Genomic DNA, 57,325 nt, shown 5'->3' with positions numbered 1-57,325 from the left:
CAGAACGACGCCTGGGCCAGCGGCAGCAAAGACAAAAACGGCAGCAAGAACAGCAGCAGTGGCAGCGGCGGCAACCCCTCCTGCGCCCCCTGCTTCTGCGCCCCCTGCGGCCGTAGCGGCGAGAAGAACCGCAAGAGCTGCGATGATCGGCGCAAGAAGTGCAACTCCTCGTCGGGGAACAAGAACAGCAGCCACTCCTGACGCGCCTCCGGGCCGATGCGTTACCGCCAGCCGACCCGCCCACTGCTAATCCACCCTTTCTGACCCGCCCCCTCTTCTTCCCCCGCGGCGAGGTGGCCCTCGTCGCGCGGCGGGGAACCGATCTGCTGCTCCACCGCTGCGACCACCCTCCACTGCAACTGAGCGGTCGCCTCGCCGCCGCGCTGGAGCGACGGCTGCGGCCCGAGCCTGTCGCCGACTCCTGCCCGCTGGCCGCCGCCGCCCGCCATCTGCCGGCGCTGGAGGGCATCGCACAGGCCACGCCAACCAGCGACGCGCTGCGCCAGTTGGTCTGCGGCGATCTCGGCCTGCTCTTCGTCGAGCTGACCCTGCGCTGCAACGAGCGCTGCCTCCACTGCTACGCCGACGCCACGCCGGAACAACAGGCCCACCTGAGTGCCGAAGAAATCATCGATCTGCTCGACCAGGCCCGCGCCCTGGGGCGGGCGCGGGTGCAGTTCACCGGCGGCGACCCACTGATCCACCCCGAGCTGGTCACCGCCGTGCGCCATGCGCGCGCCCGTGACTTCGCCACCATCGAGATCTACACCAACGGCCTGCTGCTGCACGACGCGCTGCTGCAACGGTTGACCGAGGCAGGCGGAGCAGCGCTCGCCTTCGCCTTCTCGCTCTACAGCCACGATGCCGCCCGCCACGACGCCGTCACCCGCCTCCCCGGCAGCTGGCAGCGGACCATCACGGCGATCCGGCGGGTGGTCGCCCGCGGGATCCCCTGCCGGGTGAGCATCATCACGATGGCGCACAACCGCGACGATGCCGAGCCGACCCGGGCGCTGCTGCGCTCCATGGGGGTGGAGGAGGCGGCGATCGCCGTCCATCCGATCCGCGCCATCGGTCGTGGCCGCGATCAGAGCGTCGATCGTGACGAGGAACCAGCCCTGCCGACGCCGCTCCCCCCCCGGCGTGGCAAGCTGTGTGTTGCGGCCGACGGCGCCATCCTCCCCTGCATCTTTGCACGCGGCCGCAGGCTGGGCAACATCCGCCGCGGTGCCATCGTCGAGCAGCTGCGGGCCATCCCCATCGGCCCGGCGTCCGCCGCAGTCGATGCGTGTCACAACCAACTCAGCTGCCACGACTGCCGCACTTCGGCCTGGCTGCTCGGTGGTAAAACCGACCCCTCTTTGGAGGGGCAATGACATGACGGCTTCGCAAGAAGCCGACATCGCGGCATCGGCGTGCCGCACAAAATCCATGGACGGACTTGTTGCGACAGGAGCATAAACATCAATCATCCAAGACGAAAACCGGATCTCTCCTTCGAGGAGCTGGAGGGGCTGGACGAGGTGGTGGTGATCGACCACGACACCGGCCGCTGCGTCTCACTCAACCACACCGCCGCCGCCGTGCTCGAGCTGTGCGACGGCAGCCACACTGTGGAATCGATCGCCAGCGAGCTGGCCGCCATCTTCGAGGTCGAGCAGGCAGCGGTGGCACGCGATGTGGAACAGCTCCTCGATCAGCTGCGTGCGCACCAGTTGCTGACGACCGCGCAAGCAACCGATTGATTTGTAAAGGAAGAGAAAACGCGCTTTTCGCTTTCCGTCGAGCAAAAAGTCCACGGACGGACTTTTTGCGATCGAATGACTTTTTGCGATCGAATCAATTCCTGCCCGCGCCGTAGAGGCCGCCATCGACGATCCGAGCATCGACAACCAGGCTGCTGCAGCGCGCCGGCAGCCAGCAGCCATCCGCTGCCGGGTGGCCGACTCCGTCGTCACCGTTGAGGCACCGCAACCGCTCTTCGACCTGATCGCGCCGCTCTTCGCCCTCTACCCGCCGGCCGCACCGGAGCAGCCGGCGACCTGCCGCTTCCGGGCAGGCCGCGATCCCGATGGCGACTGGCGGGCCGAACGCAACGGCGAGGAGCTGTGGCGCGACCACGACCCGGGCAACATCGTCGCGGCGATCGAGCTGGCCCTCTACCGCCACACCGTCGCCGCCGCCACCGATCGCCTCTGCTCGATCCACGCCGCGGCCATCGCGTGGCAGGGCGGCGCGCTGCTCTTCGCCGGCTGCTCCGGCGCGGGCAAGTCCTCGCTCGCCACCGCCGCCCTGCTCGACGGCGCCGCCTACATGAGCGACGAGTTCGCCCTGCTCGATGCCGAAGGGGCGATCCACCCCTTCCCCCGGCCGCTGCAGTGGGACGGCGGCGTCCATCCGGCCTTCGCCCACGAGGAGATGGTGGACAGCGGCTGCTTCGAGCGCGCCTCCTACCACTTCACCGATCCGGACGGGGGGCGCCGCCACTCGCTGCTCTGGCTGCCGCGCCGCGTTGCCACCGAGCCGGCCCCAGCCCGACTGCTCCTCTTCCCCCGCTTCCGTCCCGGGGCCGAGGCCACACCCCGCCCACTGCCGCGCAGCATAGCGCTAACCCGCCTGGCCGACCTGCTGCAGCAGCCCCGCCCGCTGGCCCAGGCGATCCACACACTCCACCGGTGGCTGCCGGCGCCCTGCCGCTGCTTTGAACTACCCTTCGGCGACGCCCGCGCCGCCTGGCGACAGATCAGGCGGCTTGCCGCAGCGGACGCAACAGCCTGATCGCAGCCAGCGCCACCGCCGCGCAGAGCCACCACGCCGTGGTGAATCCGGCCGCCGCGATCACCTGACCGCAACCGGCCATCCCAAGCGAAGCCCCAAGGCCGAAGCCGGCCGAGGAGAACCATCCCTGGGCGGCGGCGCTGCGACCTGCCGGCGCCCAGCGCTGGACCCAGACCAGTGCCGTGATGTGGAAAGCGGCGTAGCTGGCCGCATGAAGCAGCTGCAGCAGGGCGATCGCCCACCAGTCGACAGCCAGTGCCGTGCCGATCCAGCGCAAGGCGGCGAGCAGCAGGCAGAGCGAGAGCACGCGGTAGGGGTCGGCGGCGTGCAGCGCATCGCTCCAGCGCCACATCAGCACGATCTCGGCCGCCACCCCGACCATCCAGAAGAACCCGATCTGCCAGCCGGTATAGCCCAGGTGGCCGAGATGGAGCGTGAAGAAGCCGTAGTAGGTGCCGTGGGAGAGCTGCATGAGGAACCCGGCCAGAATCAGCGCACGCAGCCGGGCCGGCTGCGGGGTTCCCGTCGGCCCGGCCAACAGCGCGGCATGGTGCGCCGGCGGCGGAAAGGCGGCGCCGCAGGCGGCGGCCATGAGCAGCACCAGCGCCACCACCGGCGGCAGCAGCGCCACCTGCCCGGCACCGCCAAGCCACGCCCCGCCCGCCAGCGAGGCGACGATGAAGCCAAGCGAGCCAAAGGCGCGCAGCCGGCCGTAGCTGCCCTGCGCCTGTTCGGACAGCGCGATGGAGAGCTGGTCGGCCAGAGGGAGCGTCGCCGCCCACAGCAGGCCGAAGAGGGCGATCAACAGTGCCAGCGCCACCACCCCATCCACCCACGGCCAGGCCAGCGCCAGCAGCGCGGAGAGCCCCAGCGCCACCACCACCATCGCGCGCAGTCCGCCGGGAGGATGGCGATCGGCCAGCCAGCCGGCCAGCGGCGGCGCCACCACCTTGCCGGCGGCAAGCAGCCCGCTGAGCAACCCGATCGTCGCCACATCGAGCCGGCGCCCGGCCAGCCAGAGCGGGAAAAAGGGGAGCATCAGCCCCATGGCCGCGAAGTAGAAGGCGTAGTAGCCGCGGATCGCATGCAGACCTGACAAACGGGAGCGGTGAACCATTGGGGAAAGGCTAGCACCCCTGCCGATCGCTGCTGGCATGGTTGTTGCTGGAGCACTCCGAACGAAGCGGGCGATCGCTTCTGACATATTCGTGCGAAACGTGAGCTTGCGAATACAACTACTTATTTTATAGGTGGAACTAAGATATGCTCTTCGATCCCCGTCAAGCAAAAAGTCCACGGACGGACTTTTTGCGATTCGATCAAACATGAAACAAATGCCATGGATGCTGCCAGCGCTGCTCATCCTCGCCGGATGCGCCGATCGGCCGCTGCACCTGATCAACGCGTTCGGTGACAAGGAGTTGTGCCAGCCGAAGCCCCGTGCGAGCATCATCGGCGCCATCCTTCCCGGTCGAGTACCGGAGGAGTGCACCCGCGCACTGGCCGAGGCCGGCTATCTGCCGCGGGAGGAGGCCGGCACCATCCCGCTGGCCCTGGAGATGCGCGACGGCGAGCTGGTCGTCGCCCGCATTCCCGACAAGGCGCTGGAGCAGCAGCCTGATCTCGATCCCGGCGACCGGCTGATCGCCGTCGACGGCAAACCGGTCCCCACCATCCAGGCGGCCCGGGCACTGCTGTTCGGCCGGACGGGCACCACCGCCCTGCTCCGCTTCGACCACAACGGCACCCCGCTTGAGGTGACGATGGTGCGCCGGGCGATGCTCCCGCCACAGCCGCCCCGCACCTCGTCACGCCATCGGGATCCCTACAGCGCCGCCGGCAGAGATCGACCAACCACCGCCAGCACCTCCCATCACCCAAAACACCCTCCAGCGACGCCGGAAAAGAAACGCGGACACACGCACCGAAGCCATCCCGGACCAATCCAACAGATCCGCGCCTTCTTCCACCGGATCACCCGATTCGGGGCCGCGCCGCAACAGAAACAGGAACGGGACCGCAAGGCTTCTGCGGCCGCCCGGGAGGAGAAGGAAGGGAAGAGCCCTCCGGCGGTGCAGGCCGAGTCCGCCGCCACGGTGGGGGATTCCTACGCATCCATCGGGCCGAAGGGGGGGAAGGCACCCACCCCACCGCGTCCCAGCGGGGGCACCGCCCCCTCGGCGCCATCCCCGACGGTGAGCGGCGCGCAAACCGCCTTGCCCCATCCGCCGCCGCTGATCATCGCCGGCGATCAGGTCTGCCGCAGGCGCAAACGGTTCATCGACGTCGCTCTGGTCCGAACGGTGCGCCCGCCGAGGGTGGAGGTGGAGATCGACCACATCCAACTCATCCACCCGCCCTACACCGAGTTCCGCCACTTCGGCAGAGAGCGGCTGTGGAGCAGGCTAGCCGAGTGGCAACCCTGCGCCGGCGATCCGCCCTACTTCCTGCGCTGATCGAGGGACGTCACGCCTTGTCCCCGGGCAGCTCCTCCGGCTTGCGGAAATCGATCCTGGCGCGGGCGTTGTGCTCCTGGATCTCCCGCTCGCGCTGCGCGACCATGGCCAGATACTCGCCGCGGACGAAATAGTTCCGGCCGGTCGCCGCCACCTTCTTGGCATAGGCGCCGATCACCGGTGAGGTCAGTTTCATCTCGGTCACGTTGCGATTGCGCTCATCATTGATCTGACGCAGATCGGCAAGATCCCGGTGCCACGCCCTCGGCTTGTACTGCAGGATGATCCCCGCCGGCACCATGACCAGGGCGACGGGAATGGTGTAGAACGACAGCCCGACGATGATCATGCCGTTCATCGCGGTGGCGTAACCCTGAAAGTGGAAGGCGTGGCCGGCGGCGGAGATGGCCAACATCAACACCCCGCTCATGATCACCGTGTTGCTCACCGACCGATCGTTGTGCACCTGGAAGATGATGCAGGCGACCACGGTGACGATCGGGATCAGGTAGAGGGTGAAGATGTAGAAGAGGTGGAGCCATTTGAGCCGACTCTCGATCGCCGCCCGCATCTGCTTGATCCCGGCATGGCTCGGAGGGGCATCCTGCAACGAAAACCGCATCGCTCCACCACTCCCGTTGAACCGTCATCATCCCACCGCCGGCAAGCCGCGCGCCTGGTGCCGAATCCTGCCGTTGTTCCGGGTGGTTGCCAAAACATGACGGTTTCGCAAGAAACCATCATCGCGACCATGGAGGGTCGCGCAAATCCGGAGGTTGCGCATGCAACCGATGGATTTGTAAGCGGATCGAAGACCACGCTCTTCGATTCCCGTGAAGCCAACACGTTCACGGACGGAGGTTTTGCGATTCAATCGAAACCACCCCGCGATCCCGGCCGGGCGGCCATGCCGAGCAGCTCCTCCTCCCCGCCGATCCCCCCACCCTCCCCCAAGGGGTCCCGCCGCGGCCACAACCTGCCCCTCCCCGGGAAGAAACAGAGGCGACCGCCGCCGGCCAGCAACAGCCGACGCGGCACCCTCCCTCCCGGCAGCAGCCCGGCCACCTCCTCGGCCCGCCCGACCAGCCAGCGATCGGCGCGCACACCACCCGTGGCGGCGATGGTGAGGCCCGGCGCGACCGCCCCTTCCGCCGCCCCGGCCGGATCGGGGCTCCACGCCCCCCACAGCCAGATACCGTGGACCGGCACGCTGCCCGCACGGGGGATTCCATCCTGGTGGAGTGCCATCTCCACCTCGGTCATCAACCGCATCCACGCCCCCCCGTCCGCGCCCGGAGGAGGACGGTCGGGCAGCCCCTCCTCCTCGATCTGCGGCCACGGCGCCGGCGCCACCTGCCAACAGCGGTCGCAGCCGAGCAGCAGCATCCCCTCCGGCCCGGCGACAAGCCGCATGCCGAGATCGTCGAAGAGCGGTGCAAGCCGCGCGATCAGGGCCGCGCCATCCGCCGCGCGCCAGTCAAGCCGGGGCCAGGGCAACAGCCGCACCCGATCGCGCACGGTCTGGCCGTGCCACGGCGTCGCCACCCACCACTGGGCCATCGCCGGCAGGTCGGGGCATGCGGCGGCCAGCAGCCGCGCCGGAGCCACACCGACAAGCAGCGCGGCCAGCGAGAGCGGATCGTGCGGCCGACCGCGCAACCAGCGGCTGCGGCGCCAGCGCAACCGACGGCGCCAACCGGCCAGCGCCGGATGGAGCATCCAGCCCTGCCGCTGCGGCAGGATGGCATCGCTGACCGCGACCAGATCGATCAGGCTGGCGGCTCCAATGCCTGGGCGACCACCGCGCGAAAGGCCTCCTCGGTCAGCCGCCCGGTCTGGGTGTTGTAGCGCGAGCAGTGGTAGCTGTCGATCAGCCTGCGACCATCGGGAAGACTGTGCGCCGCGCCGTGGGCGAAGCGGCGGGAAGCAAGCGGCAGGCGACAGGCGCGCAGCACCGCCTGATGGGCGACCAGTCCGAGCGCGAGCAGGTTGCACGACGCCGGCAACCCGGCGATCTCCGCCGCCAGAAAGGGGTTGCACTGCCGGATCTCGGCGGCAACAGGCCGGTTCTTCGGCGGCAGACACTTGACCGCGTTGGTGATGCGCACCCCGTCCAGCCGCAGCCCGTCTTCCGCAGAGCGTGACTCCGGCGCCGAGGCGACCCCCAGCCGATGGAGGGTCCGGTAGAGCAGGATGCCGGCATAATCGCCGGTGAAGGGGCGCCCGGTACGGTTGGCGCCGTGCATGCCGGGGGCGAGGCCGACGATCAGCAGCCGCGGGGTCGGATCGCCGAAGGGCGGCACCGGCGCGCAGAAGTAGTCGGGATAATCGCCCTTCACCTGGTCGAGCAAGGCGGCCAGCCGCGGGCAGCGGCGGCAGCCACCATCGAATGCTACAGCCGGCAGCCTGATCAACCGCCGCGCAGCTTGTCGGCCAGCGCGCGCAGCGCCCGGCCGCGATGGGAGACCCGCGCCTTCTCCTCCGCCGTCGCCCGGGCGAAACTGCAACCAAGCTCCGGCGAAAAGAAGAGAGGATCGTAGCCGAAGCCCCCGGGGCCATCCGGCCGGGTCAGGATGGTGCCGACCGTCTCTCCCTCGGCGGTCAGCGGCGGGCGGTCGCCGGCGAAGGCGAGGTGGAGCGCGCAGACGAAACGGGCGCGACGGTCGGCGACGCCGTCAAGCGCGGCCAGCAACCGGGCATTGTTGGCCGCGTCATCCCCCTCGATCCCGGCATAGCGGCTGGAGCGGACGCCGGGAGCTCCGCCGAGCGCATCGACGCAGAGGCCGGAGTCATCGGCCAGCGCCGGCATGGCATTGGCGGCGGCGAAGGCGCGCGCCTTCTTTGCGGCATTCTCCGCGAAGGTGGCGCCATCCTCCTCCACAGGCACGAAGCAGGTCGCCTCCGCCGGCACCACGGCAACGCCAATGCTGGAGAGGATCGCCTCCATCTCGCGTCGTTTCTTCGGATTGTTGCTGGCGATGACCAGCCGCACGGGAATCAAACCGCCAGCGCCTCGCGCTGGGCGGTGACCAGCTGGGCGATGCCGCGCGCAGCCAGCTCCTTGAGCTCCTCGATGCGCGCCCAGGGCAGCGCCCGCCCCTCGGCCGTCGCCTGCAGCTCGACCACGCCGCCCTCGGCGGTCATGACGAAGTTGGCATCCATCTCCGCCCGCGCATCCTCCTCGTAGGCAAGATCGAGCAGGCTTACGCCATCCACCACGCCGCAACTGACCGCCGCCACCTGCCCGACCACCGCATCCTGCGCGATCATTCCATCGGCCAACAGCCGGGAGACCGCCTGACGCAGCGCCAGCCAGCCGCCGGTGATCGCCGCCGTGCGGGTGCCGCCGTCGGCCTGGAGCACGTCGCAATCGATGATGACGGTGCGTGGCCCCAGCCGTTCGAGATCGATCACCGCGCGCAGCGACCGGCCGATCAGCCGCTGGATCTCCATCGTCCGGCCGCTCGCCTTGCCCCGGCTCACCTCACGCCGGTTCCGCGTGTGGGTGGCGCGCGGCAGCATGCCGTACTCCGCCGTCACCCACCCCTGCTCGCTCGGGCGCAGGAAGGATGGCTGCGTCTCCTCGACCGAGGCGGTACAGATCAGCCGCGTACCGCCGAAGGCGATCAGCACCGACCCTTCGGCGTAGGGATTGATCCCCGCCTCGATCGTCACCGGCCGCATGGCGTCGGCCGCGCGACCGTCGGCCCGGCTCACCGCGCCAGCCAACGCTTGAGCTCCCGCGCCGTCTTGAGCCCGGCGAACATGCGACCGTCACCGGCGATCAGCGTGGGGGTGCCGGTCACCCCGATGCGGGTGCCCAGCGCACGCAGCCTTGCGATCGGCGTCTTGCAGCTTCCCGCCGGCAGATCGCGGTCATGCAGCATGATCTCGACCATCGCCTTGTAGCGGTCCCTGGCGCACCAGATCGCCCGTGCATGGGCCTCGGCATGCTTGTGGATCCGGGTCAGCGGAAAGAGGAAGTGGTAGACCTTGATGCCGTGCATCCCCTGCAGCTCGCGCTCCAGCCTGCGGCAGAAGGGGCAGTCCGGATCGGTGAAGACGGCCAGCGGCACCCCGTCGGGATCGCCGGAGACGACGGCCAACTCCAGCGGAAGCTGATGGAAGTCGATCCGGTTGATCTCCTGCAACCGCGCGGCGGTGAGATCGCGCCGGTTGCTGGTGTCGAAGATGTGGCCGCCGACGATCAGATGGGCTCCCGTGGCATCCGCATAATAGATGTTGCGGCCGGAGATCACCTCGTAGAGGCCCGCGATCGGCGCCCGGTGCACCGCATCGATGCGCAGCCCGCGGATATTCTTGCGCAACAGCTCCACGCTCTTCTCCGGCACATCCGCCTTTTCCCCCGCCGGCGCGGCGGCAGCGATCGGCGCCGGTGCTGGCGCCAGCAGCACCAACAGCAGCACGACCGGCATCACACTCCATCCAACCCTCTTCATGTCATGGCCTCCCCTTGTATGGATTCACCACTCCAGCTCCAGCCCCTCGCGGGCCAACTGAAAACGCTGCCGCTCATCGGCGGTGCAGTCGCAACGGTCGAGCGCCTCGGCGCAGACCTGCTCCAGGGCGTCGTCGCTGCGCGTCGGCTCATGGTGGGTGAAGAAGAGCCGACCGACATCGAGGTCCCGAGCCATGGCGATGCTGGAGTCGAAGGTGCCGTGCCCCCATCCCTCCTTGCCGGAACGGTACTCCTCCGGCGTGTAGGAGGAGTCGGCGATCAACACGTCGACCCCGCGCATCACCTCATAGATGAAGCGGTTGCGCTCGTTGAGCACCGACTGGTAGATCTCGTAGCTCTCGTCCTCCTCGTCGTAGATGTTGACCGGAGGCTCGTGGTCTCCGGTAAAGAAGAGCGACTTGCCGTTGCATTCGATGCGGTAGCCCAGGTCGATCACCGGGTGGTTCATCACCACCGGCGTGATGGTGGCGTCGGCGATGGTGAAGGGCTCGCGCTGGTTGATGGTGTGGAAGCCGGGCTTGCTCTTCAGCTCCACCTCACGCACCGGGAAATAGCTGTACTGCAACTGCACCGAGAGCGTCTCGCCGATGTTCTTCTGCGTGACCGGGTCGTAGGCGCCGTAGATCTCCAGCCGGTTGCCGGGGATGAACTGCGGGATGAAGAAGGGGAGCCCCTGGATGTGGTCCCAGTGGGTGTGGCTGATCAACACGTGGGCGGTCACCGGCAATTCGGCCAGCAGGCTGAGCGATAGCGGATGCAGCCCCGTACCGCCATCGAGGATGATCACCTGGCCGTCGTCGGTGCGCACCTCGATGCAGGTGGTGTTGCCGCCGTAACGCACCGTGGAGGGGCCCGGCGTGGCGATCGAGCCGCGCACGCCCCAGAACTTCAACTTCATGGCTCCATCAACCTCCCCGACGCCGCATCTCTGCCGGCCCCCGGAGGGCCGGAGCGGATCAGATCAGGCGGCCAGCGCCTTGGCGTCCTCGTATTCTTCGTGGATATCCCCCACCCAACGGTCGATCATCTCCAGCGTGCGGTTGCCGAAGGTCTTGATCGCCTGCTCCGGCAGATCCTCCGGAACGAACGGATTGCCGCCGTCGCCGATCCGCCGCACCTTGCTCAGGATGTTGGCCACCACCACGCAATCGAGCAGCACCCCGCCGCCGTGGCGCTTGCGATGGTGCTCGCGCATGCAGCAGGTGAGGTGCTCGGGCAGCCCCCATTCATCGCCCAGTATGCCGCCCACCTGGGCATGGTCGATCCCCAGCAGCTTGCGTTCGACCAGATGGAGCGGGCAGCGGTGTTTGCGGGCGAGGGCGATCGCACGAACGAAGGTATCGGTATAGCTGCGCATGAAGACCAGCTTGCCGAAGTCGTGCACCAGACCGGCGACGAAGAACTCGGTCGGATCGTACTGGTGCTTCTCCTTGATCTTGAGCCCCAACCGGCGGGCGATCACCGCCGTGGCCAGGGAGTGGTGCAGGAAGTCGTTGGTGTTGAAGCCGCCGGCGCCGCGGGTGGAGAGGATCCCCACCGCGGCGATGCCGACGGCGAGGTTCTTCACCGTGTTCAAACCGAGGTAGGCCACCGCATGGTTGGCCGAGGTGAGCTTGCGCGGCAGGCAGTAGAAGGAGGAGTTGACCATCTGCAACACCTTCACCGTCACCACCGGATCGCGCTCGATCACCCGCACCAGCTGCTTGGCCGAACAGTTGATGTCCGAGGCGAGCTCGATGATCTTGTGCACGCTCTCGGGGAAGGCGGGCATCGACTTGACCGCTTGGATCAACCGCTCCTGCGACGGCTGCGTCCGCGGCCGCTCCGCCACCGACTCCTCGGACTCCGTGACCATCGGTGGCACCCTACCCACGAGCGGCGGCGCGCGCCAGCGTTGATCGGAATCACAACCGCTCATCCGCGGACCTGTCGGCCCGAGGGCGCCATCCGCCGCCATTCGCGCCGCGCGCACCATTCCACTATCGTTGGCACCGTGGAGGATGGTTTCGCGAGAAACCATCCTCCACGACCAGGACGGTCGCGCAAATCCGAAGCTTGCGGGCGAAAGCGAAGGATCTGTAAGGCAATCGAAGACCGCGCTCTTCGATTGCCGTCAAGCAACAAGTCCACGGACGGACTTGTTGCGATTCGACCATGAAGCACGCTCCGATCATCGAAATGGAGCGGGTGCTCACCCGCTATCCCGGTGGCCGCATCGCGCTGGGCGGGGTCTCCCTCTCGGTCGATCGCGGTGCGTTTCTCTTCCTCATCGGAGAGAGCGGTGCCGGCAAATCGACCCTGCTCTCCCTGCTCTACGGCGCGCTGCGCCCTGCCGCCGGACGGCTCATCGTCGCCGGATGCGACCTGCGCAGGGCCGGGGAGCGGACGATCCGCGCCCTCCGCCGTCAGTGCGGCATCATCTTCCAGGACCACCGGCTCCTCTTCGGTCGGACCGTCTTCGAGAACGTCGCCCTGCCGCTGCGGGTGATCGGCCACCCCGTGGAGCGCATCACCGCCCATGTGGAGCGGGCGCTCGACTTCGTCGGCCTTGCCGATGCCATGTACAGCTATCCGGAGACCCTCTCCGGCGGCGAACAGCAGCGGGTGGCCATCGCCCGGGCGATGGTGCGGCGACCGAAGCTGATCCTGGCCGACGAACCGACGGGCAACCTCGACCATGAGACCGCCCGTCGGGTCACCGGCTACCTGGTGGAGCTGCAGAGGCAAGGCAGCACCGTGATCATGGCCACGCACGACCTTCAGCTGCTGCGCGACTTCCCCGGCCGGGTGGTCACCCTGCATGCCGGTGCGGTGGTGGAGGATCGGCATGGCTGATGGTTTCGCAGGCAGGCGACTGTTTTGTGAGGCGATCGAAAACCGCGATCTTCGATTCCCGTCAAGCAACAAGTCCACGGACGGATTTTTTGCGATTCCATCATCGTGACCGACCGTGAATCGCCCCGCATCCGCCTGCCCGGCGGCTGGAGCCTGCCCCCCTTCGGCCAGGCGCAGTGGCTCGCCCTGCTGGTAGTGGCCATCGCCATGTGGGCGGTGGCCGCGCTCTGGACAGGGGTGCAGACGGTACTCCTCTGGGCAGGATCACTGCGCCCCGTGGTCCATCTCTACCTGCCCCGCGACGAAGCGGCGCGGCTGGCGCCGCTGCTCGCCGCCCTGCGCCGGGTCGATGGGCTGGGGGAGCCCCGCCGGATCGAGGCGCGCGAAACCCGCGCCTGGCTTGCGCGGTGGTTGGGCGGCGCACCGGTGGAGGGGCTGCACCGGATGCTGCCGCTGACCGTCCGGGCCGCGGTGCGCAGCCAGCGGCCGTTCCTGATCGACGACCTGCGCGATGTCGCCGCCCGGTTCCACGCCAGGCTCAACGACGAGGAGCTCACCCTGCTGACGGCGCGCCGCAAGCTGCTGTTGGCCCGCCGCATCCTGATCGGGGTCGCCCTGCTGATGATGTGTGGCATGGCGCTGATCGTCACCAACACCCTGCGGCTGTCGCTGCTCGCTCGTGAAAACGAAATCGCGTTGATGCGGCTGCTCGGCGCCGAGGAGTGGTTCGTCCGCCTCCCCTACCTGCTGGAGGGGGGGCTGATCGGCGGCGGCGCAGGGCTGCTCGCCGCACTGCTGCAATGGCCGCTGCTCGCCGCACTGCGCAGGTTGGGCATGACCCCACCGCCATACGCCACACTGGTCGGACCGATTCTGCTCGGCGGTATCGCCGTCGGCCTGGCCGGCGCGACGATCGCCATCCGCACACGCACGCGGAGGCCCTCCCGATAGCCTTCGCAATCCACGAACGGACGTGCTTTTCGATTCCCGCCCAAGCAAAACATCCACGGATGGTATGTTTTGCGATGCAAACCGATGCCGGCCTCGCTGCAAGCCGGCATTCGCGGCCAGGACGGCCGCGCAAATCCTAAGCTTGCGGATGCAAGCGAAGGATTTGTAAGGGAATCGAAAACCACGCTTTTCGATTCCCGCCCAAGCAAAACATCCACGGACGGATGTTTTGCGATGCAAACAAAATGAACCGATACGAGGAGCATCTCGCCCCCTTCGCCTGCCGTTCGGCACTCTCGCGCGGCAGACGCCACCCCGAGCCCGAGCAGGAGGGGCGCAACATCTTCCAGCGCGACCGCGACCGCATCATCCACTCCACCGCCTTCCGCCGGCTGGAGTACAAGACCCAGGTCTTCGTCAACCACGAAGGCGACCACTACCGCACCCGGCTGACCCACTCGATCGAGGTGGCCCAGATCGCCCGCTCCATCTGCCGCGCGCTCGATCTGCAGGAGGATCTCGCCGAGTCGGTGGCCCTGGCCCACGACCTCGGCCATACCCCCTTCGGCCACTCGGGGCAGGATGCGCTCAACGAGGTGATGGCCCCCTACGGCGGCTTCGAGCACAACCGGCAGTCGCTGCGCATCGTCACCGAGCTGGAGCGGCGCTACGCCGCCTTCCCCGGGCTCAACCTGAGCTACGAGACGCTGGAGGGGATGATCAAACACTCCTCCCACTACGACCGGGCGCCGGATGGCGCCGCGCGCGACTTCCATCCCGAGGAGCAGCCGACGCTGGAGGCACAGATCGGCAACCTCGCCGACGAGATCGCCTACAACAACCACGATGTCGACGACGGCCTGCGCGCCGGCATCCTGACCATCGAGGGGCTGCGCCGGACCACCCTCTTCCGCCGCAGCCACGACGCCGCACTCGCCGTCTGCGTCGGCGGCTGCAGCGAGCGGGTGGTGGTCCACGAGACGGTGCGCCGCATGATCAACCATCTGATCACCGACGTGATCAGACAGACGCGGGCCAACCTGAAGCAGGCGGGGGTCACCTCGCTGGAGGATGTGCGCCGCGCCCCCGAACCACTGGTCGCCTTCTCCCCGGAAGTGACGGCCTGGGGGCGCGAACTCAAGGAGTATCTCCACCACAACATGTACCACCACTATCGGGTGGCCCGCATGTCGCACAAGGCGACCCGGGTGATCCAGGAGCTGTTCCACGCCTACTTCGAACACCCGATGATGCTTCCGCCGGGCCCCGCCGCCCGCATCCCGCCCGACGCCGACGACCGGCTGCGGGCGCGGGTGATCGCCGACTACATCGCCGGCATGACCGACCGCTACGCGCTCGACGAGCACGATCGGCTGTTCGCCACCCACTGTCCGACATGATGCTTTCGCTGGAAACCATCATTGCGGCATTGGTGCGCCACACCAATGCCAACATTGATGCAAAACTAGATCAAACCGTTACAACTTACTGTGTTACAATAATATTTATATGTTGCCCATTCGATCACCATCGAGCAGAAACAGCATGAACGGAGTGGTTGCGATTCGCCCCGGCACAACCCGGTCGGGAAGAGCGCTCCTGTCACTGGCCGCCCTGCTGCTCCCACTCTGCGCCCAGGGCGGCGCCTACACCATCCCCGCACGGGACAGCGCTGAGCGGCAGTGCCACCGCATCGGCCACAAGCTCGGCAGCGTCTCCATCCGGGAGTGCCTGCGTGCCGGTCTGGTCGACAGCGGCGCCCGTTCGGCCAACGGTCAGGCCATCCTCATCCGCCGCTTCCCCCCACCGGCCGGACGCCGACCGAAGGCGCGGGTGCTGCTGATCGGCGGCATCCACGGCGACGAGTTCTCCTCGGTGAGCATCGTCTTCAAATGGATGCGCATCATCAAGCGGCACCACACCGGCCTGTTTCACTGGCACATCATCCCGCTGGCCAACCCCGACGGCCTGTTGCGCCGCCACAGCCGACGGGTCAACGGCCACGGCGTCGACCTCAACCGCAACTTCCCCACCAGGGGGTGGAGCGAGCAGAGCCGCCGCTACTGGATCCGCCGCACCCACCGCGATCCCCGACGCTATCCCGGACCCGCAGCGGCCAGCGAGCCGGAGACCCGCGCGCTCATGGAGGAGATCGCCCGCTTTCAGCCCGATGTGATCATCTCGGTACACGCCCCCTACGGCATCCTCGACTTCGACGGCCCGCCGGATGCTCCCCGCCGTTTCGGCTATCTGCACAGCCGGCTGCTCGGCACCTACCCCGGTTCGCTGGGCAACTACGCCGGTGTCGAGCGCCACATCCCGGTGGTGACCATGGAGCTGCCCTACGCCGGCATCATGCCCCCCCCTCGGGAGATCCACCGCATGTGGCGCGACATGGTCCGCTGGATTCGGCGCAACATCCCGCGCGCCGACACCCTGCGCTTCCGCGCACGTCAGCACGATCGGCCGGCCGGCCGCACCCCGCGCGTGCAATCCCGCACCGACATGGCTACGGTTCGCCCAACCGCTTGATGCGGCGATGGTCCGGCCCCTGCGGCAGCGGCTGCGGTGACGGGCGAATATATCGAGGAATCTGTCTGTACGATCTGTCATGTTGAATATCTATGTGGGCAACCTGCCCTACTCCGTAAACGAAAGTGAGCTGCACGAGCTCTTCGCCGAGTTCGGCGACGTCTCCAGCGCGCACGTCATCAGCGACCGGGAGACCGGCCGCTCCCGAGGCTTCGGCTTCGTCGAGATGCACAACGCCGAGGATGGCCGTCGGGCCATCGAGGCGCTCGACGGCAGTGATCTGAACGGCCGCAACCTTCGGGTCAACGAGGCCAAGCCGCGCGAGGAGCGCCCGCGCCGCCGCTTCTGACGCCGACACCGCACAGAGATCGCTTCCGCGGCCGTAGGGGCGCCCCCTGCCGCGAAGCCCGATGGCGACGCACCCGTTGGGAGGGGGCCGCACTCCTCCCGGCGGGTGCGTCGTTGCATCTGCCCCCGGCGCATCCCCCATCCCGGCCCGACCCTCACAGCAACGTTCCAACGACGATGGTTTCGCAAGAAACCATCATCTGTGATCGAATCGCAAAAAGTCCGTCCATGGACTTTTTGCTTGACGGGCAATCGAAGAGCGCGCTCTTCGATTGCCTTGCAAATCAAGCGCATGTATAAACAAGTGATCGATTTGTAATCGGATCGATGAGCAGCGCTCCGACGATCGAGCTCCTGCCGCCGCTGGTCGCCAACCGCATCGCCGCAGGCGAGGTGGTGGAGCGCCCCGCATCGGTGGTCAAAGAGCTGGTGGAAAACAGCATCGACGCCGGCGCCACCTCCGTGGTGATCGAGGTGGAGGCGGCCGGCCGGCGGCTGATCGCAGTCGACGACGACGGCGACGGCATGCATCCGATCGACGCCGAGCGGGCGCTGCTGCGCCACGCCACCAGCAAGATCCGACGGGCCGAGGATCTGCAGCAGATCGCCAGCCACGGCTTTCGCGGTGAGGCGCTCCCGTCGATCGCCTCGGTCGGTCGGCTTCGGCTGCATACCTGCCCGCGCGGCGGCGGCGAGGGAAGCGAGGTTCGGGTCGACGATCAGGGAAACAGCCACCTCCGCCCCGCCGCCGCCCGCCGCGGCACCCGCGTCGAGGTGCGCGACCTCTTTCGCAACACCCCTGCCCGCCTGCGCTTCCTGCGCAGCAAGCGGACCGAAGAGGCGGCGATCGTGGAGCACGTCCGCGCCCTCGCCCTGGCCCATCCCTCCCTGGCCATCACCCTGCGGCTCGACGGCCGCACCCGGATCGAATACCGGTCCGAGGAGGAGGATCGGCGCGTCGCCTCCGTCCTCGGCGACGATTTCGCCCGCAACAGCCACCACCAGAGCCACACCCACCGGGGCGTGCGGATCGACGCATGGCTCGGCCTGCCCACCCTGCACCACCGGGACGGCAGCCGTATCTGGCTTCTGGTCAACGGCAGGGCGATCCGCGACCGGATGCTGCTGGCCGCCCTGCGTGCCGCCTACCGCGACGTGCTGTTCCACGACCGCTATCCGATCGCGGTGATCCAGATCCACATCGACCCCGCGCTGGTCGATGTCAACGTCCATCCGGCCAAGCGGGAGGTGCGCTTCTCCGACCCCGCCACGGTACGCGCCGCACTGATCGGCTGCGTCCACGCCGCGCTCGAGCGGATGGGGCGGCGCGGCAGCGACACCACCGCACAGGCGGCGCTCGCGGCGATGCGTCCGTCCGCAGCCCCTGTGTCGGAGCACCCCGCGCCCCATCACACCACCCCCCGGCCGCAGCAGAGGCCGGGATCCTCAGGCGGGCTCGGGCGACTGCTCTTCTCCCCGCCGTCCACCGCCTCCCCCGCTCCCGTCGACGAGGTGCGGGAGGTACCTGCAGCCTCCCCCGGCAACGCCCCTTGCGCCGATGGAGAGGCGGACCTCGGCGGGGAGGAGGAGTGCGACTTCGGGCTGCCGCTGGCCCAAATCCACCGACGCTACCTGTTGACCCAGGTCACCGACGGCATCCTGCTTATCGACCAGCACGCCGCCCATGAGCGGATCCGCTACGAACGGTTCAAGGCGCAGATGCGGCAGGCATCGGTGACGAGCCAGCAGCTGCTCACCCCCGTGCGGTGGCAACCACAGCCGGAGCTCGCCGCCTGGCTGCACGACCACCCGGACGCCCTTGCCCCCTTCGGCATCGGGCTGCGCGCCGTCGACGACGTCTGCTTCGTCATCGACCGCATCCCCTCGCTGCTCGGCCATCTTCCCCCGGAAGAGCTGGCGGAAGAGGTCGCCTCCGCCCTTCGGTTGGGCAACGAGGAGGACCGGTTGGGCGCCGCCCTGGAGCGACTGCTCGCCGACCGCGCATGCAAGCGGGCGATCACCTCCGGCCAGATGCTCGACCATGAGGCGCAGCGCGCCCTGTTGCAGGAGATGGCCCGCTGCCCCAACATCGCCCAGTGCAACCACGGACGACCGACATGGATCAAACTCACCTTGGACGACCTCGACCGCCTCTTCGGGAGGAAGGGATGACGGCTGCGCAAGAAGCCGGCATCCGCGGCCAGGAGGGCCGCGCAAATCCGGAGGTGGCAAATGCAACCGACGGATTTGTAAGGGGATCGAAGACCACGCTCTTCGATCCCCGTCAAGCAAGAAGCCCATGGAGGGGCTTTGTGCGATTCCATCAAAGGATGACGGTTGCCTGCGTACCCGTCATCGCGGCTGTCGCAGTCGCGGCGCTCCTGCTGACCGGCGGCTGCACCAAACCGGTCGCCATCCAGCCCGCACCGGAGGAGCGTGCCGTCGCCATCGCCCGGGGCACGACCGTGACGAAGCCTGCTCCCGCGGACCGGATCCAAAAGGAAGGGGGCGTCGCCCCCACCCGACGAGCGGCGGAACGCGCAGCGGCGCCGAGGAGTGTGTCGCTGATCCCCGACTTCGCCTCGCTGCACAACAGCGCGCGGCGCAAGCAGGCCTTCTTCGACTGGCTGCAGCCGATCATCGAACGGGAGAACCGCCGCATCATGGAGCAGCGCAAACAACTGCTGCGCATGCGCGACCGCGAGCTCGACCGCCACGACCGACGGGTACTCCGTCGGCTGGCCCGGGAGTACGGGCTAGCCGGGCGCAAATACTCCGAGCGCCATCTGATCGAGCGGCTGCTGGTCCGGGTCGACCGCATCCCCCCCGAGCTGGTCGCCGCCCAGGCGGCGATCGAATCGGCCTGGGGGACCTCCCGTTTCGCCCGGGAGGGAAACAACCTCTTCGGGGAATGGTGCCACCACAAGGGGTGCGGCATGGTTCCCAGACGGCGCAACGCCAACGCGCACCACGAGGTGCGCCGTTTCGCCTCGCCCGCGCAATCGGTACGCGCCTACATGCATAACATCAATACCCGCAAGGAGTACCGCCTGCTCAGACGGCTGCGCGCCAAGGAGCGGCAGCTGTTGCAGCCGCTCTCCGGCTATGAGCTGGCGCTGGGGCTGCGCAGCTATTCCGAACGGGGCATGGCCTACGTGCGCCAGGTGCGCCACCTGATCGCCACCCACCGCACCCTCTTCGCCGGCCTGCAACACCGGGCGGATTGAGCGGGGCACGACACGAGCCACGCAACGCGGCGCGGCGGCATGCCGCCGTACGGGCGACGGTTGTCCCGCTATAGCGCCGTCGCCCTGGTGGGGGCCACCGGCAGCGGCAAGTCGGCACTGGCCATGCGGCTCGATCCACCACCCGCGCTGATCATCGCCTGCGACTCGATGCAGCTCTACCGCGGGCTGGACATCGGCACCGCCAAACCGACCCGTGCCGAACGGACGCGCATCCCCCACGCCATGATCGACGTGCTCCAGCTGCCGCAGACCGGCGATGCCGCCTGGTGGGCTGCGCGCTGCCGGGAGCTGATCGGCGCATGCAACGCCCGCGGCGTGATCCCCCTGATCGTCGGCGGCACCGGCCTCTACCTGCGCGCACTGCTGCAGGGTCTGGCCGAGATCCCGCCAGAGCGCCCGGAGATCCGGCGGCGGTTGGAGGCGATCGCCGCACGACGCGGCATCGCCTGGCTGCACCACATGTTGCGTCGCCTCGATCCGGAGAGCGCCGCCCGCCTGGCCGGGCGGGACCGCCAGCGCATCCTGCGGGCGCTCGCCGTCCGGCTGAGCAGCGGGCAACCGCTCTCCGAATGGCAGCGCCGACCCGCGTCGCCCTTCCCGCTCCACTGCCCCGTCTTCGTGCTGGAGGTGCCGCGCCCGCAGCTCTACCCGAAGCTGGAGCAGCGTTTCCACGCCATGATCGCACAGGGGTGGATCGAGGAGGTGCGCTGGCTCGCCTCGCTCGGTCTCGACCGCGGCCACCCGGCGATGCGGGCGGTCGGCTACCGCCAGCTGCTGCAACACATCCGCGGGGCGCTGCCGTTGGAGGAGGCAATCGCCGCCGGCATCACCGCCACCCGGCGCTACGCCAAACGGCAACAGACCTGGTTCCGCCACCAGCATCCCGGCGCGATCCACGGCGATGGGGCCACCCTCAAGCCGATGATCGAGCAGGCGCTGCACCGGTGAGTGAAGCCCATCGGGAAGGAGAGGCGGCACTCAGCCTCCATCCGCGCACCGGCCGCGAGGAGCGGGAGCACCACGCCGAGGCGCGACGGCGGGAGTTCGACCGGTTGATCGAGAGCGCCGGCTGCCGTCCGGTCGTCTCTCGCTCCATGCTCCTGCGCACCCTCCATCCCGCCACCCTGTTCGGCGCGGGGCAGGTGGCGTCGATCGGGGCGGAGGTGACCCGACACGGCGCCACCGTCGCCTTCGTCGACCACCCGCTCACCCCCGTCCAGCAGCGCAACCTCGAACGGGCATGGAACTGCAAGGTGGTCGACCGCACCGGGCTGATCCTCGAGATCTTCGCCGCCCGGGCGCGCACCCGCGAGGGGGTGCTGCAGGTGCAACTGGCCAGCCTCAACTACCAGGTGAGCCGGCTGGTCCGCTCCTGGACCCACCTGGAGCGGCAGCGCGGCGGCTACGGCTTCATGGGCGGGCCGGGCGAGCGGCAGATCGAACTCGACCGCCGCATGATCCGTCGCCAGATCAAGAAACTGCACACGGAGCTGGCACGGGTACGCACCCGACGCGCCACCCAGCGGGCTGGGCGCCGACGCAAGGCGCTTCCGGTGGTGGCGTTGGTCGGCTACACCAACGCCGGCAAATCGACGCTGTTCAACCGGCTAACCGCCGCATCGGTCCACGCCGATGATCAACTCTTCGCCACGCTCGACCCCACCCTGCGCCAGGCCGACCTCGGCGACGGCGCGGCGGTCATCCTCTCCGATACGGTCGGCTTCGTGCAGGCATTGCCGCACGAACTGATCGACGCCTTCCACGCCACGCTGGAGGAGGTGACCCAGGCCGACCTGATCCTTCATGTGCGCGACATCGCCGATCGGGAGAGCCTGCGGCAGAAGGAGGTGGTCGAGGAGACGCTCCATCGCCTCTTTCCCGACGATGCGGCGATCCCGCCGGTGGTCGAGCTGCTCAACAAGTGCGATCTGACCCCGCAGGTGACCGGTGCGATCCACGAAGCGGAAAACGGCGGTCGCATCGCCATCTCCGCCGCAACCGGTGCGGGGATCGATCGGCTGCGGGCCTTCCTGCGCGATTGGGTCCGCCGCCGCTGGGTCGAACGGACCCTGACCATTCCGGCCGCCGACGGAGCGGCCATCGCCTGGTGCCACCGCCATGGCAGGGTGTTGGAGATCGCCCACCAGCGGGAATATTGCCTCCTGCGCTGCCTGCTTCCGCCGCAGACGCCGCTGCCGAAAGGGGTCACGGCCCGACGCACCGCCGAGCGGACGCCGCGGTGACCCCCGGCCACCGCCCCTCCGGGCAGTTGCCGATCTGGACTGGGGTGCTGCTGATCGAGGCCGGGGGGCAACTACTGCCACACATCACCACCGGCACCCTGCTGCTGATCCGTTGTGCCCAGCTCTGCTGGGTCGGCGCCCTGCTCATCCGACAGCGCGCCCTCCCCGGTCTTGGGCTGATCTCCCCCGATCGCGCGCAGTGGCGGCTGCTCGCCGGCACCGCCGCCGTCGCAGGAGCGATCGTCCTCGCCCTGCTGCGGTCGGGCACACTCGATGGCTGGCCGCGGCCGGTCGCCGATCCGGCCGGTGTGGTGCTGACGCTGCTGGTCGCCCCACTGCTGGAGGAGCTGCTCTTCCGCGGCCTGCTCTACCCGCTGTTGAGAGGGGTGTTCGGTCGATGGCCTGCGATCGTCGCCGACGCGCTCCTCTTCGCCCTGGCCCACGGCCATCTGCCCTCCCCGCAACTGATCGGCGGCCTGCTCTTCGCCTGGATCTACGCCCATAGCGGCAACCTCTGGCTGCCGATCATGCTGCATGCCGCAGCCAACGCAGCCGTGCTGCTGCTCGCCTCCGACCACTTCAGCTTCCGTTAAGGTTGCCCGCGCAGCATCGCACCCGACACTCAGCCGGGAAAACCGGCACACCCGCAACGAGGAGGCCGGACCATGACGCGCCTGTTCCTGTTCACCATCGCCGCGGTCACGATCTTCTCCCTGTGGCCGGTCGACCACGCCGATGCGCGCCGCTTCGGCGGCGGCTCATCCTTCGGCATCCACCATCGCGCATTCCCGCACGCCCACGCCCGCCGACCGATGGCCGCCCCCCGCCCCCTCGCCCGCGACAACCCGCGCCCGCGCAGCGGCTGGATGGGGGCCATCGCCGGCCTGGCCATGGGCGGACTGCTCGGCGCCCTGCTGTTCGGCGGCGCCTTCCACGGCATCAACCTGTTCGACCTCCTGATCATCGGCGCGATCATCCTCGCCGTCTCGTGGTGGTTCCGCCGCCAGGCGAGAGCGTTCGCCTGGCAGCAGCAGACCACCGCACAACCCGGCCATGAGGCCCCCTTCGCCAGTGGCAACCACGCCTACATCGACAACCGGGCGATGGAGGAGCCCCCCATGACCGGGGGCGTCGCCGCACCACCGCACGAGGCACGACCGGAGATCGAGGTCGGCCCGTTCCTCGACGCCGCCCGCACCATCTTCGTGCGCATGCAGCAGGCGTGGGACCGCGGCGACCTCGATGAGATCCGCCGCTTCTGCCGTCCCGAGTTTGCCAATGAGATCGCACGTCAGCTGGAGGATTCCCGCGGCCTGCGTCACGAGACCGAAACGGTCACCGTCGATGCCGAACTGCTGGAGAGCTGGCAGGAGGCGGGACACGAATGGGCGGCGGTCCGCTTTACCGCGCTGATGCGCGAGCGCACCATCGATGCCCGTGGCGGTACGACACTCGAGGAATCCAACGGACGGGTGGAGGAGGTCTGGACCTTCTGCCACGAGGCGGGCAGCAACGATCCCACCTGGTATCTGGCCGGGATCGCCCAGACCTCTTGACCTCCGCCCCGGACGACCCTATAATGGAGACGCAAAGCGTCCGGCCGCGGACCGTCGCCCGACAGAGCGCGAAGTGGGCGGCCCCTCCGGCCGCAAGGAGCAAGGGGAGCGCCAGGAGATGGCCGGGCCCGGCAACACCAAGCAACAAGGAGGGAATCTGGAGTCTATGGCAACATTGCCCGTCGAGTTGAGCAGCATCGCCCTGTTCCGCCGCGACATCCGTCGCATCGAGCGGCTCTCCCGCGAGGAGGAGATCCGGCTTGCCCGCCGCTGGCGTGACCACCGCGATGCCGAGGCGGCCCGCCGTCTGGTCACCGCCAACCTCTACTCGGTGGATGCCATCGCCCGTGAGTACCGCCACTTCGGCCTGCCGGAGATGGACCTGATCCAGGAGGGGGTGCTCGGCTTGATGCACGCCGTCAAACGCTTCGACCCCGAGCGCGGCTTCCGGCTGGTCACCTACGCATCGTGGTGGATCCGCGCGGCGATCCACGACTACATCCTGCGCTCCTGGAGTATCGTCAAGCTGGGCACCAACAAACTTCAGCGGCGGATCTTCGCCGGGCTGAAGAAGGCGCGCAACGCCATCGCCGCGGTCGACGGCACCGACTGCGACGAGGTGGCCAGTGAGTTCGGTATCGACGCCCACCGCTATCAGGAGACGGCCAACGCCTACCTCAAGCGCGACCTGTCGCTCGACGGCGATGCCGACGGCAGCGCCATGCTCGACGCCCTGCCGGCCGACGACCCCACGCCGGAGGACTACGTCGAGGAGCATGAGTGGATGCGCTACCGCCACGCCAGCCTCGAGCAGGCGATGCAGAGCCTCTCCCCGCGGGATCGGATGATCATCCGCCAGCGCCACCTGACCGACACGCCGGCCACACTGAAGGACCTGGCCGAGGAGTTCGGCATCTCCGTCGAGCGGGTGCGGCAGCTCGAAGCGCGGGCGATGAAGAAGCTGCGCGCCCAGCTCTCCACCGCCCTCTGCCCGGTGGAGACGTAGTCCGCCTCCCGCCGACTCCCCCCGAGGGACGAAGACGGGCGCACCGACGCCCTCGACCTCCCACCGCCATCGACGACACCCCCAAAGAGAGCCGCCCGTGAGCGGATCCGCTCCCTGCTGTGGCGGTCAGGGCGGCGGTTCGATCACATAGAGCGACACACGCGCCGACTGCAGAGGGTTGGCGTTGTCGATCACCACCATCAGGTCATCCTTGCCGCCGCGGTTGTCGAACGCCGCCTGGAAGAGGTGGTTCTGGATACGGTAGCTGCGCCGGCGCACCTCCAGCCGCTCCGCCTCACCCTGCACCCGCAGCACCCGGAAGGTGAGCGGTCCGAGCGAATCGGAGACCACCGTCACCTCGTAGCTGCCGCGTCGATCGGGCAGGTCGAAGAACTCGCGCATGCTCTTGAAGGGGGGAATCACCACGTCGCGGTAGTAGAGGTACTCGCTCGCCTCCGTCGGATGGGCGGGAAGAGCCAGCAACAACACCGGCAGGAGCAGCAGCCAGGTCGGCAGGCGTATCACGGCTTCGCCCCCGGCCGGATGGAGAACTTCTCGCACTGGTAGCGCATGCGGTCCTTGGCGCTGTCGCCATAGCCCAACCACTGGCCGGCCTTGATCTTCACCCCGTTGTGCAGCGCCAGCGCATGCTCGATCAGCATCCGCTCGAAGCGGGCGACCAGCTTGTCGGCATCGATCCCCGACCGGGGCAACCGTTCGATCCACTGCGCGAGCAGATCCACCCCCTCGCCGCCGTGGGGGCCGTGCAACGGCGGCAGCGTATCGATCTCGGGGCCGTCGGCCAGCACCACCGCCCGCTCGATGATGTTCTCCAACTCACGCACATTGCCCGGCCAGTCGTATTCGGCCATCTGGCGCAGCGCCCGGGCACCGAACCGCTCCACCTCCTTGCCGCACTCCAGCGCCTTGCGCTGCAGGATGTGGTCGGCCAAGGCCGGCAGATCCTCGAGATGGGCGCGTAACGGCGGCACCTCGATCTCCACCACGTGGATGCGGAAGTAGAGGTCGTCGCGGAAGAGGCCGTCGCGCACCAGCCGATCGAGCGCCTTGCGCGTCGAGCAGATCAGCCGGACATCGGTGTGGATGGTCGCCTCGCCCCCCACCCGGCAGAGCTCGCCGTGCTCGAGCACGCGCAGCAGCTTCACCTGGGTGGAGAGCGGCAGGTTGGCCACCTCGTCGAGGTAGAGCGTGCCGCCGGAGGCGCGCTCGAACCAGCCCAGCTTGCGCCGGTCGGCACCAGGGAAGGCCCCCTTCTCGTGACCGAACAGCTCCAGCTCCAGATGCTCCACACGGATCGCAGCACAGTTGATCGCCACGAACGGGCCGTTGCTACGCAGGCTTCTGGCATGCAACTGTCGGGCGACCAGCTCCTTGCCGGTACCGGTCTCACCACGGATCAGCACCGTCGAGGGCATCGGCGCCACCGAATCGATCATCGCGCGCAGCCGGCACATGGCCGGTGAATCGCCGAGGATCTCCTGTTCCATGCGCCGCTGAAGCGCGTGGTGCAGCGCCTGCTCGCGCAGCCTGGTATGGAGCGCCTCCATCGCCCGCGCCACCGCCTCATGCACGTCCTCGGGCTGGAACGGCTTGGCGAAGAAGCCCGCCGCCCCCAGCTGCTGCGCCCGACGGGCGATCTCGTGGGCGTCGTGGCCGGTGATGACGATCACGGTCAGATCGGGATTGGTCTCGCGAAGCGTGGCCAGATAGCCCAACCCCACCTCGGGGTTGTCCGGCTCCGGCGGCAGGGCGAGATCGAGCAGCACCAGATCGATGCGCTGGTTGCCCAGCACCTCCTCGGCCGCTTCGAGATCGCCCGCCTCGAACACCGCATACTCCCGCTTGAGCAGCAGCTTGAGGTTGAGTCGGTTGATGTCGTTGTCGTCGATGATCAGGATGTTATGGCGCATCGTCGCCCTCCTTGCGCTCCGCCGCCTGCCGCCAGATCGGCAGCCGTACGGTAAAGCAGGCACCCGCCCCCTCCCCGGCGGAGTCGGCCGTGATCGTGCCGCCGTGCAGCCGGACGATACGCCGGCTCAGGTAGAGGCCGATCCCGAGCCCGTGCTCCTTGCTGGTGGAGAAGAGCTCGAACAGCCGGTGGCGCAGGTAGTGGGCGCTCATGCCGATGCCATCATCACGCACCGTCGCCTCGACCATATCGCCATCGGCACGCAGGGTCAGCCAGATCCGCCCCTGCTTGTTCACCGCCTGCACCGCGTTGTCGAACAGGTTCTCGAAGACGCTGAAGAGCAGATCGGGATCGGCGTGGATCAGCGGCACCGGCTGGAGATCGCAGAAGATCCGCACCCCCTCCGGCCAGAGGCGCGCCTCCACCTCGCGTTGCAACTGCCGGCGCAGATCGACCGGCTTCCGCTTGAGGGTCAACGGCGCGTTGGGATCGGTCATCCGCTGCATCAGGGTCTGCATGCGGCCGCTCACCTTGCGCACGGCGACGACCAGCGCCTGGATCTCCTCGGGATCGAGCGCACCCGACTCCAGGTGGTGGGCGAGAAACTCGAGGTCGTGGATGCGATTCTTCAGGTCGTGCGACTGCAGTTGCGCCGCCACCCGGGCGATGGAGTCGAGGCGTGCGGCCTGCGCCTGCTGCTGGGAGAGCCGGGCATGCTCGAGCGAGGTGGCGGCGAAGCGCGCCAGACTCTCCAGCCCGTTGCGTTCGGCCTCGTCCAGCGGCAAGAAATCGGTCCGCGGACCGAAGTGGAGCCATGAGGTGCCGCCGTGCGCGGTCGGAATGGCCACCGCCGCCACATAGGGAGGCTGAACGACCCCGTCGGCGGCAGGCGGCGGTGCCTCTTTCGGCTGGCAGAAACAGCGCCGCCCGCCGTCGGCGGTGGATTCGTCGAGCGCCACCGGGCTGCGCGAGCAGACCGTCGCGATCCGTTCGAGCAGCGACCGCTCGACATTCTCCGGCGGCAGCTGAGCCAGGTCGCCCGCGCCGAGCTGCCGGATCGCGGCCAGCGAGTCGAGCCGTTCGGGGAAGAGACGCTGGTCGATGCGGTCGTGGAGGAAACGGACGATGGGAGAGAAGTAGAAGGCGGTCACCAGCGCGGCGACCACCACCGACCACGGCGAGAGCGACACGCCGCTGACTGCGTAGATCAGCGATTCGGCGATCATCAACATGGCGATGAAAATGACGAAGCCGACGCAGCCGGCCAGGAAGTAGGCGGCGGAGTGGAGCAGCCGGTAGGAGGAGTGGAGCAGCCGCCGCCGCACACGCCAGCGCCGCCGGTGGATCCCGTCCTCCCCGCTCAGAGACAACGATCCAGCCCCCATCCGTGGGCCGGAGGCGCCCGGTTTGCCGCCGATCCGCCGGTGTTACGATCCGGCGACGGAGAGCCGCTCCCCGTCATGGCCGCGAAAGGCGCGCATCGCCGCGCGCAGCACCTCCATGGCCGCATCGTCGAGCCCGGTCAGCGGCAGACGGATCTCGTCGCTTGCCCAGCCGAGCAGGGCGCAGGCCGCCTTGACCGGCATCGGATTGCTGCGGACGAACATCGCCCGATTGAGCTCGAGCAGTGCCATCTGCAACCGGCGTGCGGTCGCCAGATCTCCACGGGCCATGGCATCGGTCAGCGCCCGCATGGTGCGCGGCGCCACGTTGGAGACCACCGAGATCACCCCCACCCCGCCGAGCGCCATGAACGGCAGCACGGTGGCGTCGTCGCCGGAGTAGAACTCGATGCGTCCGTCGCACGCCTCCATGGTGCGGGCAAGCTGCTCCATGTCGGCCGTGGCGTCCTTGATGCCGACGATGTTGCTGATGTGCGACAACCGCCCCACCGTCTCCGGCTCCAGGTTGGAGGCCGTCCGCCCCGGCACGTTGTAGAGCACCTGGGGCAGATGGACCGCCTCGGCCACCGCCCGGTGGTGGCGGTAGATCCCCTCCTGCGTCGGCTTGTTGTAGTAGGGGGAGATGAGCAGCGCCGCATCGGCGCCGGCCTCCTGTGCGGCGGCGGTCAACTCGATCGACTCGGCGGTGTTGTTGCTGCCGGTGCCGGCGATCACCGGCACCCGGCCTGCGGCCTGCTCCACGGCGATGCGGATCAGCCGCTTGTGCTCGGCCACCGACAGCGTCGCCGCCTCACCGGTGCTGCCGGCGGGGATCAGCCCCTGGACACCGGCCTCGATCTGCCGCTCGATATGGGCGCGGAAGGCCTCCTCGTCGATCTCCCCGTCGCGAAAGGGGGTGATCAGTGCGGTCATGGTTCCGTGAAACATGCTACTCCTTCCTCCCGGTGGTCTCCTGCCGATCCTCCGGAGCGAACAGGCCGCCCGATGCGCCTCCGCCGCTCAGCGCCGCACCGCGCCGAACCGCTTCGCCAGCGTCCCGGCCACCCCGCGGATCACCTGCTCGGCCTCCTCCTGGGTCAGGGTGCGCCTGCCATCGCGCAGCCGGCAGCGCAGCCCGATGCTGACCCACCCCCGCTCCACCCCCTCACCGGTGAAGCGGTCGAAGATCTCCACCGACTCGAGCAGCCTGCCGCCGGCCCGGCTCGCCGCCTGCAGGATCTCCGCCGCGGTGGTCGTGCACGGGAAGGCCATCACCAGATCGCGAACGATGGCCGGATACTCGGGCAAGGGCATGAAGCGGACCGCCTTCCGGCGCGCGGGCAGCCGATCGAGCGCGATCTGGGCGACGAAGACCGGCAGATCGATCTGGAAACGGTCCGCCACCTGCGGTTGGATGCGGCCGAGCACCCCCACCCGATCGCGCCCGACCATGATGGCGGCGCTCTGCCCCGGCTGTAGTCCAGGCAGACGGTCATCGGCGATGAAGCGGGCTGTGATACCGCGCCGATCCAGCCAGCACTCCACCGCCCCCTTGAGATCGCGAAACTCCGCCGGACGGCCGCGGCCGTACCAGCCATCCGGCTCGACGGCGCCGGCCATGAGCCAGCCGATCAGCCTGTACTCCTCGAAGCGCTCTTTCCCGGTACGGCGGTAGCCCCGACCCTGCTCGACCAGCGCCACGAAGGGCTGTTGGCGGTTGAGGTTGTACTGCGCGGAGCGCAGCAGGCCGACGAAGAGGCTGCGCCGCATCACCGCCATCGCCTCGGAGATCGGATTGGCCAGCAGCAGATCGCCGGCAGGATCGGGATCGAACAGACGCTGCTCCTCCACGCTGATGAAGGCGTAGTTGACCACCTGGGTGAAGCCGCCGGCCACCGCCTGTTCGAGCGCGGCGTCACGAGGCACCGGCGCCACCGCCGCCTGCCGCGGCGCCACCGTCGGGATGGCGTCGTAGCCGATGATGCGGCCATACTCCTCGGAGAGATCCTCGGGCAGGGAGATGTCGTGGCGGAAGGGCGGAACCACGACGGAGATCCGCCCGTCGGAACGGGTCACCCCGAAGCCCATGCGGCGCAACACCGCATCGAACCGCTCCTCCACGGCCAGCCCCAACCGCGCCTCGATGCGGCCCACCGTGGTGCTGATCGTACGCGACTCCAGCAACCCGTCCAGGGCGCCGCATCGGCGCACACCACCGGCACGGCCGCCGAACAGATCGAGGATCAATGCCGTCGCCCGTTCCATCGCACAGGCCACCTGCGCCGGATCGACACCGCGCTCGAAGCGCATCGACGCCTCGGAGACCACTCCGAGCCGGCGGCGGCTGCGGCTGATGCCGGCCGGCGTGAAGAAGGCCGACTCGATCAGCAAATCCGTGGTCTGCTCCGTCACGCAGGACTCCTCCGAGCCGATGATGCCGGCCAAAGCCAGCACCCCGCGGCCATCGGCGATGACCAGATCCTCACTGTTCAGTTCGTAGCGGTGTCCGTCGAGCGCATCGATCCGCTCGCCCCCGACCGCCCGCCGCACCACCACCGGACCACGAATGCGTGCGGCGTCGAAGGCGTGCATCGGCTGGCCCAGCTCGAACATGACGAAGTTGAGGACGTCGACCACGCCGTTGACCGGCCGCTGACCCATCGCCAGCAACCGCTGCTGCAGCCACGCCGGCGACGGCGCCACCCGCACCCCGCGGATGGTGCGGGCGAGGTAGCAGGGGGCGCCGTCGGCGGCCCGCAGATCCACCTGCGGCGCGGCCGCTTCCGAATCGACGGCCACCGCGGCCACGTTGGGCGTGCGCAGCGGCCGATCCATCTCCGCGGCCAGCTCGCGCGCCAGCCCGAAGATGCTCATGCAGTCGCCTCGGTTGGGGGTGATGGAGAGGGCAAAGATGGTCTCCTCCAGCCCGAGCCAGTCGCCCATCGCCATGCCCACCTCGGCGTCATCGGGCAGGATCAGCAATCCCTCGGCATCGTCGGCCAACTGCAGCTCACGCCCCGAGCAGCACATGCCGCAGCTCTCCTCGCCACGGATGCGCCCCTTCTTGATCACCACCCCGCCGGGAAGCGTGGCGCCGACGGTAGCCACCGGCACCTTGTCGCCGACAGCCATGTTGGTGGCGCCGCAGACGATCTGCAGCGGTGCAGCGGCCCCGACATCGACGGTGAGCAGCCGCAGACGATCGGCGTTGGGGTGGGGCTCCATGGTCAGGATGCGACCAACGCGCACCCGTGCCAGCGCCGCGCGCGGGTGCTCCACCGCCTCCACCTCGTGGCCGAGGCGGACCAGCGCCTCGGCGATCTCATCATCCGAGGCCGGAAGATCGACGAACGACCGCAGCCAGGAACGGGGCAGCCTCATCGTCCCGCCCTCCCCCGGTCGATCTGCCGGATGAAGCGGATGTCGTTGTCGAAGAAGAGACGCAGATCGGGGATGCCGTACTTGAGCATCACCAGCCGCTCCACCCCGAGGCCGAAGGCGTATCCACAGAAGCGCGCGCTGTCGATCCCCACCGAGCGCAACACATTGGGGTGGATCATGCCGCTGCCCAGCACCTCGAGCCAGCCGCTCTGCTTGCAGACCCGGCAGCCCGCGCCATCGCACAGCACACAGCCGATATCGACCTCGGCCGAAGGCTCGGTGAAGGGGAAATAGCTCGGCCGCAGCCGGATCGGCAGATCGCGTCCGAAATAGGTGGAGAGGAAAAAGTGCAACACCCCCTTGAGCTCGGCCATCGATGCCGCGCTATCGACCTTGAATACCTCCACCTGGTGGAACATCGGGGAATGGGTCACATCGTGGTCGCAGCGATAGACCCGACCCGGCGCCACCACGGCGAGCGGAGGCTCCCCCCCCTCGGCCACCATCCTGCGCATCGCCCGTACCTGCACGGGGGAGGTGTGGGTGCGCAAGAGCAGCGCACTCCCTCCGGACTCCATGCGCAAGAAGAAGGTGTCGTGCATGGCCCGCGCCGGGTGCTCGGGGGGGATGTTGAGCGCATCGAAGTTGTGCTCCTCATCCTCGATCTCCGGACCTTCGGCGACGGTGAAGCCGAGGTGGGTGAAGATGCCGACCATCTCCCGAATGCCGCACTCCACCGGATGCATCGCCCCGATGCGCGCGGCGGTACCCGGCAGGGTGACATCGATGCGCTCGGCCTCGATCCGCGCCGCTTCGGCCTGCTGGCGCAACAGGGCCGCCCGCGCATCGAAGGCCTCGCCCAGACGGCGCTTGACCTCATTGACCCTGCTGCCCACCTGCGGCCGCTCTCCGGCCGGGAGCGACCCCATGCCGCGCAGCAGGGCGGTCAGCGTCCCCTTGCGCCCCAACACCCCCGTCCGACAGGCGGCCAACCGCTCCAGCGAGTCTGCCTCGGCGATCGCAGCCAGCGTCTCCTGCTCCAGCGCCGCCAACCGGGCGGTGATCTCCTCGATTGCCCCCGTCATCCGGTGATCAGACCACAAAAGGTCCGTCCATGGACGTTTTGCTTAACGGGGATCGAAGGGCGCGCTCTTCGATCCCCTAACAAATCCATCGGCTGCATGCGCAACCTTCGGATTTGCGCGGCCGTCCGTGGCCGCGCTGACGACTTTCTTGCGAAGTCGTCAGCGATACCGCACAACGAAAAATGGCAGAGCCGCACCGGCCCTGCCATTCCTCCCGATCCCGATCGCGCGGGCCCCGGCGGGAGCCCCGCGCAGATCGGATCAAAGATGATCGAATCGCAAAAAGTCCGTCCGTGGTCTTTTTGCGGTATGATCAAAGATGCGCGCGAGCCATCTCCACCAGCTTGGCGAACCCCTCCGCGTCACGCACCGCGACGTCGGCCAGAACCTTGCGGTCGAGCTCCACGCCCGCCTTGTCCAGGCCGTGCATGAAGCGTGAATAGCTCAGCCCGTGCAGCCGGGCGGCGGCGTTGATGCGGGCGATCCACAGACGACGAAAGGCGCGCTTCCTGACCCGGCGATCGCGATAGGCGTACTCGCGCGCCTTGTCCACCGCCTGGGTGGCGACACGGAAACAGGTGCTGCGCCGGCCGCGATACCCCTTGGCCGCCTTGAGCACCTTCTTGTGGCGGGCGTGTGCCTGCACCCCCGAGTTGACTCGTGCCATCGCAAACCCTCCTCAGCCCGGATCAGCGGCCGGGAACCAGGCGGTCGAGCGCCTTCGCATCGCTCTTGGCCACCAACGCGCCGCCACGGATGCGGCGCTTCCGCTTGGAGCTCTTCTTGGTCAGGATGTGGTTGCCAAATGCCTTGTTCCTTTTCCACTTGCCGCTTCCGGTCTTGGAGAAGCGCTTGGCCGCACCACGATTGGTCTTCATCTTGGGCATTTCGTTGGTCTCACTACTTATGTGGTTACGAAACGTCCGTCCGTGGACGTTTTGCTCGGCGGGAATCGAGGAGCGCGCTCTTCGATCCCCTGACAAAGCCTTCGCTTGCGTACGCAAGCCATTGATCTACGAGTATCTCCTGGTCGCGGATGCCGGCTTCCCGCGAAACCGCACCCGCTACCGCTTCAAGGGAGCCAGAATGAGCAACATCTGACGCCCCTCCATGTTGGGCTCCCGCTCCACCTTGGCCAGATCGGCCACCTCGTCGGCCACCCGCCGGAGCATCGCCGCTCCGCGGTCGATATAGGCCATCTCGCGCCCGCGAAAGCGCAGGCTCAGCTTCACCTTGTTGCCCGCCTGCAGGAATCGGCGCACATTCTTCAGTTTGGTCTCCAGATCGTGCTGGTCGGTGCTGGAGCGCAGCTTGACCTCCTTGATCTGGACCACCTGCTGCCGTTTCCTGGCCTGGCTGGCCTTCTTGCTGCGCTCGTACTTGTACCGTCCATAGTCGAGCAGCTTGCACACCGGCGGCGACGCATGGGCCGACATCATCACCAGATCGAGCCCCGCCTCCTCGGCGGCGGCCAGCGCCTCCTCCCTGCTCAATACACCGAGCTGCCTTCCTTCCGCATCGATCAAACGCACCCTGGGCGCGTCGATCGCCTCATTCACCAACAGTTCCCTACTGATGCAAGCCCCCTACAGATAATCGTTCCGCATCGATCGCATCCGCTCGATCCATGCATCGACGCCCATCACCCCGAAATTCTCGCCCTCCCTGCTGCGCACGGAGACCGTCCGCTCCTCCGCCTCCCGATCTCCGACCACCAGAATGAAGGGCACCCGCTCGAGCGTGAGGGCGCGCACCTTATAGCCGAGCTTTTCGTTGCGCAAGTCCGTTTCGACCCGGAAGCCGGCCTGCCGCATCCGCTCCGCGATCCGGCAGGCGTACTCCCTCTGCCGCTCGGTCAGACTGGCCACCACGGCCTGCACCGGCGCCAGCCAGAAGGGGAACTTACCGGCATGGTGTTCGATCAGGATCCCGATGAACCGCTCCATCGAACCGAGAATGGCACGATGCAGCATCACCGGCGTCTTCCGACTGTTGTCCTCGGCGATGTAGGAGGCCCCGAGCCGACCCGGCATGGAGAAGTCGACCTGGATGGTACCACACTGCCACACCCGACCGAGGCAGTCGCGCAGCGAGAACTCGATCTTCGGCCCGTAGAAGGCCCCCTCCCCCGGGTTCTCGCCATAGTCGATCCCCTTGGAGCGCAGCGCCTGATGGAGGGCCGCCTCCGCCTTGTTCCACTGGGCGTCGCTCCCCACCCGCTGCTCCGGCCGGTCGGAGAGGAAGACGATGACGTCGTCGAAACCGAACCGGCGGTAGACCTCGTAGACCAGATCGATGAAGGCCCCCACCTCCTGCTGGATCTGCGACTCGGTACAGAAGATGTGGGCGTCGTCCTGAACGAAGTTGCGCAGCCGCATCAGGCCGTGCAGCGTGCCGGAGGGCTCGTTGCGGTGGCAGGAGCCGAACTCGGCCAATCTCAGCGGCAGATCGCGGTAGGAGTGGAGCTCCTGGTTGAACACCTGCACGTGGCAGGGGCAGTTCATCGGCTTGATCGCGTAGTCGCGGTTCTCGGTGCTGGTGGTGAACATGTCGTCGCGGAACTTGTCCCAGTGGCCGGAGCGTTCCCACAGCTTGCGGTCGACCACCTGCGGCGTCCGGACCTCGCGGTAGCCGTGCTCGCGCATCACCCGCCGGATCTCGCCCTCGATCACCTGCCACACCGCCCACCCCTTCGGATGCCAGAAGACCATCCCCGGCGCCTCCTCCTGCAGGTGGAACAGGTGCAACTGCCGGCCCAGCTTGCGGTGATCGCGCTTTTCGGCCTCCTCCAGCCGGTGCAGGTAGGCCTTCAGCGCCCTCTTGTCGGCCCAGGCGGTGCCGTAGATGCGCTGCAACTGCTCGTTGGAGGCATCGCCCTCCCAGTAGGCGCCGGCCACCCGCATCAGCTTGAACGCCTTGATCCGGCCGAGGTCGGGCAGGTGGGGGCCGCGACAGAGGTCGAGCCAGTCGCCCTGACGGTAGACGCTCACCACCTCCCCCTCGGGGATGCGCGCCACCAGCTTCGCCTTGTAGTGCTCACCCTGCCCGTTGAAGAAGTCGATCGCCTGCTCCCGCGACCACTCCTCACGCACCACCGGAAGCTTGCGCCTGGCGATCTCCGCCATCCGCTGCTCGATCGCCTGCAGATCCTCCGGGGTGAAGGGGCGCTCGAAGGCGAAGTCGTAGTAAAACCCATCCTCGATCACCGGCCCGATCGCCACCTTCGCCTGTGGAAAGAGCTCCTTGACCGCCTGCGCGAGCAGATGGGCGGTGGTGTGGCGGATCACCTCCAGCCCCTGCTCGGAGTCCCCCTTGATCAGCTCCACCCGGTCACCGTCGTGCAACTCGGTGGAGAGATCGCGCAGCACCCCGTTGATCGATGCGGCGACCACCGCCCGGGCCAGCCCTGGGCCGATCGCCCGGGCCAGATCGAGCGCGGTGGCCCCGGATTCGAGCGTGCGAACGGATCGATCGGGTAGATGAATGTTCATGCGTTATGGAGTATCCAGACCGAGGCGACGGCAAGCCTGAGAGGGTCCACCCGTGGACTTGGCCATCGCCATGGGGTGCGAACCGGGCACACCCGGAAGGAAACTGGTTGGCTCGGGCGGGATTGAACCGCCGACCCCCACCGTGTCAAGGTGATGCTCTCCCACTGAGCTACGAGCCAATCGAAAGCGTGCAAAACGCGCCCCACCCAAGCGGGGGCGAGGCGCGGCGAACGGTACTGAGCCGCCTCGTCGATGGCAAGGGCAAACCCGCAGGCACCGGAGCCATCGGCCAACGGTGCTCTTGCCTCAACCCTCCCCGGACGCCGCGGCGCCACGCCACAGTTCGACGTCGGCACCCTCCCCGTGCACATCCAGACGGTTGCGCCCGTTTTCCTTGGCCTTGTAGAGGGCGGCATCCGCATACTTGTAGACATCGTCCTGCTCATATTTCTGTGCCGGGTCGAGGACAATCATCCCCATCGACAGCGTCACCCGGTTGTGCGGGGGATTGCCGGAGTGCTCGATGGCCCGCTCGTACATCAACCACCGCGCCCGCTCGGCGACCAACCGGGCATCCTCCGAACGCACCACGGGAAAGAGGGCGGCAAACTCCTCCCCGCCAAGTCGAAAGATATAATCACCCGGACGAAGAAAACTCTGCTGCAGCACATCGACGATCGAGCGCAACACATCGTCCCCGGCATGGTGCCCATAGGTATCGTTGTACCTCTTGAAGTTGTCCGCATCGACCATCAAAAACGCCAGATAGTGCCGCTCGCGCCGGGCACGGGCCATCTCTCGCGGCAGCACCATGTCAAAGTAGCGCCGGTTGAACGCCCCGGTCATCGGGTCGGTAACGCTCAGCTTCTCCATCGTCTTCTGAGCGGTGATGTCCTGCCGGACGGCAAAATAGCCGATGATCGTCCCTTCCGATCCGATCAGCGGCTCGATATTCGCCTTGACCCAGTAGAATCCGCCATCCCTGGTGCGGTTCTTGATCTCACCGCTCCAGCACCTCCCGGACTGGATGGTTCGCCACAGATCGGCAAAGAGCGAGGCGGGCATGTCGGGATGGCGCACGATGTTGTGCGGCTTGCCGATCAACTCCTCCCGGCGGAAACCGCTGATGGCACAAAACGCATGGCTGACATGCACGATGATCCCCCGCGCATCGGTGGCGGAAAGAATGACATGGCTGTCCACCGAGTGGAGCTTACGGGTGGCGATGACGCGCATCAGTTCGGAATCCGAAGCCCCACCAGCACCCTGTTCCTGCATACTCAGTTGCCCCACCGTGGCTCAGATAATGCATATACGCAGCCGCTGCGGGAAGGATAGCCACCCGCCCCGTCCCCGCCAACCACACAGCAACATCAACCCTTTCCAAAAGAATCGCCTCGGCATGCCTCGGATCGCAAAAAAGTCCCTCCGTGGACTTTTTGCTCGACGGCGATCGAAGAGCGCGATCTTCGATCGCCTTACAAAAAACCGTCGCTTGCCTGCGCAAGCTTCGGTTTTGCGCGGCCATCCTGACCGCGGATGCCGACTTCTTGCGAATTCGTCATGGCTGAAGCGCGGAAATTCAGCCACATCATGGACGCCCACCGACCCGGCGCTAGCCTTGTTCCATGACTCGATCGCAACCAGACTCCTCCACCGGGCAGGAAGCCGACCTCCACCAGTCCGCCTGTCGACTGCGCGATCAACTGGCCTGCGCCCTGGCCGGCAAGGACGAGGTGATCCGCAACCTGCTGATCACCCTCTTCTGCGGCGGCCACCTCCTGATCGAGGATCTCCCCGGTGTGGGCAAGACCACCCTGGCCCACGCGCTGGCCCGCAGCCTGGACAGCGACTTCGGCCGCATCCAGTTCACCGCCGATCTGCTGCCGGCCGACATCGTCGGGGTGGAGATCTTCGATCCGGCACAGAACCGCTTCGTCTTCCACCCCGGAGCGATCTTCCACCACATCCTGCTGGCCGACGAGATCAACCGCGCCACCCCCAAAGCGCAGTCGGCGCTGCTCGAGGCGATGGCCGAAGGGCAGGTGACCATCGAGCGCGAGACCCGACCCCTGCCCCACCCCTTTCTGGTCATCGCCACCCAGAATCCGCTGGAACAGGCCGGCACCTTCCCGCTGCCCGAGTCGCAGCTCGACCGCTTCTTCATGCGGATCGAGATCGGCTACCCCGACCGCGAGGCCGAGCGGCGGGTGCTCACCGGGGAGGCGGGTGCGGAACGGCTGGAGGCGATGGCACCGGTGGCCGACTGGAAGACGGTGGCAGCGATCCGCCGCGCCGTCGCACGGGTCCATACCGCCGAACCGCTGCTCGACTACCTGCTCGCCCTGCTTGCGGCCAGCCGCGACGGCAGGCTGCTGCGGCAGGGGATCAGCCCGCGCGCCGGGCGGGAGCTGCTGCGCGCCGCCCAGGCCTGCGCCTGGCTCGACCGGCGCGACTTCGTCACCGCCGCCGATCTGCAGCGGGTGTGGCTCCCCTGCCTCGCCCACCGCGTCACCGCCGACGGCGACAGCGTCGCCGCGCTGAGCGCACTGCGCGAACAGGTGCCTGTCCCGGGCTGATCCCGTGGCCTACGATCCCGCCGACCTGAAGCTGCCGTGGTGGCTGCTGCGGCTCTTCGACCGGCTGGTGGCCATCCGCCTGCCGCTGCCCGGCGGCTGGAGCATCGGGCCCACCCGGGCGGGCGCGCTCTTTACCGGCGCCTGGTGCGGGGTGTGGGCCGCCGCCCTCTACTCGGGCAACAACCTGCTCTACCTCTGCGCGGCGCTGTTCACGGTGATCGGCGGACGGGCCCTCATCCAGGCGGTGGGGCAACTGCGGCTGGCGCTGGCACTCTGCACCGGCCGGAAGCGGGCACCCGAGAGCCTTGCCACGTCGAGCGCATCGACCACGGTCACCGCCGGGCAGACCCGCTGCTGGCAGCAACGCACCGGCCACCGACGCCGCGATGCCGGCTGGATCGAGCTCTGCGGCGACTATGGCGCCGGGGTCCGCGAAGCGATCGACTGCCGGCTGCTCCCGGGCGAGGCCGAGCTGCGCGGTCGCATCCGTGCCGCGCGGCGCGGCCTCTACCGGCTGCGGCGCTGGCAGGCGGCCACCGAGGCGCCGGCGGGGCTGTTCCGCATCGCCCGCACCCTCCCCGCCCGCATGCGCCACGAACTGGTGGTGCTTCCCGCCGCCCTCCCCTGGCAGGCCGACGCCACTGCCGCCACGGGGGCGGGGAGCAGCGGTGGCGAGGAGGAGCTCCACGGGCTGCGCCCCTACCTGCCCGGCGATCCGATCACCCGCATCCACTGGCGCAAGGCCGCCCGCAGCGGTCGCTGGGCGAGCAAGCAGTTCTCCACAGTATCCACGGCACCGCGGCCGGGCGCGCGGCTGCGGGTCGACCTGCGCCTGCCGCCGGAGCGGGATCCCGGCGCCTTCGAGGCGCTGCTCGGCCGCGCCCGCTACTGGATGGAGTCCACCCCCGGAGCGGAGGCGATCATCCTCGGCCAACAGCGCTTCCCGCTGGGAACGGCCGGGGAGCGGCAGGCGGCGCTGCGCGCGCTGGCCGCCGCCCGACCCGAAAACCAACCCCCGCTGCCGGGCAGCGGCCCGCTGCTTTCGCTGGCCGGTTGACCACCGCCGAACGGCACACCCTGATGGTACTGGCCTGCGGCATCGCCGCGCTGGCCTTCTCCGACTTCGTCCGCCCGCTCTACTGGCTGCCGGCGGCGGCGATGGTGCTGCTGCGCTGGTGGCGCGGGCCTCGGCTGGCCATCGGCGAGATGCAGGCCAGCCTGATCGGGTGGGTCGGCTTCTTCTGGGGCGGGATCGAGCTGCTCATCGGGGTGCCATGGATCGTGGTCTTCACCGACTTCCTGCTCATCCTGTCGCTGGCCGTGGCGATCGAGGCGGCGACGGCGCGCAACCACCTCCACCGCATCCTGGTCGGCATCTTCCTGCTGCTGGCCGCCTCGGTACTGACCGACTCGGTGCTCTTCGTCCTGCCGCTGGCCGGCATGGTCTGGTTCCTCTGGCGGGCGACCCTCTGCCTCTACGGGCGCAACCTGCCCGGCGGCGACCTGCCGCTGCCGCCGGCAGGCAGCGACCTGGGCGGCTGGCTGGCCATGCTGCTGGCCGGCGCGCTGCTCTTCTTCCTCGCGCCCCGCTTCTCCACCCACCGCCTGCTGCAGCCGACCCAGCCGCGGATGGCGACCAGCGGCTTCTCCGACCGGGTGGCGCTGGGCGACTTCGCCCGCAGCCTCGACACCACCGTGGTGCTGCGCATCGAGCCCGTGGAGCGAAGCGACCGGGCGATCGCCCGCTTCCACCGGCTGATCACCGGCCGCTACTGGCGCGGCACCCTCCTCCACCGCTTCACCGGCCACGGCTGGCGACAGGGGCCGCAACCACGGGCGGGGCGCTGGCCGGCCGGAACCACCCTGCGGATGCGTGGCGGCAACGCGCGTGCCACCGCCGCCCTGCTCTACCGCGAGGCGACCGACCACCCCTACCTGCTGCTGCCCGATGGCACCACATCGATCGCCCGCATCCCGCGGATGCTGCGCGCCAGTGCGGACGGCGTGCTGCGCTTTGCCACCGCTCCCAATCGACGGCTGCGGCTGGCCATCACCCTGACCAGCGACACAGGCCCACCGATCCCCGCCGGGCCGCCGACCAGCGCCGATCGCGACCGCAGCCGCACTCCGGCGGCGCTGCGCCGCTGGCTTGCAGCCATCGCACCCCGCAGCAGGAGCGCGTACGCGCGGCTGCAGGCGGTGCAGCGGGAGCTGCGCGGCTGGCGCTACGACATCCACGCCAGGATCGACGACCTGCGGCCGCTGGCCAGCTTCCTCGCCGGGAAGCGAGGGCACTGCGAGCTCTTCGCCACCACGCTGGCGCTGGCCGCGCGCGAGCTGGGCTTCCCGGCCCATCTGGTCAACGGCTACTACGGCGGCGAATGGAACGAGATCGGAGGCTTCCTGCTGATCCGACAGCAACACGCCCACAGCTGGGTGGAGGTGTGGCATGACGGCCGCTGGTGGCGCATGGATCCCACCCCACCGGCGCGCTGGCGGCTCTCAGGTGTCTGGCTGCCCCGGCTCGACGCCGCATGGGAGTCGCTCCGGATGGCCTGGTACCGCTATGTGCTGGAGTTTCGCGACTCCGACCGGGCGGCGGCGCTGCGCGCGCTGGCCCGGGCCGCAGGGCATCCTGCAGCCCTGCTGGCCCTGGTGATACTGGTGACGGCCGCGCCCCTGCTCTGGTGGCGCCGTCGCGCCGGAGGCGCCAACCCCGCGGCGATCCCGCTGCTCGATGGCTGGCTGCGCCGGCGCGGCATCGCCCGCACCGTCGGCCAACCGCTCTCAGCACTGCCGACGCCGCCAGGCGTGGCGGCGGAGTCGTGGAACCGCTTCGTCGCCGAGTGGGAAGAGGGCATCTACCGGCAAGGGCGGCGCTGGCCGTGGTGGCGGCTCGCCCTCCGTCTCCGCCGTCTGTAGGGGGCGCGGTCCCGAGCGCGAACCGGCCGTGGCGCTACTCGGCGCTGCTCACCCGGTTGCGCCCTCCCGTCTTGGAGGCGTAGAGCGCCTCGTCCGCCCGCTTGATCCATGCCGAGTTGGGCTCGCCCGGCCGCCGCTGTGCCACGCCGACGCTGACGGTGACCGGGATCGGGCCGGCGGAGGTCTTGAAATCGTGCACATCGACGGCGGCACGCAGCTCTTCGGCCAACTCCACCGCCGTCGCCAGTGGGGTGTCGGGAAAGACGACACAGAACTCCTCGCCACCGAGACGGGCCACCATGTCGCCCTCGCGCACACAACCGCTCAACACCTCGGCCAGGTCGGCCAGCACCTCGTCGCCGGCGTCGTGCCCGTACTGATCATTGATTTTCTTGAAGAAGTCGATATCGAGCATGACGAAAGACACCGTCTCCGACTTCAACCCGCGCAGGAACTCGGCCAGCCGACGGCGGTTGGCCAAGCCGGTCAACGGATCGTTGCGCGCCTGCGCCTCCGCCCGCTTGAGCTGCTCGGTGAGCTGCTGCATCTTTCGCATCTGCTGCTGCATCTGCTGCTGCATCGCCTCGTTGGCCTCGACCACCTTGTTGCCGGCGGCGAGGATCTCCTCGCGCGCCTGCTCCAACAGCCGCTTCGCCGCCACCGGATCCTCCGGCAGATCCTGCGACAGCACCTCCTGCGCCCGCGCCAGCTCCGAGGAATCGGCCCCCACCTCCTGCAACACCCTGGACATCGAGGCGAGCGAGGCGCGCAGCGTGGCGATCAGTTCGTTGAGTTCGCCACGCACCACCCGATCCTCCTGCAGATGGGCACGCAGCATCATCTCCAGCGCCTGAGCTTTGTCGGCGATCTCCCGATCGGCGGCGATCTCGCGTCCGATCAGCGCGCTGCAGCGGGCGATGGTGCGATGGAGGATCGGGACGTCCTGCTGCGCCTGGGCGAGCAGGCGGCGGCGCTGCTCGACATGCTCGATCAACCGGTCGGCATCCTGCTCGCCCATCTCCCGGCCGACATCGGAGGAGAGCAACAAGCCGTGCTCGGCATCGATCAGCCGGGAGAGGAGCCGGGCGAGCAGACGGTACTGGGAGACGGGGACCGCAGGGAGCCCCTGCAGCTTCTCCAGCGTCGAGGCCATCCGCCTGAGGATGGCACGCAGCTCGACATGCTCCTTGTTCGACGCCAACACGATGGGACGCAGCGCATCGAAGTCGTCGATGAGCTGATGGACCAAAGCATCCTTCTCGGACATGACGGATCAGATCGCAAAGGATCCCTCCATGGACCCTTTGCCCGAACCGGAGTCGACCAGGGAGAAGCTCCGGATGTGCGCGACGGCACGCCGAAGGGCGCATGGTCGACTCCGGCAAGGCCGCCATCGTCCTCCGATCCCGCCGCCGCGCGGCTGGCTGCGGTCGCACGAGCGGAAATGGTAGCGCACGACCCCCGCCGGGTCACCCGCAGTGGGGATGGCGGAACGATCGCAGGTGTGGCGACAGGGAGAAACGGGAGGGGCCGCCGGAGGAGGAGCGCGCCCGGAGAGGGGAAAAAGATAGGGGCGGTAGGGGGCGAAGCGCGCCCGCCGGATCAGGCCAGGCGGCGCAGCCGTTCCGACTCGACGTTGATGATGGTCTCCGATGTATCCAGCAGGGGGGATCCCCCCTGTGTGCTGCGGATGGCATGCAGCCGCGAGCCGACGGCGTCGAGCTTCTCACGCAACTCGAGGGTGTTGCCGATCCCTTCGCGCTCGATCTGCGCCAGGCCGTCGTCCAGGACATCGATCCCCTGCCGGACCAGCATCAGCAGCACCTCGGGATGGTCGTCCCGCTCCCGGGGAGCCTGCTCAGATGCGGCATCGGCGCGATCCCGCCCCTCCTCCCGCCGGTCGACACCCCCGGTGGCCTGCTGCTCGTGCATCACCGAGGCGAAGGCATCCTTCTCCGTGCCGGAACGCCGCCGCTTCCGGGTGACGCTTCCGCTCTGAACCGAGTTTCTCCGAACGACTTTCATGATCGCATCGCAACAACTCCCTCCATGGAGCTCTTGCTCGACGGCAATCGAAGAGCGCGCTCTTCGATTGCCTCACAAATCCATCGCTTGCTTCGCAGGATCTCGATTTGCACGGCCATCCGTGGCCGCGTGGGAACCTTCCGCTCCCCGATCCGCACCACACCGGCGGCGCGAACCGATGGCGTCCCTCCGTACCACCAGCACGAATCGTGCCACCATCCGGGCATGGTTGCACCCGCAGTGGAGGATCACCGGATCACCTTGATGGAAAGTGCATGAATATCCTCGGAAAACATATCACCCAAAGCCCGATGGACCATGCGATGACACTCGGCCAATGGACGACCGGCGAAGCAGTCGGCGGCGATCTCGAGGCAATAATGTCCCCCGCCGTGGGCACGATGCTGCCCATGGCCGGCGTGGGCGGCCGACTGGTCGTGGAGCACCAGACGGCTCGGTTGCAGCGCCCGCTCCAACCGCTCCCGGATCTTTTCCTCAACCGTATCGTTGGTCATGATCCTGCCACAAAGCTCCCTCCATGGACCGGCTGCGCGCCCTTTGCTTCCGTGCGTGGGCCGCCGTTTCGGCGAGACGACCGCTCCGACCCGGGATAGCCGATCAGCCCCCGGATCCACTGGTCGCAGCCCAACCTGCGCCGGACCGGATCGATCAGGCGCGGGGCCTGCCCCACCCGGTCGACACCATCGCCCATCCACAGCCCGACCGCCCGCTCGCCTCCGAGCAGCAGCGGCGCCTGGTAGAGCAGCAGCTCATCGACCAGCCGCGCACGAAAGAGCGCGCCGAAGAGCCGCCCGCCGCCTTCGACCATCACCGCCAGACGCCCTTCTCGGTAGAGATGGTCGAACACCTCCTCCAGCCGGCGGAAGGCGACCAGCTCCACGCCGGATTCGCGCCAGCGTGCCGCATCCTCCTGCCGCCCCGACTGCCAGTAGATCCGGCTGGGCGCCGCATCGTCACACAGGTGGGCCGTGGCCATGAACGGCGGCAACCGGCGGGCGATCACCACCCGCAGAGGATTGGCACCGCGGCGGCGCACCCCGCGCGGGGTGAGCCGCGGATCATCGGCGCACAGCGTACCACCTCCGACGACGATCGCATCCATCTCCGCCCGGATGCGGTGCAGATGGCGCCGCGACTCCTCCGAGCTGATCCAGCGGGCCTCCCCCGTCTCGGTGGCCAGCTTGCCGTCGAGCGAGACCGCCGCCTTGGCCAGGATCCACGGCCGCTGCCGGCGCAGGCCGTGCAGGAAGGGGCGGTTGAGCCGGTCGCACGCCTCGGCCAGCACCCCGCCGGTCACGGCGATGCCGTGGTCGGCCAGCCAGGCGCCGCCGCCGGCCATGCGCGGGTTGGGATCGGTCGAGCCGTAGACCACCCGCCGGATACCGGCCGCCAGAATCGCATGGCAGCATGGCGGGGTGCGACCGTGGCCGGCACACGGCTCCAACGTCACATACAGCGTGGCGCCGCGGGCCCCCTCCCCGGCATCGGCGAGCGCCGCCACCTCGGCGTGGGGCCCGCCAGGGCGCACATGCCATCCGCGCCCGAGCAACACCCCGTCGCGCACCACCACCGCCCCCACCCTGGGGTTGGGATGGGTGGTGCCGATGCCGTTGCGGGCCAGCCGGAGTGCCGCCCGCATCCACTCCCGGTCAGAGCGCGTCGCGCCGCCCCACCGAGGCGTAGCGGAATCCGTGCTCCCGGGCGATCTCCGCGCTGTAGACGTTGCGCAGATCGATCATGATCCGCCGGCGCATGCTCGCGCCCAACCGGGCCAGATCGAGGTTGCGGTAGGCGTTCCACTCGGTCATCAACACCAGCGCGTCGGCGTCGCGCGCCGCCTCGTAGGGCCCCTGGCAGAAGGTCACCCCTTCGGGCAGCAGCTCCGCGGCCTCGTCCATCGCCTGCGGATCGTGGGCGCGGATGGCCGCCCCCTTCTCCATCAGGGCGGGAAGGATGGAGAGCGCGGGGGCATCACGCATGTCGTCGGTCTCCGGCTTGAAGGCCAGGCCGAGCACGGCGATGGTCCGCCCCGCCTCACTGCCTCCCAGTGCGGTGCGGATTTTGCGAATCATGCGCGCCTTCTGCGCGGCGTTGGCCTCGATCGCCGCGCTGACCAGGCGGAGCGATACGCCATGTTCCTGGGCGGTGCGCAACAGGGCGAGCGTATCCTTGGGGAAGCAGGAGCCGCCGTAGCCCGGGCCGGGATGGAGGAACTTGGAGCCGATGCGGCCATCCATCCCCATCCCCTTGGCCACGGCGTGCACATCAGCGCCGACCTGCTCGCACAGGGCGGAGAGCTCGTTGATGAAGCTGATCTTGATCGCGAGAAAGGCGTTGGATGCGTACTTGATCAGCTCGGCGCTCTCCAGATCGGTGATCAGCAGCGGCGTCTCGCGCAGGTTGAGCGGCCGGTAGAGCGCCCGCAGCCGCGCCTCGGCCCTGGGGCTGTCGACGCCGATCACCACCCGGTCGGGGTGCATGAAATCGTTGATCGCCGCCCCCTCGCGCAGAAACTCGGGGTTGGAAGCGACATCGAAATCGGCCGTGGGATTGTGCTGGCGGATGATGCGCGCCACCTCGCGCGCGGTGCCCACCGGAACCGTCGACTTGTCGACGATCACCGTGTAGCCGGAGAGATGCGGCGCCAACCGTTCGGCGGCGGCGTAGAGGTACTGCAGATCGGCGTGGCCGTCGCCACGGCGGGTCGGCGTGCCGACCGCCATGAAGATCAGGTCGGCATCGCCGACCTCCCCAGCCAGCTCGGTGGAGAAGGCCAGCCGGCCGGCGGCGACATTGCGCGCCACCAGATCGTCCAGCCCCGGCTCGTAGATCGGGATACGGCCGGACTTCAGCGCGGCGATCTTCGCCTCGGCCACATCGATGCAGACCACCTCGGCGCCGAACTCGGCGAAACAGCTCCCCGACACCAGTCCGACATAGCCGGCCCCGATCATTACGACTTTCATAACCGATCCAATCGCAAAAAGCCCGTCCATGGGCTTTTTGCTTGACGGCGATCGAAGAACGCGGTCTTCGATCGCCTTACAAATCAGTCGGTTGCATGCGCAACCTCCGGATTTGCGCGACCGTCCCGGTCGCGAATGACGGTTTCTTGCGAAACCATCATAACCCACTGTACTCCCTGAACCATGCAACAAACCTTGCCATCCCCTCCTCCAGCGAGGTCGCGGGACGGTAGCCGACATCGCGCGCCAGATCAGCTACATCGGCGAAGGTGACCGGCACATCGCCCGGCTGCATCGGCAGCATCTGCCTGTTCGCCTCCACCCCAAGCGCCTGCTCCAGCAGGGCGACGAAGTCGGTCAGCGCCACCGGCTGGCCGCGGCCGATGTTGTAGATGCGGTATGGCGCGCGGCTGCTGCCGGGGTCGGGGGAGGCGCCATCCCACGCCGGATCGCCCGCCGGGATGTGATCGAGCACCCGCACCACCCCCTCGACGATGTCGTCGATGTAGGTGAAATCACGCTGCATCGCCCCGTGGTTGAACAGCTTGATCGGCTCGCCGCGCACCATGGCGCGGGCGAAGAGGAAGTAGGCCATGTCCGGCCTGCCCCACGGCCCATAGACGGTGAAGAAGCGCAGCCCGGTGGTCGGCAGCCGGTAGAGATGGCTGTAGCTGTGGGCCATCAGCTCGCCCGCCTTCTTGCTCGCCGCATAGAGCGACACCGGATGGTCAACATTGTCGTGCACCGAGAAGGGAATCGATTCGTTGGCGCCGTAGACCGAGCTGGAGGAGGCGTAGACCAGATGGGCCACCTCGTGCTGACGGCACCCTTCGAGGATGTGGAGGAAGCCGACCAGATTGCTCTCCACATAGGCGTGCGGATTGGTCAGCGAGTAGCGCACCCCGGCCTGGGCGGCGAGATGCACCACCCGATCGAAGCGGTGGGCGGAGAAGAGCGCCTCCATGCCGGCGCGATCGGCCAGATCGAGCCTGTGGAAGGTGAAGCCGGGTCGGTCGGTGAGTTGATCCAACCGCGCCTGCTTGAGCGCCACCTCGTAGTAGTCGTTGAGGTTGTCGATCCCCACCACCCGATCGCCCCGCTCCAGCAGCCGCCGGGCGAGGTGGAAGCCGATGAAGCCGGCGGCGCCGGTGACCAGGACGGTGCTCATCCGGTCACAGCCGCCAGACCCTGAGCCCTCCCGCCTCCAGCGCGGCGCGGTCGAAGGCCGACTTGACATCGACGAACGGCGCCCCGCCCTTGGCCAACCGGCACCACCGCTCCGTCGGCTGCGCGACCAGCCGCCGGTGGGCCACCGCGGCGACGATGCCATCGAGCGGCGGCAACCCCTCCAGCCCGACCAGCTCGATGCCGTACTCCTCCAGCGCCGCCGTGGCATCGGCCACCGGATCGTGCACCAGCACGCGGATGCCGTACTCCTCGAGCGTGCGGATCACATCGATCACCCGCGAGTTGCGCAGATCGGCGCAGTTCTCCTTGAAGGTGAGCCCCAGCACCAGCACCACTCCACCACGCAGCTTCATGTCGGCGGCGATCATCAGCTTGACCATCTTGTTGCCGATGAAGGCCCCCATGCCGTCGTTGAGCGCCCGTCCGGCGAGGATGACATCGGGATGGTAGCCGAGCATCTCGGCGCGGTAGGTCAGGTAGTAGGGATCGACGCCGATGCAGTGGCCGCCGACCAGTCCCGGGCGGAAGGGGAGGAAGTTCCACTTGGTGCCCGCCGCCTCCAGCACATCGAGGGTGTCGATCCCCATGCAGTCGAAGATGATGGCCAGCTCGTTCATCAAGGCGATGTTGAGGTCGCGCTGGGTGTTCTCGATCACCTTGGCCGCCTCGGCGGTCTTGATGGTCGGCGCGCGGTGGACGCCGGCCTCGATCACCCGTTCGTAGAGTGCCGCCACATCCTCGAGGGTGGCGGCATCCTGGCCGGAGACCACCTTGACGATCCGCTCCAGCGTGTGGACCTTGTCGCCAGGATTGACCCGCTCCGGCGAGTAGCCGACGCGGAACTGCGTCCGCTCCAGCCCCGACTCCCGCTGCAGGATCGGCACGCACACCTCCTCGGTCACCCCGGGGTAAACGGTCGATTCGAAGATGACGGTGGCGCCGGCGCGCATGTGGCGCCCCACCGTCTCGCTGGCCCGGACCACCGGCGTCAGGTCGGGCTGGTGGGCGGCATCGACCGGTGTCGGCACCGCCACCACGATGTAGTCGGCCTCGCCGATACGCGCCGGATCGGTGGTCACCTCAAGCTTGTCGGCGCGGACGAACTGCTCGGGGGTCATCTCGCCGGTCGGATCGTACCCTTTGCGGTAGGCGGCGATCTTCCGCTCCGAGATGTCGAAACCGATGGTCGGCAGCACCCGGCCGAAGGCGAGCGCCAACGGCAGCCCGACATAGCCCAGCCCGACCACGCAGACCCGGATATCCCCTGTCACGCGCTTCCCTCCATGCCAAACAGCTTCATCGCGTTCTTCGTCGTCGCACGCGCCAGCTCCTCCGGCGCCATGCCGCGCGCCTCGGCGACCACCTCGGCCACCCGGCGGACGAAGGCCGGCTCGTTGCGCTGGCCGCGATAAGGCTCCGGTGCGAGAAACGGGCTGTCGGTCTCGATCAGCAGCCGATCGAGCGGCACCCGTGCGGCCACCTCGCGCAGCGCCTGGTTGCGCTTGAAGGTGACATTGCCGGAGAAGGAGATGTGCAGCCCGAGCTCCAGCGCCGCCTCGGCCTCGGCCATCCCGGAGGAGAAGCAGTGCATCACCCCGCGCTGCGGCCGCACCTCCCGCAGGATGGCCAGCGTGTCGGCATCGGCCTCGCGCATGTGGATGATCACCGGCAGGTCGAGCATCCCGGCCGCCTCCAGATGGGCGCGGAAGCGCTGCTGCTGCAGCGCCGGATCGACGCGGTGACGGAAGTAATCCAGCCCGGTCTCGCCGATGGCCCGCACCGCCGGATGGGCAGCGGCAAGCGAGCGCAGATCGGCAACGTCCGGCTCCCGTTCCACCTCGTGGTTGGGGTGCAGTCCGAGCGAGAAGCCGAAGCCTGCGTAACCGGCGCAGAACGCCTGCAGCCGCTCCATGTGGTCGAGGTCGACCGAAACCACCATCGCCCGCGTCACCCCGGCCTCCTTCATGCGCGCCACCACCTGGTCGCGATCGCCGTCGAAGTGGGGAAAATCGAGATGGCAGTGGCTGTCAAACAGCTCCATGACACCCCTCCAGCCGACGAAGCAGCGGCAGATCGACATGATGAAACGGCGCCAACCCATGCGGGTCGGCCAGCAGCTCCACCTCCGGCCCATCCGGCTCGCCGAGGTCGGAGACCACCAGATCGGCGCCGTCGAAGCACTGCCCGCGGGTGTAGTCGTTGACCGTCACCACACAGGCCAGCCCCGCCCCCCGCGCCGAGCGCAGCCCGTTGGCCGAGTCCTCCACCGCCAGCGCATGCTCCGGCGGCAGCCCAAGCCGTTCGAGCGCGTAGCGGTAGATGTCCGGCGCCGGCTTCTTCGCCGGCACGACGTCACCGGCGGCCAGCACCTCGAACCGGTCGAACCACTCCTCGCCCATCACATGGGCGATCAGGGCGTCGAGCGCCGCCGGCGTGGTGGTGGTGGCCACGGCCAGCCGCACCCCGGCGCGATACGACTCCTCCAGCAGCCGCATCACGCCCGGACGCAGCGGAATCCCCCCCTCCGCGATCAACCGCTGATAGTGGGCGGTCTTGGCCGCATGGAGCCGGGCGATCTCCTCCTCCTCCATCGCCGGCATCCCGCCGTCGGCGATATCCCGCCGGATGCGCTCCTTGCCGCCGGTGACCGCCAGCAGCCGACCATAGGTGGCCACATCCCAGCGCCGCGCCAGCCCGGCATCGGCGAAGGCGCGGTTGAAGGCGACGCGGTGGCCGTCGCGTTCGGTGTCGGCCAGCGTGCCATCGACGTCGAAGATGATGCATCGCAACGATTCCATGCGGTTATCCCTTCATCCGCCGCCACTGCGTTCCCATGGCGGGGCGGCGTTGCTACCATTGCACCGATGGCAATGGAAATCGAACACCGGCCCGAGGCCACCAGGCAGCGGCTCAAGCCACCGCCGCTCTACCGGGTGGTACTGCTCAACGACGACTTCACACCGATGGACTTCGTCACCGAGCTGCTCTGCTCCCTGTTCCACAAACCGCGCGACGAGGCCGAACGGATCATGTTGCAGATCCACCACCAGGGGCGCGGGGTGGGCGGCGTCTACCCCCTGGACGTCGCGGAAACCAAGCAGTATCAGGCACTCTCCATCAGCCGCCGGGCCGGCCACCCGCTGCGATGCGTGGTCGAGCCCGAGCGCTCCGCTTGAGTCCTCTGCCGCCGCGCCGATAATGTCGGGGTCGACTGCCTCCTGCGCCGGGGCGGCTCCGTCCGGAGCGGACCGGCAGCCCCGGCAAAGGGGGCAAAGGGCAGGAGCACCACGCCGAACGAGAGGGGACCGACCATGGGCATACTCGACGAAGAGCTCGAAAACTCCCTGAACGCCGTCTTCCGCGACGCCCATCTGCGGCGCAACGAGTATGTCACCGTCGAACATCTGCTGCTCGGCCTGATCGACAACCCTTCCGCGCGCGAGGTGCTGCTCGCCTGCGGCGCCCGGCTCGACCTGCTCGCCCAGGATCTCAACGACTTCATTCGCAACCACGTCCCCGTCCTGCCCAACGGCGGCGACACCACCGCCAGCGTCGGTCTGCAGCGGGTGATCCAGCGGGCGGTGATGAACGTGCAGGCGGCCAACCGCGACGTGGTCACCGGTGCCCACGTGCTGGCGGCGATCTTCTCCGAGCGCGATTCCCACGCCCTCTTCTTCCTCCAGCGACAGGGGCTGACCCGCTACGACGTCGTCTCCCACATCGCCCACGGCGCCCATGAGGGCAGGGGGCGCGCCACGGAGCGCCCCGCCGGCGAACCCGGCGACGAGACCGTCGGCAGGAGAACCAGACGCAACAAGGAGAAGAAACGGGCCTCCGCCCTGGAGCAGTACTGCATCGACCTCACCGCCCAGGCGCGGGAGGGCCGCTTCGATCCGCTGATCGGCCGTGAGCGGGAGATCAGCCGCTGCGTCCACATCCTCTGCCGGCGGCGCAAGAACAACCCGCTGCTCGTCGGCCAGGCCGGCGTGGGCAAGACGGCCATCGCCGAAGGGCTGGCCGGGCGGATCGCCGAAGGGGCCGTACCGGAGAAGCTGCGCTGCGCCACCATCTACGCGCTCGACATGGGTGCGCTGATCGCCGGCACCAAGTACCGCGGCGATTTCGAGGAGCGGGTCAAGTCGGTGTTGAGCGAACTGGAACGACAACCCGGCGCCATCCTCTTCATCGACGAGATCCACACCCTGATCGGCACCGGCTCGGCCAACGGAAGCGCCATGGATGCCTCCAACCTGCTCAAGCCGGCATTGGGCAGAAGCGGCCTGCACTGCATCGGCGCCACCACCTGGAACGAATACCAGCAGATCTTCGAGAAGGACCACGCGCTGGCCCGCCGTTTCCAGAAGGTGGACATCGAGGAACCGTCGCTGGAGGAGACGGTCAAGATCCTGCAGGGGCTCAAATCCCGCTTCGAGGCGTTTCACAGCATCCGCTACACCCGTGAGGCGCTGGAGGCGGCGGCCAACCTCGCCTCGCGCCACGTGCAGGACCGGCGCCTGCCCGACTCGGCCATCGACATCATCGACGAGGCCGGCGCGGCGATGCACCTGAAGAAGGGGCGCAAGCAGGTCGGCACGCGCGACATCGAGGCGACGGTGGCAGCGATGATCAAGGCGCCGATCCAGCAGGTGAGCATCTCCGACACCCGCAGGCTGGCGTCGCTGGAGCGCAACCTGCAACTGACCGTCTTCGGGCAGGACGAGGCGATCGCCCAGTTGGCCACCTGCATCAAGCTGGCCCGCGCCGGTCTCAACCGGGCGGAGAAGCCGATCGGCAGCTTCCTCTTCGCCGGCCCGACCGGTGTGGGCAAGACCGAGGTGGCGCGACAACTGGCCCGCATCCTGGGCATCGAGCTGATCCGCTTCGATATGTCGGAGTACAGCGAGGCGCACGCCATCTCGCGGCTGATCGGCTCCCCGCCGGGGTATGTCGGGTTCGAACAGGGCGGCCAGTTGACCGACGCCATCATCAAACATCCCCATGCGGTGCTGCTGCTCGACGAGATCGAGAAGGCCCACCCCGACATGTTCAACCTGCTGCTGCAGGTGATGGACCACGGCCGCCTGACCGACAGCAACGGCCGCAACGTCAACTTCCACCACGTGATCCTGATCATGACCAGCAACGTCGGGGCGGTCGAGCTGCAGCGCGCCTCCGTCGGCTTCACCCGCCAGCCGCCGCTCGACCGCTGCGAGGAGGCGGTGCGCCAGACCTTCAGCCCCGAGTTCCGCAACCGGCTCGACGCCGTCATCCCCTTCGCCCCGCTCTCGCCGGTGACCATCCTCCACGTGGTGGACAAGTTCCTCATGCAGCTGGAGGAGCAGCTGACCGACAAACGGGTGACGCTCTACGTCGAGCCGGAGGCGCGCCAGTGGCTGGCAGACCACGGCTACGACCCGGTGATGGGGGCGCGGCCGATGGCCCGGCTGATCGATCGCGAAATCAAGCGGCCGCTGGCCGACGCCCTTCTCTTCGGACCGCTGCGCCGCGGCGGCAGGGTCGAGGTCCGTTGCGGCAAACGAGGGTTGACGCTGCACTACCCGCAGCGCGAACTGGCCGAGGCGTGAGGCCGCCCGAGCAGGAACAGAGCCGCCCCGACAAGCACTACACCGACGCCGTCATCCCCCCGGCCGAACTCCGGCTGCGGCCGATCGGCGTCGTCCGCAGCCCCCACAAAGAGCGCTTCGCCGCCCCGCGCCAGCCCGGCGGCACGCCCACGCCCCACGCAGCGACCGCCACCATCGAGCTGCGCGACGATCTGGCCGATGCGACACGCGACCTGGCATGCTTCTCCCACATCTGGTTGATCTACTGGTTGCACCTCAACCGCGGCTGGAATCCGCTGGTCCGCCCGCCCGGCCGGGGAGGCACGCCGCGCGGCCTGCTGGCCACCCGCGCACCGCACCGCCCCAACCCGATCGGGCTCTCGGCCCTGCGGCTGATCGCCTGCGACCGGACGAACCTCACCGTGGAGGCGGGCGACCTGCTCGACGGCACGCCGGTGCTGGACATCAAACCCTACCTTCCCTACTGCGACCGCATCGACCAGGCCAACTCCGGCTGGTTGCAACCGCCAAGCCCCTCCGCACCCCACGGGGTCCGGAGCTGACGCCCCCGGAGCAGAAGCAATCCCCGACTCCATCACGATCCCCGCCGTCGCGCTGATCGCCTACCTGATCGGCTCCATCCCCTTCGGCCTGATCTTCGCCCGCCGCTTCGCCGGTGTCGATCCCCGCACCGTCGGCAGCGGCAACATCGGCGCCACCAACGCCATGCGTGCCGGCGGACGCAAAGTGGGCGCCTGCACCCTGATCGCCGACATCCTCAAGGGGGCGCTGCCCGTGGCATTGGTGCTGCCGCTGCATCAGCCTGCGCCCACCGTCGCCGTCATCGTTGCGGTGGTACTGGGCCACCTCTTCCCCGTCTGGCTGCGCTTCCGCGGCGGCAAGGGGGTCGCGACCATGCTCGGGGTGATGCTGGTCTGGCATCCGGCCGCCGCACTGGCCGCGCTCGCCGTCTGGCTGCTGCTCTACCTCCTGCTGCGCTACGTCTCGCTCGCCTCCATCGTCGCGGGGTTGGTCCCGCCGCCGGCGATCGCGCTGCTCGGTGGCACGGGTTGGGAAACGGCGACCGCCGCGCTACTCTCGGCGCTGCTGGTCTGGCGTCACCACGCCAACATCGGCAGACTGATCCGCGGAGAGGAGCCCAAAACCCGATGAAGCGCCGCCTGCCCGCCGCCTTGTGCATCGCACTGCTCACCCTCCTGCGTCCCTGCACCGCCGCAGCCGGTTCGCCACCGAGACCGGAGCAGGAGATCAAGCCCGGCATCACCCAGCCCTACATCGTCAAGCCCGGGGACACCCTGTGGGACATCGCCGACCACTTCTTCCGCGATCCCGAGCGGTGGCTCGAGATCTGGGAGCACAACCTCTCGATCACCAACCCCGATCTGATCTACCCGGGCAACCGGATCTGGTTCGACGTCCGCCGCCGGGCGCAGGGTGGGCTGACCACCGTCCGCCCCCATCCCGAGGTGGTCATCCGCCCGGTGCAGCGGGAGCCGGAGGGGATCGATCCCGGCCTGATGCTGACCATGCTCGCCCGCCACGACCGGATCACCAACACGCTGCCGAAGGAGGCGGGCCGCATCCTCGACGCCGCGGACGACCGGCTCCACTTCGGACGCAACGACCTCGTCTACCTGCGCATGGAGACCTCGGCGAAGCCGGGCGAGGTATTCGACATCTTCCGCCGAAGCGACGAGATCCGGGAGCCCGACGGACGTCCGGTCGGCACCCTGCTGGCCCATGTGGGGCAACTGCAGATCACCAGCCGGGCGTCGGACGGGATCTACCGGGCCAGGATCACCCGCTCGTTCGAGGAGATCGGCCGGGGGGACTTCCTGCTGCCGGCCGCCACGGTCGATCCGCACATCACGCCGACCCCTCCCCGTCGGGCGCTGGAGGGAAGGGTGGTCCACATCCGTGACGACGCCGCCGAGGCGGGGCAGAATCAGGTGGTGGTGCTCGATATCGGCAGCAGCGCGGGAGCGGCGCCGGGGACACGGCTGGCGGTCTACCGCGCCGGACGGAACCTTCCCGATGGAACGGCGACACTTCCTCCGGAGAAGATCGCCGAGCTGATCGTCATCAGCCCCCAGCAGGCGGGGTCGTTCGCACTGGTCACCGCCTCCTCCACCTCGATCAACATCGGCGACATCGTGCGCGGCACCCCGTCCCGAACGGCACGGTAGCAGCACCGCCGACCGCAGGCGGATCCGGCCCACCCGGACGACGGGAGCGCGACACCAACATCAGCGAGGAGCACAAAGAGCGATGAGCAACAAACCGAGGAGAGAACGTCAGGAGTTCCGCGTCGACGACATGCTTCCGTTGCGTGACCTTCCCCTCACCGAGGAGGAGTTCGAGCGCAAGCGGAGCCAGATCAGCGCCCGGGCCCGTCAGGCCACCGTCCTGCAGGAGATGATCAACAGGGATCTCTTCGGCAACGAGGTGCGCGACCGGCTCAATCCGGAGCTGAGCGAGGCGATGAGCAAGCTCGACGCCAAGCTCAACTTCCTGATCGGCGCCAACATGATGCAGAACGCCAACCAGCAGGAGATGAAGGAGCGTCCGGTCAATCTGAGCTGCACCGGTGCCGCCTTCGTTCCGGAGCATATGTACACCAAGGGAATGTACATCAACGTGATCATGATGCTGGCCACCTTCCCTCCCACACCGGTCGACCTGCTTGGCAAGGTGATGTGGGTGCGCAAGAAGAAGTCGGGGGAGCCCTTCATCGGCATCAAGTTCTTCTTTCGCAACCGGGACGAGGAGGACGTCATGTCCAAGTACGTCTTCAAGCGAAGCCGGGAGATGATCCGGCTCAAGCGGCTGGAAGAGGAGGAGCGCAAGTCGGAACAGGGGGCATCATAGCCCCCACAGCACGCCTGCGGCGAGTGCGCCGCTACTCCGGCCAGCCCGCCGCCCGCGACCGGGCCAGATCCGCCGGAGCGTCCACATCGAAACCCGGCTCCAGCCAAGCCAGCGACAGGCCACGGGCGTGGGCGCGGGCACGGGTCTGGCTGCTGACCCGATCGCTGCCCCAGTCGATTCCCTCAAGCAATGCCAACGCGGCCGGTGTGGTGAGCAGCAGCAGATCGTAACCGCCGTCCTCGACCGGCCCGACGACCGCGTCGTGGTCGTCGGCGGCCGCCACCGCCCGTTGAAGACGCTCCGGCGCCATGTGGGGTGCGTCGGTGCCGAGCAGCAGCACCGGCCGCCCCGCTTCGAGCAACGGGCGCGCAACACGGGCCATGCGCCCCCCGAGATCCCCCCCGCCCTGATCGACCACCGGCAGACCGATGCCGGCGAAGAAGGGGTGACCGGCCGGCGATCCGGCGACGGTCACCCGTCCGGGGAAGAGGCGCGCGGCGCGCCGGATCACCGCCCGGGCCATCTCCCGATGGAGCGCGCAGGCCTCCGCGGGCGTCATCCCCGCCGCCACCATCCGGGTCTTGACCTTGCCGGGGATCGGCGCCTTGCACATGATCACCACCTGCAGGGCACGCATCCTCATCGCGCCTTGCGGTAGCGTCGGGCCAGCCGCTCCGGCGGCACACCGCGCCAATAGTCCCAGCGCAGCCGCCACATCAGGAGGATGGTGCGCCACACCCCGCCGCTGCGCCAGCGGCGGCCGGAGGTGACCACCGGCGGGCGCAGGTTGCACGGCGGGGCCACCTGTTTGAGCCGACGACTGATCGCCACATCCTCCATCAGCGGAATGTCGGGGAATCCGCCGATCCGCTCGAAAAGTGCGCGGCGGACGAACTGCGCCTGATCGCCGGTGCTGATGCCGCTCAAGCGCGAACGCAGGTTGATCATCGCGCCGATGAGGGCGAAGAGCCCGCGGCCGTCGTCGATCCGCAGATCGAACCGCCCCCACTGCCGCTCGGGATGGCCGCGCAGGGCGGTGCGCAGCGCGGCGATCTGTTCGGCTCCGATCCGGGTGTCGGCGTGGAGGAAGAGGAGCACACTGCTGCGACAGAGCGCGGCACCGGCGTTCATCTGGCGGGCGCGACCGCGTGGGGCGTCGATCCAGCGCAGGCCGGAGGCGGCGAGCAGCTCCCGCGTTCCGTCCTGCGAACCGCCGTCGACCAGCACCACCTCATCCACCGGCAGCCGCGCAACATCCGCGATCAGACGGCCGAGATGCTCCCGCTCGTCGAGCAGCGGAACGATCAGGGCGATCGATGGATGGTCAGGCAAACGCATGGCCGGTCAACCGGCCCTGCCCCGTGGTGCCTCCGAACAGGGAGGAACCGGGCCGAACCGAGGTCGAAACCGTTCGCGACCACCTGAAGGCTGATGGTTTCGCAAGAAACCATCAGCACGGCCACGGACGG

The 57,325-nt window shown here is 68.4% G+C and carries 57 protein-coding genes and 1 tRNA gene (1 of these 58 cut by a window edge); 25 read left to right on the top strand and 33 right to left on the bottom strand.

Annotated elements, in window-relative coordinates; translation table 11 throughout:
- On the bottom strand, positions 1-182 hold the 5' portion of the coding sequence (locus tag D6682_00305; protein ID RMH53065.1) for a hypothetical protein. 40 nt of this gene lie to the left of the window's left edge; the window shows 182 of its 222 coding nt (coding positions 1-182); it begins with the start codon at positions 180-182; its stop codon lies off the left edge, out of view.
- Between D6682_00305 and D6682_00300 the strand changes: the two genes are divergently transcribed.
- The 3 genes from D6682_00300 (at position 159) to D6682_00290 (ending at position 2,778) form a co-directional block, all read left to right on the top strand.
- A complete protein-coding gene (locus tag D6682_00300; GenBank protein RMH53064.1) occupies positions 159-1,376 on the top strand; it encodes a radical SAM protein in 1,218 nt (405 codons plus the stop codon). The two genes, D6682_00305 and D6682_00300, sit on opposite strands and share 24 nt — an antisense overlap.
- A gap of 33 nt (positions 1,377-1,409) precedes the next feature.
- Positions 1,410-1,745, top strand: coding sequence for a PqqD family protein (locus D6682_00295; protein RMH53063.1), 336 nt, complete (start codon positions 1,410-1,412; stop codon positions 1,743-1,745).
- A 193-nt stretch (positions 1,746-1,938) separates the two neighbouring features.
- Positions 1,939-2,778 carry a hypothetical protein gene (locus D6682_00290; GenBank protein RMH53062.1) on the top strand — a complete coding sequence of 280 codons (840 nt, stop codon included), beginning with the start codon at positions 1,939-1,941 and terminating at the stop codon, positions 2,776-2,778.
- Here the strand turns inward: D6682_00290 and D6682_00285 are convergent.
- Positions 2,744-3,895 carry an MFS transporter gene (locus D6682_00285; protein RMH53061.1) on the bottom strand — a complete coding sequence of 384 codons (1,152 nt, stop codon included), beginning with the start codon at positions 3,893-3,895 and terminating at the stop codon, positions 2,744-2,746. The genes D6682_00290 and D6682_00285 overlap by 35 nt on opposite strands.
- A 226-nt stretch (positions 3,896-4,121) precedes the next feature.
- On the opposite strand from D6682_00285, the gene D6682_00280 reads away from it, so the two are divergent.
- Positions 4,122-5,234 carry a hypothetical protein gene (locus D6682_00280; protein RMH53060.1) on the top strand — a complete coding sequence of 371 codons (1,113 nt, stop codon included), beginning with the start codon at positions 4,122-4,124 and terminating at the stop codon, positions 5,232-5,234.
- A gap of 10 nt (positions 5,235-5,244) precedes the next feature.
- Here the strand turns inward: D6682_00280 and D6682_00275 are convergent, their stop codons facing one another.
- From D6682_00275 to D6682_00240, 8 genes are all read right to left on the bottom strand, one after another.
- A complete protein-coding gene (locus D6682_00275; protein ID RMH53059.1) occupies positions 5,245-5,856 on the bottom strand; it encodes a hypothetical protein in 612 nt (203 codons plus the stop codon).
- Between the two features lie 248 nt (positions 5,857-6,104).
- Positions 6,105-6,953, bottom strand: coding sequence for a hypothetical protein (locus tag D6682_00270; protein RMH53058.1), 849 nt, complete (start codon positions 6,951-6,953; stop codon positions 6,105-6,107).
- A gap of 50 nt (positions 6,954-7,003) precedes the next feature.
- Complete coding sequence (locus D6682_00265; GenBank protein ID RMH53076.1) at positions 7,004-7,639, bottom strand: uracil-DNA glycosylase; 636 nt, start codon at positions 7,637-7,639, stop codon at positions 7,004-7,006.
- 5 nt (positions 7,640-7,644) lie between these two features.
- Positions 7,645-8,226 carry an RdgB/HAM1 family non-canonical purine NTP pyrophosphatase gene (gene rdgB / locus D6682_00260; GenBank protein RMH53057.1) on the bottom strand — a complete coding sequence of 194 codons (582 nt, stop codon included), beginning with the start codon at positions 8,224-8,226 and terminating at the stop codon, positions 7,645-7,647.
- 5 nt (positions 8,227-8,231) lie between these two features.
- Positions 8,232-8,918: a ribonuclease PH gene (locus D6682_00255; GenBank protein RMH53075.1), complete on the bottom strand. Its 687-nt coding sequence runs from the start codon at positions 8,916-8,918 to the stop codon at positions 8,232-8,234.
- 29 nt (positions 8,919-8,947) lie between these two features.
- Positions 8,948-9,694 carry a DsbC family protein gene (locus tag D6682_00250; protein ID RMH53056.1) on the bottom strand — a complete coding sequence of 249 codons (747 nt, stop codon included), beginning with the start codon at positions 9,692-9,694 and terminating at the stop codon, positions 8,948-8,950.
- A gap of 24 nt (positions 9,695-9,718) precedes the next feature.
- On the bottom strand, positions 9,719-10,612 hold the full coding sequence (locus tag D6682_00245; protein RMH53055.1) for an MBL fold metallo-hydrolase: 894 nt from the start codon (positions 10,610-10,612) through the stop codon (positions 9,719-9,721).
- A 63-nt stretch (positions 10,613-10,675) separates the two neighbouring features.
- The gene (locus tag D6682_00240; protein ID RMH53054.1) at positions 10,676-11,734 is read right to left on the bottom strand and encodes an HDOD domain-containing protein; all 1,059 of its coding nucleotides are present in this window, start codon (positions 11,732-11,734) and stop codon (positions 10,676-10,678) included.
- Positions 11,735-11,868: 134 nt separating this feature from the next.
- On the opposite strand from D6682_00240, the gene D6682_00235 reads away from it, so the two are divergent.
- From D6682_00235 to D6682_00180, 12 genes are all read left to right on the top strand, one after another.
- A complete protein-coding gene (locus tag D6682_00235; protein ID RMH53053.1) occupies positions 11,869-12,549 on the top strand; it encodes an ATP-binding cassette domain-containing protein in 681 nt (226 codons plus the stop codon).
- A gap of 105 nt (positions 12,550-12,654) precedes the next feature.
- Complete coding sequence (locus D6682_00230) at positions 12,655-13,500, top strand: FtsX-like permease family protein (protein ID RMH53052.1); 846 nt, start codon at positions 12,655-12,657, stop codon at positions 13,498-13,500.
- Positions 13,501-13,745: 245 nt separating this feature from the next.
- Positions 13,746-14,900: a deoxyguanosinetriphosphate triphosphohydrolase gene (locus D6682_00225; protein ID RMH53051.1), complete on the top strand. Its 1,155-nt coding sequence runs from the start codon at positions 13,746-13,748 to the stop codon at positions 14,898-14,900.
- Between the two features lie 145 nt (positions 14,901-15,045).
- A complete protein-coding gene (locus D6682_00220) occupies positions 15,046-16,032 on the top strand; it encodes a murein peptide amidase A (GenBank protein RMH53050.1) in 987 nt (328 codons plus the stop codon).
- A gap of 82 nt (positions 16,033-16,114) precedes the next feature.
- Entirely contained in the window at positions 16,115-16,381 is a 267-nt protein-coding gene (locus D6682_00215) for an RNA-binding protein (protein RMH53074.1), read from the top strand.
- A gap of 326 nt (positions 16,382-16,707) precedes the next feature.
- Positions 16,708-18,552 (top strand): DNA mismatch repair endonuclease MutL, encoded by a 1,845-nt coding sequence (mutL, locus tag D6682_00210; GenBank protein ID RMH53049.1) that lies wholly within the window; start codon positions 16,708-16,710, stop codon positions 18,550-18,552.
- Positions 18,498-19,607 (top strand): hypothetical protein, encoded by a 1,110-nt coding sequence (locus D6682_00205; GenBank protein ID RMH53048.1) that lies wholly within the window; start codon positions 18,498-18,500, stop codon positions 19,605-19,607. Before mutL ends, D6682_00205 begins: the two co-directional genes overlap by 55 nt.
- A gap of 60 nt (positions 19,608-19,667) precedes the next feature.
- Positions 19,668-20,576 (top strand): tRNA (adenosine(37)-N6)-dimethylallyltransferase MiaA, encoded by a 909-nt coding sequence (gene miaA / locus D6682_00200; protein ID RMH53047.1) that lies wholly within the window; start codon positions 19,668-19,670, stop codon positions 20,574-20,576.
- Positions 20,573-21,871 (top strand): GTPase HflX, encoded by a 1,299-nt coding sequence (gene hflX, locus D6682_00195; protein ID RMH53046.1) that lies wholly within the window; start codon positions 20,573-20,575, stop codon positions 21,869-21,871. Before miaA ends, hflX begins: the two co-directional genes overlap by 4 nt.
- Positions 21,667-22,464 carry a CPBP family intramembrane metalloprotease gene (locus tag D6682_00190; GenBank protein RMH53045.1) on the top strand — a complete coding sequence of 266 codons (798 nt, stop codon included), beginning with the start codon at positions 21,667-21,669 and terminating at the stop codon, positions 22,462-22,464. The genes hflX and D6682_00190 overlap by 205 nt, the downstream gene beginning before the upstream one ends.
- Positions 22,465-22,536: 72 nt before the next feature.
- Positions 22,537-23,427 (top strand): Tim44 domain-containing protein, encoded by an 891-nt coding sequence (locus D6682_00185; protein RMH53044.1) that lies wholly within the window; start codon positions 22,537-22,539, stop codon positions 23,425-23,427.
- Positions 23,428-23,593: 166 nt separating this feature from the next.
- A complete protein-coding gene (locus tag D6682_00180; GenBank protein ID RMH53073.1) occupies positions 23,594-24,433 on the top strand; it encodes a sigma-70 family RNA polymerase sigma factor in 840 nt (279 codons plus the stop codon).
- A 126-nt stretch (positions 24,434-24,559) separates the two neighbouring features.
- Here the strand turns inward: D6682_00180 and D6682_00175 are convergent, their stop codons facing one another.
- The 12 genes from D6682_00175 to D6682_00120 all read right to left on the bottom strand — a co-directional run bounded on the left by D6682_00175 (position 24,560) and on the right by D6682_00120 (position 36,980).
- Entirely contained in the window at positions 24,560-24,934 is a 375-nt protein-coding gene (locus D6682_00175) for a hypothetical protein (GenBank protein ID RMH53072.1), read from the bottom strand.
- A 20-nt stretch (positions 24,935-24,954) separates the two neighbouring features.
- Positions 24,955-26,364: a sigma-54-dependent Fis family transcriptional regulator gene (locus D6682_00170; GenBank protein RMH53043.1), complete on the bottom strand. Its 1,410-nt coding sequence runs from the start codon at positions 26,362-26,364 to the stop codon at positions 24,955-24,957.
- A complete protein-coding gene (locus D6682_00165; protein ID RMH53042.1) occupies positions 26,354-27,748 on the bottom strand; it encodes an ATP-binding protein in 1,395 nt (464 codons plus the stop codon). Before D6682_00165 ends, D6682_00170 begins: the two co-directional genes overlap by 11 nt.
- 42 nt (positions 27,749-27,790) lie before the next feature.
- The gene (locus D6682_00160; GenBank protein ID RMH53041.1) at positions 27,791-28,693 is read right to left on the bottom strand and encodes a 4-hydroxy-tetrahydrodipicolinate synthase; all 903 of its coding nucleotides are present in this window, start codon (positions 28,691-28,693) and stop codon (positions 27,791-27,793) included.
- Positions 28,694-28,765: 72 nt separating this feature from the next.
- The gene (locus D6682_00155; protein RMH53040.1) at positions 28,766-31,126 is read right to left on the bottom strand and encodes a phenylalanine--tRNA ligase subunit beta; all 2,361 of its coding nucleotides are present in this window, start codon (positions 31,124-31,126) and stop codon (positions 28,766-28,768) included.
- Positions 31,123-32,211: a phenylalanine--tRNA ligase subunit alpha gene (locus tag D6682_00150; GenBank protein RMH53039.1), complete on the bottom strand. Its 1,089-nt coding sequence runs from the start codon at positions 32,209-32,211 to the stop codon at positions 31,123-31,125. Before D6682_00150 ends, D6682_00155 begins: the two co-directional genes overlap by 4 nt.
- 313 nt (positions 32,212-32,524) lie before the next feature.
- Positions 32,525-32,878: a 50S ribosomal protein L20 gene (locus D6682_00145; GenBank protein RMH53038.1), complete on the bottom strand. Its 354-nt coding sequence runs from the start codon at positions 32,876-32,878 to the stop codon at positions 32,525-32,527.
- Between the two features lie 22 nt (positions 32,879-32,900).
- Positions 32,901-33,098, bottom strand: coding sequence for a 50S ribosomal protein L35 (locus D6682_00140; protein ID RMH53037.1), 198 nt, complete (start codon positions 33,096-33,098; stop codon positions 32,901-32,903).
- Positions 33,099-33,275: 177 nt separating this feature from the next.
- The gene (locus D6682_00135) at positions 33,276-33,788 is read right to left on the bottom strand and encodes a translation initiation factor IF-3 (protein ID RMH53036.1); all 513 of its coding nucleotides are present in this window, start codon (positions 33,786-33,788) and stop codon (positions 33,276-33,278) included.
- Positions 33,789-33,797: 9 nt separating this feature from the next.
- Positions 33,798-35,702, bottom strand: a complete 1,905-nt coding sequence (gene thrS / locus D6682_00130; protein RMH53035.1) for a threonine--tRNA ligase — start codon at positions 35,700-35,702, stop codon at positions 33,798-33,800.
- Between the two features lie 104 nt (positions 35,703-35,806).
- Positions 35,807-35,881 (bottom strand) — tRNA-Val (locus D6682_00125).
- A 127-nt stretch (positions 35,882-36,008) separates the two neighbouring features.
- Entirely contained in the window at positions 36,009-36,980 is a 972-nt protein-coding gene (locus tag D6682_00120; protein ID RMH53034.1) for a sensor domain-containing diguanylate cyclase, read from the bottom strand.
- 350 nt (positions 36,981-37,330) lie between these two features.
- Between D6682_00120 and D6682_00115 the strand changes: the two genes are divergently transcribed.
- The 3 genes from D6682_00115 to D6682_00105 are packed head-to-tail and all read left to right on the top strand — an operon-like array spanning position 37,331 to position 41,203.
- Complete coding sequence (locus D6682_00115; GenBank protein RMH53033.1) at positions 37,331-38,281, top strand: AAA family ATPase; 951 nt, start codon at positions 37,331-37,333, stop codon at positions 38,279-38,281.
- Between the two features lie 4 nt (positions 38,282-38,285).
- Positions 38,286-39,338 (top strand): DUF58 domain-containing protein, encoded by a 1,053-nt coding sequence (locus tag D6682_00110; GenBank protein RMH53032.1) that lies wholly within the window; start codon positions 38,286-38,288, stop codon positions 39,336-39,338.
- Complete coding sequence (locus D6682_00105; protein RMH53031.1) at positions 39,335-41,203, top strand: DUF3488 domain-containing protein; 1,869 nt, start codon at positions 39,335-39,337, stop codon at positions 41,201-41,203. The genes D6682_00110 and D6682_00105 overlap by 4 nt, the downstream gene beginning before the upstream one ends.
- A gap of 34 nt (positions 41,204-41,237) precedes the next feature.
- On the opposite strand, the gene D6682_00100 is transcribed toward D6682_00105, so the two are convergent.
- The 9 genes from D6682_00100 to D6682_00060 form a co-directional block, all read right to left on the bottom strand.
- Positions 41,238-42,470 (bottom strand): GGDEF domain-containing protein, encoded by a 1,233-nt coding sequence (locus tag D6682_00100; GenBank protein ID RMH53030.1) that lies wholly within the window; start codon positions 42,468-42,470, stop codon positions 41,238-41,240.
- 335 nt (positions 42,471-42,805) lie between these two features.
- Positions 42,806-43,228 carry a hypothetical protein gene (locus D6682_00095; GenBank protein RMH53029.1) on the bottom strand — a complete coding sequence of 141 codons (423 nt, stop codon included), beginning with the start codon at positions 43,226-43,228 and terminating at the stop codon, positions 42,806-42,808.
- A gap of 248 nt (positions 43,229-43,476) precedes the next feature.
- Complete coding sequence (locus D6682_00090) at positions 43,477-43,743, bottom strand: BolA family transcriptional regulator (protein RMH53028.1); 267 nt, start codon at positions 43,741-43,743, stop codon at positions 43,477-43,479.
- Complete coding sequence (gene ribD, locus D6682_00085; protein ID RMH53027.1) at positions 43,740-44,888, bottom strand: bifunctional diaminohydroxyphosphoribosylaminopyrimidine deaminase/5-amino-6-(5-phosphoribosylamino)uracil reductase RibD; 1,149 nt, start codon at positions 44,886-44,888, stop codon at positions 43,740-43,742. Before ribD ends, D6682_00090 begins: the two co-directional genes overlap by 4 nt.
- 10 nt (positions 44,889-44,898) lie before the next feature.
- A complete protein-coding gene (locus tag D6682_00080) occupies positions 44,899-46,215 on the bottom strand; it encodes a UDP-glucose/GDP-mannose dehydrogenase family protein (GenBank protein ID RMH53026.1) in 1,317 nt (438 codons plus the stop codon).
- 157 nt (positions 46,216-46,372) lie between these two features.
- The gene (locus D6682_00075) at positions 46,373-47,383 is read right to left on the bottom strand and encodes an NAD-dependent epimerase (GenBank protein RMH53025.1); all 1,011 of its coding nucleotides are present in this window, start codon (positions 47,381-47,383) and stop codon (positions 46,373-46,375) included.
- Positions 47,384-47,387: 4 nt separating this feature from the next.
- Positions 47,388-48,650 carry a nucleotide sugar dehydrogenase gene (locus tag D6682_00070; GenBank protein RMH53071.1) on the bottom strand — a complete coding sequence of 421 codons (1,263 nt, stop codon included), beginning with the start codon at positions 48,648-48,650 and terminating at the stop codon, positions 47,388-47,390.
- A 20-nt stretch (positions 48,651-48,670) separates the two neighbouring features.
- Positions 48,671-49,444, bottom strand: coding sequence for a TatD family deoxyribonuclease (locus tag D6682_00065; protein RMH53024.1), 774 nt, complete (start codon positions 49,442-49,444; stop codon positions 48,671-48,673).
- Positions 49,431-50,201 carry an HAD family hydrolase gene (locus D6682_00060; protein RMH53023.1) on the bottom strand — a complete coding sequence of 257 codons (771 nt, stop codon included), beginning with the start codon at positions 50,199-50,201 and terminating at the stop codon, positions 49,431-49,433. The genes D6682_00065 and D6682_00060 overlap by 14 nt, the downstream gene beginning before the upstream one ends.
- Before the next feature lie 66 nt (positions 50,202-50,267).
- On the opposite strand from D6682_00060, the gene clpS reads away from it, so the two are divergent.
- The 6 genes from clpS (at position 50,268) to D6682_00030 (ending at position 55,856) form a co-directional block, all read left to right on the top strand.
- Positions 50,268-50,579, top strand: a complete 312-nt coding sequence (gene clpS, locus D6682_00055) for an ATP-dependent Clp protease adapter ClpS (GenBank protein ID RMH53022.1) — start codon at positions 50,268-50,270, stop codon at positions 50,577-50,579.
- 141 nt (positions 50,580-50,720) lie between these two features.
- A complete protein-coding gene (gene clpA / locus D6682_00050; protein ID RMH53070.1) occupies positions 50,721-52,988 on the top strand; it encodes an ATP-dependent Clp protease ATP-binding subunit ClpA in 2,268 nt (755 codons plus the stop codon).
- A 53-nt stretch (positions 52,989-53,041) separates the two neighbouring features.
- Positions 53,042-53,530 (top strand): tRNA (N6-threonylcarbamoyladenosine(37)-N6)-methyltransferase TrmO, encoded by a 489-nt coding sequence (gene tsaA / locus D6682_00045; protein RMH53069.1) that lies wholly within the window; start codon positions 53,042-53,044, stop codon positions 53,528-53,530.
- Between the two features lie 31 nt (positions 53,531-53,561).
- The gene (gene plsY / locus D6682_00040; GenBank protein ID RMH53021.1) at positions 53,562-54,140 is read left to right on the top strand and encodes a glycerol-3-phosphate 1-O-acyltransferase; all 579 of its coding nucleotides are present in this window, start codon (positions 53,562-53,564) and stop codon (positions 54,138-54,140) included.
- Complete coding sequence (locus tag D6682_00035) at positions 54,137-55,174, top strand: LysM domain-containing protein (GenBank protein RMH53020.1); 1,038 nt, start codon at positions 54,137-54,139, stop codon at positions 55,172-55,174. The genes plsY and D6682_00035 overlap by 4 nt, the downstream gene beginning before the upstream one ends.
- A gap of 82 nt (positions 55,175-55,256) precedes the next feature.
- Positions 55,257-55,856 (top strand): PilZ domain-containing protein, encoded by a 600-nt coding sequence (locus tag D6682_00030; GenBank protein RMH53019.1) that lies wholly within the window; start codon positions 55,257-55,259, stop codon positions 55,854-55,856.
- Between the two features lie 31 nt (positions 55,857-55,887).
- On the opposite strand, the gene D6682_00025 is transcribed toward D6682_00030, so the two are convergent.
- Positions 55,888-56,499, bottom strand: a complete 612-nt coding sequence (locus D6682_00025; protein ID RMH53018.1) for a DUF2064 domain-containing protein — start codon at positions 56,497-56,499, stop codon at positions 55,888-55,890.
- Entirely contained in the window at positions 56,496-57,194 is a 699-nt protein-coding gene (locus D6682_00020; protein RMH53017.1) for a glycosyltransferase, read from the bottom strand. Before D6682_00020 ends, D6682_00025 begins: the two co-directional genes overlap by 4 nt.
- Between the last annotated feature and the right edge of the window lie 131 nt (positions 57,195-57,325).

It is taken from the genome of Zetaproteobacteria bacterium (genome assembly GCA_003696765.1).
Classification (GTDB): domain Bacteria; phylum Pseudomonadota; class Zetaproteobacteria; order Mariprofundales; family J009; genus RFFX01.
Note: the sequence above shows the minus strand (reverse complement) of the source record. Positions and strands in the feature narration are given on the sequence as shown.

Bases quoted from the DNA above. Each gene is read 5' to 3' on its own strand.
- D6682_00080 (RMH53026.1), bottom strand. From the start codon at position 46,215: ATGAAAGTCGTAATGATCGGGGCCGGCTATGTCGGACTGGTGTCGGGG.
- D6682_00060 (RMH53023.1), bottom strand. From the start codon at position 50,201: ATGGAATCGTTGCGATGCATCATCTTCGACGTCGATGGCACGCTGGCC.
- D6682_00100 (RMH53030.1), bottom strand. From the start codon at position 42,470: ATGTCCGAGAAGGATGCTTTGGTCCATCAGCTCATCGACGACTTCGAT.
- D6682_00245 (RMH53055.1), bottom strand. From the start codon at position 10,612: ATGAAGTTGAAGTTCTGGGGCGTGCGCGGCTCGATCGCCACGCCGGGC.
- mutL (RMH53049.1), top strand. From the start codon at position 16,708: ATGAGCAGCGCTCCGACGATCGAGCTCCTGCCGCCGCTGGTCGCCAAC.
- D6682_00180 (RMH53073.1), top strand. From the start codon at position 23,594: ATGGCAACATTGCCCGTCGAGTTGAGCAGCATCGCCCTGTTCCGCCGC.
- D6682_00240 (RMH53054.1), bottom strand. From the start codon at position 11,734: ATGGTTTCTCGCGAAACCATCCTCCACGGTGCCAACGATAGTGGAATG.
- D6682_00020 (RMH53017.1), bottom strand. From the start codon at position 57,194: ATGCGTTTGCCTGACCATCCATCGATCGCCCTGATCGTTCCGCTGCTC.
- D6682_00145 (RMH53038.1), bottom strand. From the start codon at position 32,878: ATGGCACGAGTCAACTCGGGGGTGCAGGCACACGCCCGCCACAAGAAG.
- D6682_00075 (RMH53025.1), bottom strand. From the start codon at position 47,383: ATGAGCACCGTCCTGGTCACCGGCGCCGCCGGCTTCATCGGCTTCCAC.
- D6682_00220 (RMH53050.1), top strand. From the start codon at position 15,046: ATGAACGGAGTGGTTGCGATTCGCCCCGGCACAACCCGGTCGGGAAGA.
- D6682_00285 (RMH53061.1), bottom strand. From the start codon at position 3,895: ATGGTTCACCGCTCCCGTTTGTCAGGTCTGCATGCGATCCGCGGCTAC.
- D6682_00205 (RMH53048.1), top strand. From the start codon at position 18,498: ATGGATCAAACTCACCTTGGACGACCTCGACCGCCTCTTCGGGAGGAA.
- D6682_00280 (RMH53060.1), top strand. From the start codon at position 4,122: ATGCTGCCAGCGCTGCTCATCCTCGCCGGATGCGCCGATCGGCCGCTG.
- D6682_00030 (RMH53019.1), top strand. From the start codon at position 55,257: ATGAGCAACAAACCGAGGAGAGAACGTCAGGAGTTCCGCGTCGACGAC.
- D6682_00185 (RMH53044.1), top strand. From the start codon at position 22,537: ATGACGCGCCTGTTCCTGTTCACCATCGCCGCGGTCACGATCTTCTCC.
- D6682_00160 (RMH53041.1), bottom strand. From the start codon at position 28,693: ATGTTTCACGGAACCATGACCGCACTGATCACCCCCTTTCGCGACGGG.
- D6682_00115 (RMH53033.1), top strand. From the start codon at position 37,331: ATGACTCGATCGCAACCAGACTCCTCCACCGGGCAGGAAGCCGACCTC.
- thrS (RMH53035.1), bottom strand. From the start codon at position 35,702: ATGAACATTCATCTACCCGATCGATCCGTTCGCACGCTCGAATCCGGG.
- D6682_00250 (RMH53056.1), bottom strand. From the start codon at position 9,694: ATGAAGAGGGTTGGATGGAGTGTGATGCCGGTCGTGCTGCTGTTGGTG.
- D6682_00255 (RMH53075.1), bottom strand. From the start codon at position 8,918: ATGCGGCCGGTGACGATCGAGGCGGGGATCAATCCCTACGCCGAAGGG.
- D6682_00065 (RMH53024.1), bottom strand. From the start codon at position 49,444: ATGGAGCTGTTTGACAGCCACTGCCATCTCGATTTTCCCCACTTCGAC.
- D6682_00150 (RMH53039.1), bottom strand. From the start codon at position 32,211: ATGACGGGGGCAATCGAGGAGATCACCGCCCGGTTGGCGGCGCTGGAG.
- D6682_00170 (RMH53043.1), bottom strand. From the start codon at position 26,364: ATGCGCCATAACATCCTGATCATCGACGACAACGACATCAACCGACTC.
- D6682_00120 (RMH53034.1), bottom strand. From the start codon at position 36,980: ATGCAGGAACAGGGTGCTGGTGGGGCTTCGGATTCCGAACTGATGCGC.
- D6682_00090 (RMH53028.1), bottom strand. From the start codon at position 43,743: ATGACCAACGATACGGTTGAGGAAAAGATCCGGGAGCGGTTGGAGCGG.
- D6682_00155 (RMH53040.1), bottom strand. From the start codon at position 31,126: ATGAGGCTGCCCCGTTCCTGGCTGCGGTCGTTCGTCGATCTTCCGGCC.
- D6682_00035 (RMH53020.1), top strand. From the start codon at position 54,137: ATGAAGCGCCGCCTGCCCGCCGCCTTGTGCATCGCACTGCTCACCCTC.
- ribD (RMH53027.1), bottom strand. From the start codon at position 44,888: ATGCGGGCGGCACTCCGGCTGGCCCGCAACGGCATCGGCACCACCCAT.
- D6682_00270 (RMH53058.1), bottom strand. From the start codon at position 6,953: ATGCTCCATCCGGCGCTGGCCGGTTGGCGCCGTCGGTTGCGCTGGCGC.
- D6682_00025 (RMH53018.1), bottom strand. From the start codon at position 56,499: ATGAGGATGCGTGCCCTGCAGGTGGTGATCATGTGCAAGGCGCCGATC.
- D6682_00095 (RMH53029.1), bottom strand. From the start codon at position 43,228: ATGAAAGTCGTTCGGAGAAACTCGGTTCAGAGCGGAAGCGTCACCCGG.
- D6682_00235 (RMH53053.1), top strand. From the start codon at position 11,869: ATGAAGCACGCTCCGATCATCGAAATGGAGCGGGTGCTCACCCGCTAT.
- D6682_00165 (RMH53042.1), bottom strand. From the start codon at position 27,748: ATGGGGGCTGGATCGTTGTCTCTGAGCGGGGAGGACGGGATCCACCGG.
- clpS (RMH53022.1), top strand. From the start codon at position 50,268: ATGGCAATGGAAATCGAACACCGGCCCGAGGCCACCAGGCAGCGGCTC.
- D6682_00275 (RMH53059.1), bottom strand. From the start codon at position 5,856: ATGCGGTTTTCGTTGCAGGATGCCCCTCCGAGCCATGCCGGGATCAAG.
- D6682_00140 (RMH53037.1), bottom strand. From the start codon at position 33,098: ATGCCCAAGATGAAGACCAATCGTGGTGCGGCCAAGCGCTTCTCCAAG.
- D6682_00225 (RMH53051.1), top strand. From the start codon at position 13,746: ATGAACCGATACGAGGAGCATCTCGCCCCCTTCGCCTGCCGTTCGGCA.